This window comes from Streptomyces sp. NPDC059247 (assembly GCF_042754005.1).
Lineage (GTDB): Bacteria > Actinomycetota > Actinomycetes > Streptomycetales > Streptomycetaceae > Streptomyces.
Window position 1 is genome coordinate 56,227 of record NZ_JBHYZW010000015.1, and the last position, 55,559, is coordinate 111,785.

At 72.4% G+C, this 55,559-nt stretch carries 54 protein-coding genes and 1 riboswitch (2 of these 55 only partly in view); of the genes, 39 read left to right on the forward strand and 15 right to left on the reverse strand.

Annotation, left to right across the window (positions count from 1 at the left end; translation table 11 throughout):
- From ACFXGN_RS24275 to ACFXGN_RS24345, 15 genes are all read left to right on the forward strand, one after another.
- A protein-coding gene (locus ACFXGN_RS24275; protein ID WP_014153811.1) for an RNA-binding protein crosses the window boundary here: on the forward strand, window positions 1–34 show its 3' end. Its footprint begins 206 nt before the window's first position; 34 of the gene's 240 nt are visible here — the last part of the coding sequence; its start codon lies off the left edge, out of view; it ends in the stop codon at window positions 32–34.
- A 121-nt stretch (window positions 35–155) separates the two neighbouring features.
- Window positions 156–797, forward strand: a complete 642-nt coding sequence (gene rimM / locus ACFXGN_RS24280; protein ID WP_384862822.1) for a ribosome maturation factor RimM — start codon at window positions 156–158, stop codon at window positions 795–797.
- The gene (gene trmD, locus ACFXGN_RS24285; protein ID WP_384862825.1) at window positions 794–1,615 is read left to right on the forward strand and encodes a tRNA (guanosine(37)-N1)-methyltransferase TrmD; all 822 of its coding nucleotides are present in this window, start codon (window positions 794–796) and stop codon (window positions 1,613–1,615) included. The genes rimM and trmD overlap by 4 nt, the downstream gene beginning before the upstream one ends.
- Window positions 1,616–1,745: 130 nt before the next feature.
- Window positions 1,746–2,096 carry a 50S ribosomal protein L19 gene (gene rplS / locus ACFXGN_RS24290; RefSeq protein WP_053644504.1) on the forward strand — a complete coding sequence of 117 codons (351 nt, stop codon included), beginning with the start codon at window positions 1,746–1,748 and terminating at the stop codon, window positions 2,094–2,096.
- Between the two features lie 69 nt (window positions 2,097–2,165).
- A complete protein-coding gene (gene lepB / locus ACFXGN_RS24295; RefSeq protein ID WP_384862828.1) occupies window positions 2,166–2,948 on the forward strand; it encodes a signal peptidase I in 783 nt (260 codons plus the stop codon).
- Window positions 2,941–3,960, forward strand: a complete 1,020-nt coding sequence (lepB, locus tag ACFXGN_RS24300; RefSeq protein ID WP_384862831.1) for a signal peptidase I — start codon at window positions 2,941–2,943, stop codon at window positions 3,958–3,960. Before lepB (ACFXGN_RS24295) ends, lepB (ACFXGN_RS24300) begins: the two co-directional genes overlap by 8 nt.
- Window positions 3,893–4,834: a signal peptidase I gene (gene lepB, locus ACFXGN_RS24305; RefSeq protein WP_384863030.1), complete on the forward strand. Its 942-nt coding sequence runs from the start codon at window positions 3,893–3,895 to the stop codon at window positions 4,832–4,834. The genes lepB (ACFXGN_RS24300) and lepB (ACFXGN_RS24305) overlap by 68 nt, the downstream gene beginning before the upstream one ends.
- Before the next feature lie 72 nt (window positions 4,835–4,906).
- On the forward strand, window positions 4,907–5,677 hold the full coding sequence (lepB, locus tag ACFXGN_RS24310; protein ID WP_384862834.1) for a signal peptidase I: 771 nt from the start codon (window positions 4,907–4,909) through the stop codon (window positions 5,675–5,677).
- Window positions 5,674–6,252, forward strand: a complete 579-nt coding sequence (locus tag ACFXGN_RS24315; protein ID WP_384862836.1) for an NUDIX hydrolase — start codon at window positions 5,674–5,676, stop codon at window positions 6,250–6,252. Before lepB (ACFXGN_RS24310) ends, ACFXGN_RS24315 begins: the two co-directional genes overlap by 4 nt.
- Window positions 6,253–6,308: 56 nt before the next feature.
- The gene (locus ACFXGN_RS24320; protein ID WP_005311352.1) at window positions 6,309–6,617 is read left to right on the forward strand and encodes a DUF2469 domain-containing protein; all 309 of its coding nucleotides are present in this window, start codon (window positions 6,309–6,311) and stop codon (window positions 6,615–6,617) included.
- A 330-nt stretch (window positions 6,618–6,947) separates the two neighbouring features.
- Window positions 6,948–7,355 (forward strand): YraN family protein, encoded by a 408-nt coding sequence (locus tag ACFXGN_RS24325; protein WP_384862839.1) that lies wholly within the window; start codon window positions 6,948–6,950, stop codon window positions 7,353–7,355.
- Window position 7,356: 1 nt separating this feature from the next.
- The gene (locus ACFXGN_RS24330) at window positions 7,357–8,970 is read left to right on the forward strand and encodes a YifB family Mg chelatase-like AAA ATPase (protein WP_384862841.1); all 1,614 of its coding nucleotides are present in this window, start codon (window positions 7,357–7,359) and stop codon (window positions 8,968–8,970) included.
- Complete coding sequence (gene dprA, locus ACFXGN_RS24335; protein WP_384862844.1) at window positions 8,967–10,328, forward strand: DNA-processing protein DprA; 1,362 nt, start codon at window positions 8,967–8,969, stop codon at window positions 10,326–10,328. The genes ACFXGN_RS24330 and dprA overlap by 4 nt, the downstream gene beginning before the upstream one ends.
- Before the next feature lie 239 nt (window positions 10,329–10,567).
- Window positions 10,568–11,404: an RNA polymerase sigma factor WhiG gene (gene whiG / locus ACFXGN_RS24340; RefSeq protein WP_384862847.1), complete on the forward strand. Its 837-nt coding sequence runs from the start codon at window positions 10,568–10,570 to the stop codon at window positions 11,402–11,404.
- Between the two features lie 53 nt (window positions 11,405–11,457).
- Entirely contained in the window at window positions 11,458–12,039 is a 582-nt protein-coding gene (locus ACFXGN_RS24345) for a TetR/AcrR family transcriptional regulator (RefSeq protein WP_384863032.1), read from the forward strand.
- A gap of 50 nt (window positions 12,040–12,089) precedes the next feature.
- Here ACFXGN_RS24345 and ACFXGN_RS24350 read toward each other — a convergent pair whose 3' ends face one another.
- Window positions 12,090–12,695, reverse strand: coding sequence for a peptidoglycan DD-metalloendopeptidase family protein (locus tag ACFXGN_RS24350; protein WP_384862850.1), 606 nt, complete (start codon window positions 12,693–12,695; stop codon window positions 12,090–12,092).
- Between the two features lie 254 nt (window positions 12,696–12,949).
- Here ACFXGN_RS24350 and rpsB point away from each other — a divergent pair, with 254 nt between their 5' ends.
- From rpsB to ACFXGN_RS24400, 10 genes are all read left to right on the forward strand, one after another.
- Window positions 12,950–13,933: a 30S ribosomal protein S2 gene (gene rpsB, locus ACFXGN_RS24355; RefSeq protein WP_384862853.1), complete on the forward strand. Its 984-nt coding sequence runs from the start codon at window positions 12,950–12,952 to the stop codon at window positions 13,931–13,933.
- 102 nt (window positions 13,934–14,035) lie between these two features.
- Window positions 14,036–14,872: a translation elongation factor Ts gene (gene tsf, locus ACFXGN_RS24360; protein ID WP_384862856.1), complete on the forward strand. Its 837-nt coding sequence runs from the start codon at window positions 14,036–14,038 to the stop codon at window positions 14,870–14,872.
- Between the two features lie 163 nt (window positions 14,873–15,035).
- On the forward strand, window positions 15,036–15,803 hold the full coding sequence (pyrH, locus tag ACFXGN_RS24365) for a UMP kinase (RefSeq protein WP_384862859.1): 768 nt from the start codon (window positions 15,036–15,038) through the stop codon (window positions 15,801–15,803).
- A 94-nt stretch (window positions 15,804–15,897) separates the two neighbouring features.
- Window positions 15,898–16,455 carry a ribosome recycling factor gene (gene frr / locus ACFXGN_RS24370; protein WP_366443950.1) on the forward strand — a complete coding sequence of 186 codons (558 nt, stop codon included), beginning with the start codon at window positions 15,898–15,900 and terminating at the stop codon, window positions 16,453–16,455.
- Window positions 16,455–17,558 (forward strand): phosphatidate cytidylyltransferase, encoded by a 1,104-nt coding sequence (locus ACFXGN_RS24375; protein ID WP_384862862.1) that lies wholly within the window; start codon window positions 16,455–16,457, stop codon window positions 17,556–17,558. Before frr ends, ACFXGN_RS24375 begins: the two co-directional genes overlap by 1 nt.
- A 167-nt stretch (window positions 17,559–17,725) precedes the next feature.
- The gene (gene rlmN, locus ACFXGN_RS24380; RefSeq protein WP_384862865.1) at window positions 17,726–18,838 is read left to right on the forward strand and encodes a 23S rRNA (adenine(2503)-C(2))-methyltransferase RlmN; all 1,113 of its coding nucleotides are present in this window, start codon (window positions 17,726–17,728) and stop codon (window positions 18,836–18,838) included.
- 29 nt (window positions 18,839–18,867) lie between these two features.
- Window positions 18,868–18,978: riboswitch (TPP riboswitch) on the forward strand.
- 65 nt (window positions 18,979–19,043) lie between these two features.
- Entirely contained in the window at window positions 19,044–20,144 is a 1,101-nt protein-coding gene (locus ACFXGN_RS24385) for a thiamine ABC transporter substrate binding subunit (protein WP_384862867.1), read from the forward strand.
- A gap of 38 nt (window positions 20,145–20,182) precedes the next feature.
- Window positions 20,183–21,823 (forward strand): ABC transporter permease, encoded by a 1,641-nt coding sequence (locus ACFXGN_RS24390; RefSeq protein WP_384863035.1) that lies wholly within the window; start codon window positions 20,183–20,185, stop codon window positions 21,821–21,823.
- Window positions 21,823–22,848, forward strand: a complete 1,026-nt coding sequence (locus ACFXGN_RS24395; protein ID WP_384862870.1) for an ABC transporter ATP-binding protein — start codon at window positions 21,823–21,825, stop codon at window positions 22,846–22,848. Before ACFXGN_RS24390 ends, ACFXGN_RS24395 begins: the two co-directional genes overlap by 1 nt.
- 82 nt (window positions 22,849–22,930) lie before the next feature.
- Window positions 22,931–23,578, forward strand: coding sequence for a dihydrofolate reductase family protein (locus ACFXGN_RS24400; RefSeq protein ID WP_384862872.1), 648 nt, complete (start codon window positions 22,931–22,933; stop codon window positions 23,576–23,578).
- Between the two features lie 151 nt (window positions 23,579–23,729).
- Here ACFXGN_RS24400 and ACFXGN_RS24405 read toward each other — a convergent pair whose 3' ends face one another.
- The 4 genes from ACFXGN_RS24405 to ACFXGN_RS24420 form a co-directional block, all read right to left on the reverse strand.
- Window positions 23,730–24,878: a hypothetical protein gene (locus ACFXGN_RS24405; RefSeq protein ID WP_384862873.1), complete on the reverse strand. Its 1,149-nt coding sequence runs from the start codon at window positions 24,876–24,878 to the stop codon at window positions 23,730–23,732.
- Complete coding sequence (locus tag ACFXGN_RS24410) at window positions 24,860–25,588, reverse strand: ABC transporter ATP-binding protein (protein ID WP_384862876.1); 729 nt, start codon at window positions 25,586–25,588, stop codon at window positions 24,860–24,862. Before ACFXGN_RS24410 ends, ACFXGN_RS24405 begins: the two co-directional genes overlap by 19 nt.
- A 207-nt stretch (window positions 25,589–25,795) precedes the next feature.
- Complete coding sequence (locus ACFXGN_RS24415; RefSeq protein WP_384862879.1) at window positions 25,796–27,157, reverse strand: aspartate aminotransferase family protein; 1,362 nt, start codon at window positions 27,155–27,157, stop codon at window positions 25,796–25,798.
- Window positions 27,154–27,645: an Lrp/AsnC ligand binding domain-containing protein gene (locus ACFXGN_RS24420; protein WP_017235908.1), complete on the reverse strand. Its 492-nt coding sequence runs from the start codon at window positions 27,643–27,645 to the stop codon at window positions 27,154–27,156. The genes ACFXGN_RS24415 and ACFXGN_RS24420 overlap by 4 nt, the downstream gene beginning before the upstream one ends.
- Before the next feature lie 206 nt (window positions 27,646–27,851).
- Here ACFXGN_RS24420 and ACFXGN_RS24425 point away from each other — a divergent pair, with 206 nt between their 5' ends.
- Entirely contained in the window at window positions 27,852–29,288 is a 1,437-nt protein-coding gene (locus ACFXGN_RS24425; protein WP_384862882.1) for a gamma-aminobutyraldehyde dehydrogenase, read from the forward strand.
- Window positions 29,289–29,430: 142 nt separating this feature from the next.
- On the forward strand, window positions 29,431–30,594 hold the full coding sequence (locus ACFXGN_RS24430; protein WP_384863037.1) for a PotD/PotF family extracellular solute-binding protein: 1,164 nt from the start codon (window positions 29,431–29,433) through the stop codon (window positions 30,592–30,594).
- A 42-nt stretch (window positions 30,595–30,636) separates the two neighbouring features.
- On the opposite strand, the gene ACFXGN_RS24435 is transcribed toward ACFXGN_RS24430, so the two are convergent.
- The 6 genes from ACFXGN_RS24435 to ACFXGN_RS24460 form a co-directional block, all read right to left on the reverse strand.
- Window positions 30,637–31,845 carry a serine hydrolase domain-containing protein gene (locus ACFXGN_RS24435; protein WP_384862885.1) on the reverse strand — a complete coding sequence of 403 codons (1,209 nt, stop codon included), beginning with the start codon at window positions 31,843–31,845 and terminating at the stop codon, window positions 30,637–30,639.
- A gap of 96 nt (window positions 31,846–31,941) precedes the next feature.
- Window positions 31,942–32,595 (reverse strand): response regulator, encoded by a 654-nt coding sequence (locus ACFXGN_RS24440; protein ID WP_384863040.1) that lies wholly within the window; start codon window positions 32,593–32,595, stop codon window positions 31,942–31,944.
- 56 nt (window positions 32,596–32,651) lie between these two features.
- On the reverse strand, window positions 32,652–33,842 hold the full coding sequence (locus ACFXGN_RS24445) for a sensor histidine kinase (protein WP_384862888.1): 1,191 nt from the start codon (window positions 33,840–33,842) through the stop codon (window positions 32,652–32,654).
- On the reverse strand, window positions 33,842–34,627 hold the full coding sequence (locus ACFXGN_RS24450) for an SAM-dependent methyltransferase (RefSeq protein ID WP_384862891.1): 786 nt from the start codon (window positions 34,625–34,627) through the stop codon (window positions 33,842–33,844). Before ACFXGN_RS24450 ends, ACFXGN_RS24445 begins: the two co-directional genes overlap by 1 nt.
- A complete protein-coding gene (locus ACFXGN_RS24455; protein ID WP_384862893.1) occupies window positions 34,624–35,313 on the reverse strand; it encodes a glycerophosphodiester phosphodiesterase in 690 nt (229 codons plus the stop codon). The genes ACFXGN_RS24450 and ACFXGN_RS24455 overlap by 4 nt, the downstream gene beginning before the upstream one ends.
- A gap of 19 nt (window positions 35,314–35,332) precedes the next feature.
- Entirely contained in the window at window positions 35,333–36,364 is a 1,032-nt protein-coding gene (locus tag ACFXGN_RS24460) for an adenosine deaminase (protein WP_384862894.1), read from the reverse strand.
- A gap of 75 nt (window positions 36,365–36,439) precedes the next feature.
- Here ACFXGN_RS24460 and ACFXGN_RS24465 point away from each other — a divergent pair, with 75 nt between their 5' ends.
- Window positions 36,440–37,153, forward strand: coding sequence for a DUF4190 domain-containing protein (locus ACFXGN_RS24465; RefSeq protein ID WP_384862896.1), 714 nt, complete (start codon window positions 36,440–36,442; stop codon window positions 37,151–37,153).
- 173 nt (window positions 37,154–37,326) lie between these two features.
- Here ACFXGN_RS24465 and ACFXGN_RS24470 read toward each other — a convergent pair whose 3' ends face one another.
- Window positions 37,327–37,875 carry an NADAR family protein gene (locus tag ACFXGN_RS24470; protein WP_384862899.1) on the reverse strand — a complete coding sequence of 183 codons (549 nt, stop codon included), beginning with the start codon at window positions 37,873–37,875 and terminating at the stop codon, window positions 37,327–37,329.
- A 175-nt stretch (window positions 37,876–38,050) separates the two neighbouring features.
- Here ACFXGN_RS24470 and ACFXGN_RS24475 point away from each other — a divergent pair, with 175 nt between their 5' ends.
- From ACFXGN_RS24475 to ACFXGN_RS24510, 8 genes are all read left to right on the forward strand, one after another.
- Window positions 38,051–39,565: a gamma-aminobutyraldehyde dehydrogenase gene (locus ACFXGN_RS24475; protein WP_384862901.1), complete on the forward strand. Its 1,515-nt coding sequence runs from the start codon at window positions 38,051–38,053 to the stop codon at window positions 39,563–39,565.
- Between the two features lie 51 nt (window positions 39,566–39,616).
- On the forward strand, window positions 39,617–40,864 hold the full coding sequence (locus ACFXGN_RS24480; RefSeq protein ID WP_384862904.1) for a PotD/PotF family extracellular solute-binding protein: 1,248 nt from the start codon (window positions 39,617–39,619) through the stop codon (window positions 40,862–40,864).
- Window positions 40,865–40,907: 43 nt separating this feature from the next.
- Window positions 40,908–42,056 carry an ABC transporter ATP-binding protein gene (locus ACFXGN_RS24485; protein ID WP_384862906.1) on the forward strand — a complete coding sequence of 383 codons (1,149 nt, stop codon included), beginning with the start codon at window positions 40,908–40,910 and terminating at the stop codon, window positions 42,054–42,056.
- The gene (locus ACFXGN_RS24490; protein ID WP_384862909.1) at window positions 42,053–42,985 is read left to right on the forward strand and encodes an ABC transporter permease; all 933 of its coding nucleotides are present in this window, start codon (window positions 42,053–42,055) and stop codon (window positions 42,983–42,985) included. Before ACFXGN_RS24485 ends, ACFXGN_RS24490 begins: the two co-directional genes overlap by 4 nt.
- Window positions 42,985–43,779: an ABC transporter permease gene (locus ACFXGN_RS24495; RefSeq protein WP_366443971.1), complete on the forward strand. Its 795-nt coding sequence runs from the start codon at window positions 42,985–42,987 to the stop codon at window positions 43,777–43,779. Before ACFXGN_RS24490 ends, ACFXGN_RS24495 begins: the two co-directional genes overlap by 1 nt.
- Before the next feature lie 38 nt (window positions 43,780–43,817).
- Complete coding sequence (locus ACFXGN_RS24500) at window positions 43,818–45,236, forward strand: NAD(P)/FAD-dependent oxidoreductase (protein WP_384862912.1); 1,419 nt, start codon at window positions 43,818–43,820, stop codon at window positions 45,234–45,236.
- 113 nt (window positions 45,237–45,349) lie between these two features.
- Entirely contained in the window at window positions 45,350–45,820 is a 471-nt protein-coding gene (locus ACFXGN_RS24505; protein WP_384863043.1) for a hypothetical protein, read from the forward strand.
- Between the two features lie 158 nt (window positions 45,821–45,978).
- Entirely contained in the window at window positions 45,979–47,778 is a 1,800-nt protein-coding gene (locus ACFXGN_RS24510) for a chitinase (RefSeq protein WP_384862913.1), read from the forward strand.
- Here ACFXGN_RS24510 and ACFXGN_RS24515 read toward each other — a convergent pair.
- Entirely contained in the window at window positions 47,729–48,478 is a 750-nt protein-coding gene (locus ACFXGN_RS24515) for a phosphatase PAP2 family protein (protein WP_384862915.1), read from the reverse strand. The two genes, ACFXGN_RS24510 and ACFXGN_RS24515, sit on opposite strands and share 50 nt — an antisense overlap.
- Before the next feature lie 99 nt (window positions 48,479–48,577).
- Window positions 48,578–49,912 carry a 4-aminobutyrate--2-oxoglutarate transaminase gene (gabT, locus tag ACFXGN_RS24520; protein WP_384862917.1) on the reverse strand — a complete coding sequence of 445 codons (1,335 nt, stop codon included), beginning with the start codon at window positions 49,910–49,912 and terminating at the stop codon, window positions 48,578–48,580.
- Window positions 49,913–50,154: 242 nt separating this feature from the next.
- Here gabT and ACFXGN_RS24525 point away from each other — a divergent pair, with 242 nt between their 5' ends.
- Window positions 50,155–52,647: an ATP/GTP-binding protein gene (locus ACFXGN_RS24525; RefSeq protein WP_384862919.1), complete on the forward strand. Its 2,493-nt coding sequence runs from the start codon at window positions 50,155–50,157 to the stop codon at window positions 52,645–52,647.
- 162 nt (window positions 52,648–52,809) lie between these two features.
- The gene (locus ACFXGN_RS24530; protein ID WP_384862921.1) at window positions 52,810–54,363 is read left to right on the forward strand and encodes a PucR family transcriptional regulator; all 1,554 of its coding nucleotides are present in this window, start codon (window positions 52,810–52,812) and stop codon (window positions 54,361–54,363) included.
- A gap of 353 nt (window positions 54,364–54,716) precedes the next feature.
- Here ACFXGN_RS24530 and ACFXGN_RS24535 read toward each other — a convergent pair whose 3' ends face one another.
- Window positions 54,717–54,947 (reverse strand): hypothetical protein, encoded by a 231-nt coding sequence (locus ACFXGN_RS24535; RefSeq protein WP_384862924.1) that lies wholly within the window; start codon window positions 54,945–54,947, stop codon window positions 54,717–54,719.
- A gap of 438 nt (window positions 54,948–55,385) precedes the next feature.
- Here ACFXGN_RS24535 and ACFXGN_RS24540 point away from each other — a divergent pair, with 438 nt between their 5' ends.
- A protein-coding gene (locus ACFXGN_RS24540) for an EamA family transporter (protein ID WP_384862926.1) crosses the window boundary here: on the forward strand, window positions 55,386–55,559 show its start. It continues 813 nt past the right edge of the window; only the first 174 of its 987 coding nucleotides appear in the window; its start codon is at window positions 55,386–55,388; its stop codon lies beyond the right edge, outside the window.

Sequence of the window (55,559 nt, forward strand, 5' to 3'; positions counted from 1 at the left end):
GGTCGACCTCGTCGACGTGGACCAGGTCCGCTGAGCAGGTCGGCAGTATTTCCTTGAGTTGTGCCGGCACGGGCCGGGGAGGGCTGAAGAGCCCGCCCCGGCCCGTTGTCGTACGAGCAGGTCGTACGAGCTGTGTGACAGGAGAGTGTGGAGCAGTGCAGTTGGTAGTCGCGCGGGTCGGCCGCGCCCACGGCATCAAGGGCGAGGTCACCGTCGAGGTGCGGACGGACGAGCCCGAGCTGAGGCTCGGCCCCGGTGCCGTACTGCTGACCGAACCGGCGGGCGTCGGGCCGCTGACCATCGAGACCGGCCGGGTGCACAGCGGCCGTCTGTTGCTGCGCTTCGAGGGCGTCCGCGACCGCACCGGAGCCGAGGCCCTGCGCAACACCCTCCTCATCGCCGAGGTCGATCCCACGGCGGTGCCCGAGGAGGAGGACGAGTACTACGACCACCAGCTCATGGACCTCGACGTGGTCCTCGCCGACGGCACCGAGATCGGCCGCATCACCGAGATCTCCCACCTGCCGTCCCAGGACCTCTTCATCGTCGAGCGCCCCGACGGCACCGAGCTGATGATCCCGTTCGTCGGGGAGATCGTCACCGAGATCGACCTGGAGGCCCAGCGGGCCGTCATCGACCCCCCTCCCGGCCTCATCGACGACGCCGCCGAGATCGTCTCCTCCCGCGAGGAGTCCGACGAGCGGCCCGGCGACGAGACCGGGGCCGAGTCCGGTGACAAGACCGGGGCCGAGTCCGGTGACAAGGCCCGTGGCGAGTCCGGTGAGGGCCAGGCATGAGGCTCGACGTCGTCACGATCTTCCCCGAGTACCTGGAACCGCTGAACGTCTCCCTCGTCGGCAAGGCCCGCGCGCGCGGACAGCTCGACGTACACGTCCACGACCTGCGGAACTGGACGTACGACCGGCACAACACGGTCGACGACACCCCGTACGGCGGCGGACCCGGCATGGTCATGAAGACCGATCCGTGGGGCGACGCGCTCGACCAGACCCTCGCCGACGGCTACGAGGGCGGCGCCCACGGCCCCGTCCTCGTCGTCCCCACCCCCAGCGGCCGTCCCTTCACCCAGGAACTCGCCGTCGAGCTGTCCGAGTGCCCCTGGCTGGTCTTCGCCCCGGCCCGCTACGAGGGCATCGACCGGCGCGTCATGGACGAGTACGCGACCCGGATGCCCGTCTACGAGGTCTCCATCGGCGACTACGTCCTCGCGGGCGGGGAGGCCGCCGTCCTCGTCGTCACCGAGGCCGTCGCCCGTCTCCTGCCCGGAGTCCTCGGCAACGCCGAGTCCCACCGGGACGACTCCTTCGCGCCCGGCGCCATGGCCGACCTCCTCGAAGGGCCCGTCTACACCAAGCCCCCCGAGTGGCGCGGCCGGGGCATCCCGGACGTCCTCGTCAGCGGCCACCACGGCAGGATCGCCCGCTGGCGGCGCGACGAGGCCTTCCGGCGCACCGCCGCGAACCGGCCCGATCTGATCGAGCGCTGCGACCCCTCGGCCTTCGACAAGAAGGACCGGGAGATCCTCTCGATCCTGGGCTGGGCCCCCGAGCCCGGTGGCCGATTTTGGCGCAGGCTCCACGACGTGGAAGAATAGGCCGCTGTCGTCCGTCCGACGTGCGCCCCTGCCACAGGGGGAACGACGTCGCCCGAAACGGCCGACACCCCATCATCACCTTCGAACGCACCGCTGATGGCCTGTGGCATCAGCGAGGAAAGAGACCTCCATGGCCTCCCTGCTCGACCAGGTCAACGCGGGTTCGCTCCGCTCCGACCTCCCCGCCTTCCGCCCCGGCGACACCGTGAACGTCCACGTGCGCGTCATCGAAGGCAGCCGCTCCCGCATCCAGCAGTTCAAGGGTGTCGTCATCCGCCGTCAGGGTTCGGGCGTCAGCGAGACCTTCACGGTCCGCAAGGTCTCCTTCTCCGTCGGTGTCGAGCGCACCTTCCCGGTCAACAGCCCGATCTTCGAGAAGATCGAGCTCGTGACCCGCGGTGACGTCCGTCGCGCCAAGCTCTACTACCTGCGCGAGCTGCGCGGCAAGGCCGCCAAGATCAAGGAGAAGCGCGACCGCTGAGCCCCGGCTCCCGGCACGCCCCGAGCTTCCGGGTCCCCGCACAGACAGGCCGGATAGGCTCTGTCAGCGATGGACACCGAAGCACAGCACACGGAGCGCGACCCCTCTTCCGACACGGAGGACGGGTCGCGCTCCGCGCGCGTTTCCGAGGACCCCGACCCCGGCCCCCCGTCCTCCTGGCGGCGCACCGCCTTCGTGGGAGGCGCCTGCGTCGCCTTCCTGCTGCTCCTCAGCCACTTCGTGCTCCAGCCCTTCCTGATCCCGAGCGGCTCCATGGAGCCGACGCTCCAGGTCGGCGACCGCATCCTGGTCAACAAGCTGGCGTACCGCTTCGGCGACGAGCCGCGCCGGGGGGACGTCGTCGTCTTCGACGGCACCGGCTCCTTCGTACGCGAACGGCCGCAGGGCGATCCGGTCACCGGCTTCCTGCGCGACGGCGCCGCCGCCCTGGGGCTCGCCGAGCCCGACGAGACCGACTTCGTGAAGCGGGTGATCGGCGTCGGCGGCGACCGGGTGGTCTGCTGCGACAAGGACGGCCGCCTCACCGTCAACGGCGTTCCCGTCCAGGAGCGGTACGTGATGCTCGGCGACCAGCCGTCCAGCGTGCCCTTCGACATCGTGGTCCCGCCCGGCCGGCTCTGGGTCATGGGCGACCACCGGGGCCAGTCCAGCGACTCCCGCGACCACCTCGGCAGCCCCGGCGGGGGCATGGTCCCCGTCGACCGGGTCGTCGGCCGGGCCGACTGGATCGCCTGGCCCTTCGGCCGCTGGTCCGGCGTGGCGGGCAGCGGCGCCTTCGACGCCGTACCGGCCGCGCCCGGGGGCGGGCACGGGGCGGGCGCCCATGGGTAGCCGGGGGCGGCCACCGGGCGGTCGCGCCGCCGAACCGGACGGCGGTCAGGCGCTGCCCGGCCGGGCCGACCGGCGCAGGCTCGCCCGCAAGGTCAAGCGCCGGCGGCAGCGCTCCGCGCTCCGGGAGATCCCCGTCCTGATCACCGTGGCGGTGCTGATCGCGCTGGTCCTCAAGACCTTCCTGGTCCAGGCGTTCGTCATCCCCTCCGGCTCCATGGAGCAGACGATCAAGATCTCCGACCGGGTCCTCGTCGACAAGCTCACCCCCTGGTTCGGCTCCCGCCCCCAGCGCGGCGACGTCGTCGTCTTCAAGGACCCCGGCGACTGGCTCCGGCCGGACAGCGTCCCGCCCGCCGACGACCCCGTCGGCGTCAAACAGGCCAAGCAGGCCCTCACCTTCATCGGGCTGCTGCCCTCGGCCGACGACCGCGACCTCATCAAACGGGTGATCGGCGTCGGCGGCGACCGGGTGGTCTGCTGCGACAAGGACGGCCGTCTCACCGTCAACGGCGAACCCCTGGACGAGCCGTACCTGTACCCGGGGAACCCGCCGTCCAGCATCCCGTTCACGGTCGAGGTCCCCCGGGGCCGGATCTTCGTCCTCGGCGACCACCGCTCCGACTCGGCGGACTCCCGGTTCCACCTCGACGAGAAGGACCACGGGACCGTCGCCGAGGAGCAGGTCGTGGGGCGTGCCGTGGTGATCGCCTGGCCCTTCGGGCACTGGCGGAGCCTGGAGGAACGGGACACCTTCGCCACCGTCCCGGACAACCGTGCGAGTTCCGATTCCGCGAACGATCTGTCGCATAGTGTGTCCCAGCGGAATCTGAACGGATTCCCCGGGCTCCCGACCCCTGCGGAACTTCTGCTCGTTATGGGAGTGGTGGGCCTGTCCCTGTTCCGGGGCGGGCGTTCGCACGGACTGAGGAGTGGATGTGGGGGATTTGGCCGTCGGCGCACGATCCGGACACGATGGGCCCGACAAGGGGGCCGACGGGGCCTTCCGCGATGACACGACGGGTGACGACGTGACGGGTGACGAGCAGGCGCAGCCGGGCGGTGGCACACCGGGCGGCGGCGCCCCCGGCGACGACGACACGGCGGGCGGGTCCGGCAGGGGCCCCAAGAAGCAGCGTTCCTTCTGGAAGGAACTGCCGCTCCTCGTCGGCATCGCCCTCGTGCTCGCCCTGCTGATCAAGACCTTCCTGGTCCAGGCGTTCTCGATCCCCTCGGAATCGATGATGAACACCCTCCAGAAGGGCGATCGGGTCCTCGTCGACAAGCTCACCCCCTGGTTCGGCTCCGAGCCCGAGCGCGGCGAGGTCGTCGTCTTCCACGACCCGGGCGGCTGGCTCGAAGGCCAGACGGCCCCCGAGCCCAACGTGGTCCAGAAGTTCCTCAGCTTCATCGGACTCATGCCGTCCGCCGAGGAGAAGGACCTCATCAAGCGCGTCATCGCCGTCGGCGGGGACACCGTCTCCTGCAAGGAGGGCGGCAAGGTCGTCCTCAACGGCGTCGCGCTCGACGAGACCTCCTACCTCTACCCCGGCTCGCTGCCCTGCCAGGACTCCTTCGGCCCGATCAAGGTCCCCGAGGGCCGCATCTGGGTCATGGGCGACAACCGGCAGAACTCCCTGGACTCCCGCTTCCACCAGCAGCTCCCCGGCGGCGGCACCGTCTCCAGCGACGAGGTCGTCGGCCGTGCCGTGGTCATCGCCTGGCCGGTGACCCGCTGGGCGACCCTGCCGGTGCCGGGCATCTTCGACAACCCGGAGCTCAACAAGGCCATGGCCGTCGCCCCGCTCGGCGCGGTGAGCGTCGCCGGAGTCCTGCCGCTGCTCCTCTGGCGCAGGAAGAAGCTCGCCGAACGGCATACCGCCGAGTAGCGCCCCGCGGGTAGGGTGCCGTCCCGGACCGTCGAAGGACCGGGACCCGTCACCCAACCCCGGGATGCGCACATGAGCGGAAACATACGGACGAAGGGCGGCCACGGCCGTCCCGGCAGGGTGCTGTCGGGACTGGCCGTGGCCGTCGGCTGTGTGCTCTTCCTCGGCGGATTCGTCTGGGGAGCCCTGGTCTACCAGCCGTACACCGTCCCCACCGACTCCATGACCCCCACCCTCGACGTCGGCTCCCGGGTCCTCGCCGAACGCGTCGACGGCGCCGAGGTGCGCCGGGGGGACGTCGTCGTCTTCCGCGACCCGCTCTGGGGCGACTCGCCCATGGTCAAGCGGGTCGTCGCCGTCGGCGGGGACACCGTCGCCTGCTGCGACCGCGACGGCCGCCTCACCGTCGACGGCACACCCGTACGGGAGCCCTATCTGAGCCCCGGCCCCGGCGGGCGGGTCGTCGCCTCCGGCACCGGGTTCTCCGCCACCGTCCCCGGGGACGACCTCTTCCTGCTCGGCGACGACCGGTTCACCTCCCTGGACTCCCGGGCCCACCTCCAGGAGACCGGGCGGGGCTCCGTGCCCCGGTCGGCCGTCGTCGCCCGGGTCGACGCCGTCGTCTGGCCCGCAGAGGGGCTCTTGGACCGGCCCACGGGCTTCGCCGCACTGCAGGGCGGAGTCTCCGCACCGGGGCCCGTACGCCCGCTCCTCACCGCCGTCGTCGCCGGAGCCGCCCTGATCCTCCTCGGGGCCGCGTACGGGCCGGTCGCCCCGCTCCTCACGAAGCGGCCCCCGGCGCGCCCCCGGACGACCGGGCGGCGCGAGAAGGTGGGGACATGACGGATACGGACGGCGGGACCGTGGGGACCGAGGGCCCGGTGGGGCCGGGAGGCGGGGGAGGGACGACGGCGTCCGGGGGCGGGGCCGGTGCCCGGCGCAGGGTCGCGCGGGTGATCCTCCTCGACCCCGACGACCGCGTCCTGCTGATCCACGGACGGGAGCCCGACGACCCCGGAGACACCTGGTGGTTCACCCCCGGCGGCGGTCTCGAAGGCGCCGAGAGCCACGAGGAGGCCGCCCGGCGTGAACTCGCCGAGGAGACCGGCATCACCGAGGTGGACCTCGGCCCGGTGCTCTGGAAGCGGTACTGCGCCTTCCCCTTCGACGGGCGGCGCTGGGAGCAGGACGAGTGGTACTACCTGGCCCGCACCCGGGGACCCGAGGCCGAGCCCCGGCCCGGGGCGCTCACCGAGCTGGAGACGCGCAGCGTCACGGGCCTCAGATGGTGGACCTCCGCCGAACTGTCCGCGGCCCATGAGACGGTGTACCCGACCAGACTCGCCGAGCTGCTGCGCACGCTGCTCGACGAGGGACCTCCGAGTGCACCGGTGGTCCTCGCCCCGGAAATCGTCTAGGGGCGCGGACGGTTGGCGCACACAGGAGGGGACGCACGGCTGAAGGGGAACATGCCATGAGCGCCGAGGACCTCGAGAAGTACGAGACCGAGATGGAGCTGAAGCTCTACCGGGAGTACCGCGACGTCGTCGGGCTGTTCAAATACGTGATCGAGACCGAGCGGCGCTTCTACCTCACCAACGACTACGAGATGCAGGTCCACTCGGTCCAGGGCGAGGTCTTCTTCGAAGTCAGCATGGCCGACGCCTGGGTCTGGGACATGTACAGGCCGGCCAGGTTCGTCAAGCAGGTCCGTGTCCTCACCTTCAAGGACGTGAACATCGAGGAGCTCAACAAGAGCGACCTCGAACTGCCCGGCAGCTGACCCCGCCTCACCCGCCCGGGTGAGCGGGTTCTCCACAGGTCTCCGGCCGTCCACAGCGCCGCACACGATCCGCCCACCTCCGTCACAGTCGGTGACGGAGGTGGTCACATGAACACGACCCACGAGACCAGCCGTACGGACCGCACGGGCCCGGCGGACCGCACCGGACCCACCGAACACATCGGACCCACCGGACCCGGGGGTCGCACCGGACCCGGGGACCAGGCGTCCGGTGCGGACCCGACGTGCCGCGCGGGGAGGGTGCCCCCGGCGGACCGTACGTGCCCGGCGGACCGTACGTGCTCCGCGCACGGGACACGGCGCCCGGCCATGACGAGCGGCACGGCCCGGCCGCCGGGCGGAACGGGCAGGTCACGCGCGACCCGGGCCCTCGGGCGGTACGGCGAGGAACTGGCCGCCCGACGGCTCACCGCCACCGGACTGCGCATCCTCGCCCGCAACTGGCGCTGTGGCCGCACCGGCGAGATCGACATCGTCGCCCGCGACCACGACACCCTCGTGATCTGCGAGGTCAAGACCCGGCGCCACGGCGCCTACGAGCACCCGATGGCCGCCGTCACACCCCGCAAGGCCGCGCGCCTGCGCCGCCTCGCCGACTGCTGGCTCGACCGCACGGACACCCCCGCGCCCGACGGCGGCATCCGGATCGACCTCGTCGGCATCGTCCTTCCCCGGCGGGGCGCCCCCGTCCTCACCCATGCCCGGGGGGTGGCCTGAGATGGGCTTCGCCCGCACCTGCTCCGTGGCCCTCGTCGGCGTCGAAGGCGTCGTCGTCGAGGTACAGGCCGACCTCGAACCGGGCGTCGCCGCCTTCACCCTGGTCGGGCTCCCTGACAAGAGCCTCACCGAGAGCCGCGACCGGGTCCGCGCCGCCGTCGTCAACTCCGGCGCCGAGTGGCCGCAGAAGAAACTGACCGTCGGCCTCAGCCCGGCGTCCGTCCCCAAGAGCGGCTCGGGATTCGATCTGGCCGTAGCCGCGGCGGTCCTCGCCGCGGCCGAACGGATCGACCCCCGCACCATCGCCGACCTCGTCCTCATCGGCGAGCTGGGACTCGACGGACGTGTCCGGCCCGTCCGGGGCACCCTCCCCGCCGTCCTCGCCGCGGCCGACGCCGGATACCGGCAGGTCGTCGTCCCCGAACAGACTGCGGGGGAGGCGTCCCTCGTCCCCGGGGTCTCCGTCCTCGGCATCCGCAGCCTCCGTCAGCTCATCGCCGTCCTCACCGACGAACCCGTCCCCGAGGAGGAACCCACCGAGGAGGGCCGCCCGGACTCCATGCTCGCCGGGCTCCTCGTCCCCGGCGCGGGCCTCGGCACCGGACTCACCGCCGACCCCGCCGAAGGCCCCGACCTGGCCGACGTCGCCGGACAGCACCGGGCCCGCCGCGCCCTCGAAGTCGCCGCGGCGGGCAGCCACCACCTGCTCCTCTCCGGCCCGCCCGGCGCCGGGAAGACCATGCTGGCCGAGCGGCTCCCCGGCATCCTCCCGCCCCTCACCCGACAGGAAGCCCTCGAAGTCACCGCCGTCCACTCCGTCGCGGGCCTCCTCCCGCCGGGCCAGCCCCTCGTCCGTCGCGCCCCCTACTGCGCACCCCACCACTCCGCCACCATGCAGTCCCTCGTCGGCGGCGGGAACGGCCTCCCGCGACCCGGCGCCGTCTCCCTCGCCCACCGGGGCATCCTCTTCCTGGACGAGGCTCCCGAATTCTCGGGAAAGGCGCTCGACGCCCTGCGCCAGCCCCTGGAGTCCGGACACGTCGTCATCGCCCGCGCCGCCGGAGTCGTCCGGCTCCCCGCCCGCTTCCTCCTCGCCCTGGCGGCCAACCCCTGCCCCTGCGGGCGCCACACCCGGCACGGCTCCGGCTGCGAATGCACCGCCGCGGTCGTCCGCCGCTACCAGGCCCGTCTCTCCGGACCCCTCCTCGACCGCGTCGACCTCCGGATCGAGGCCGAACCCGTCACCCGCGCCGACCTCCTCGGCAGGGGAGGCCGGGGCGAGAGCACCACCGCCGTCGCCGAACGCGTCCGCGAGGCCCGCGTCCGCGCCGCCGCCCGCCTCTCCGACACCCCCTGGCGGGTCAACAGCGAGATCCCCGGCCACGAACTGCGCACCCGGTACCCGGCGGCCCCCGGGGCCCTCGTCGAGGCGGAACGCGACATGGAGCGGGGGCTGCTCACCGCCCGGGGGATCGACCGGGTCCTCCGGGTCGCCTGGACCCTCGCGGACCTGGCGGGCCACGACCGGCCCGGTCACCAGGACGTCGCCCTCGCCCTCGAACTGCGCACCGGCGTCCCCCGGGGCGTCCCCGTCACGACGGGGGAGCGCTCATGACCCTCCGGCCCCCCACCGACGAGCGGCTCGCCCGCGCCGCCCTCAGCCGGGCCGTCGAACCCGGCGACGAACACGCGGGACGATGGCTCCGCCGGTACGGAGCCGTCGGCTTCCTCGCCCACCTCCTCGGGACACCGACCCGGCCCGGCGCCACGGAAGGCCGGGAACCCCACCCCGCCCGGTACCTCACGGACGGCCCAGACACCCCGGACGCCTCGGACACCCCAGACGCCTCGGACACCGCAGATGTCTCGGGCATCCCAGGTACCTCAGGCATCCCAGGCATCCCAGGTACCTCGGGCGTCCCAGGCACCTTGGACGCCTCGGGCATCCCGGGTGACGACCCCTTCCCCGGGACCGGGGCGAAACGCGTCGCCTCCTGGCGTATGCGCGCCAATTCCGCCGACCCCGTCCGCGACCTCGACACCGTGCACCGGCTCGGTGGCCGGTTCGTCGTCCCCGGGGACGTCGAATGGCCGCGTCAACTCGACGACCTCGGAGACACCCGCCCCCTCGGCCTCTGGGTCAGGGGCCCCGCCGACCTGCGGACCTGGGCCCTCCGTTCGGTCGCCCTCGTCGGCGCCCGCGCCTGCACCCCGTACGGCGCCCACACCGCCACCGACCTCGCCACGGGCCTCGCCCGCCAGGGCTGGGTCGTCGTCTCCGGAGCGGCCTACGGCATCGACGGCGCCGCCCACCGGGGCGCGCTCGCCGCGGGCGGCGCCACCGTCGCCGTCCTCGCCTGCGGCGTCGACACCCCCTACCCCCGGGGCCATCAGCAGCTCATCGACCGCATCGCCGAACAAGGCCTGGTCGTGGGGGAGTTGCCACCGGGGAGTCACCCCACGCCGAGTCGCTTCATCCTCCGCAACCGACTCATCGCCGCCCTCACCCGGGGAACCGTCGTCATCGAGGCGCGCCACCGCAGCGGCTCCCTCGTCACCGCCCGTGTCGCCGCCCGGCTGGGCCGCCACACCATGGGCGTCCCCGGCCCCGTCACCAGTGCGCTCTCCGCCGGAGTGCACGAACTCCTGCGGGGCGAGGCCACTCTCGTCGGCGACGCCGACGAGGTCGTCGAACTCGTGGGAGCCATGGGGCAGCTCGCCCCGACGCGCCGGGGGCCCGTCCTTCCCCGCGATCTCCTCGCCCCCGCCGCCCGGCAGGTCCTCGAAGCGGTCCCCGCCGGTGACCCCACCCCCGCGACCGCCATCGCCCGGCGAGCCGGGACCACCCCCGACGACACCCTCGCCAGGCTCTACGAACTCCACTCCCTGGGCTTCGTCCAACGGCACGGGGAGGGCTGGCGGTTGACGAACAGCGCGGCCCTGACGTCGAACGCGCGGCGAGGCGGTACTTGACCCGGGGCATTCGGGTGAAAGGGTGATGGAGATGAACAAGCGAGTTCTCCCGGCGGCGCCCGGAGGGCCGACGCGCGCCGCTGCCCGGGTTCGAAGGCATGAACGACGACGGCCCCCCGGCGCGGCGCGATCCGCCGATGTTCGCTCACCGCTACGGCCCACTCACGCTACGCTCACCAGGATTCCCCCCAGGACACCCACATCTGCACATCCGACAGCAGAACGGCTCAAGGCAACACATGCCCCAGCACACCTCCGGGTCTGACCGCGCCGCGGTGCCCCCAGCAGCCCGGGGCACCGTGCGACCACCCGCGCCGACCTCCCTCGACGAGCTCTGGCGGTCGTACAAGGACACGGGAGACGAGCGCCTGCGGGAGCAGCTGATCCTGCACTACTCGCCGCTCGTCAAATATGTCGCCGGACGCGTCAGCGTCGGCCTCCCGTCCAATGTGGAACAGGCCGACTTCGTCTCCTCCGGGGTCTTCGGCCTCATCGACGCCATCGAGAAGTTCGACGTCGAGCGCGCCATCAAGTTCGAGACCTACGCGATCACCCGGATCCGCGGCGCCATGATCGACGAACTGCGCGCCCTCGACTGGATCCCCCGCTCGGTGCGCCAGAAGGCGCGCAATGTCGAGCGCGCCTACGCCACCCTCGAAGCCCAGCTCAGGCGTACCCCCTCGGAGAGCGAGGTGGCCGCCGAGATGGACATCACGCTGGAGGAACTGCACGCGGTTTTCAGCCAGTTGTCCCTGGCGAACGTCGTGGCGCTGGAAGAGCTGCTGCACGTCGGCGGCGAGGGCGGCGACCGGCTCTCCCTGATGGACACCCTGGAGGACACGGCCGCCGACAACCCGGTCGAGGTCGCCGAGGGGCGCGAGCTGCGCCGACTGCTCGCCCGTGCCATCAACACGCTCCCCGAGCGGGAGAAGACCGTCGTCACGCTCTACTACTACGAGGGCCTCACCCTGGCCGAGATCGGCCAGGTCCTCGGCGTCACCGAGAGCCGTGTCAGTCAGATCCACACCAAGTCCGTCCTCCAGCTCCGGGCCAAGCTGGCCGACGTCGGACGCTGACCGCCGCCGGCCGGTCGTACAGTGGACCCGTGCCCAGGATTCGAGCGGCCTCGGTGGCCGAGCACCGGACGATGCAGCGCGGCGCCCTCCTGGACGCCGCGCGATCCCTGCTGTCCGAGGGTGGTACGGAGGCGTTGACCTTCCCCGCCCTCGCCGAGCGGACGGGTCTGGCCCGTTCCTCGGTGTACGAGTACTTCCGGTCGCGCGCGGCCGTGGTCGAGGAGCTGTGCGCCGTCGACTTCCCGGTCTGGGCCGCCGAGGTCGAGCTGGCCATGGACGGTGCCGGGACCCCGCAGGGCAAGGTCGAGGCGTACGTCCGCACCCAGCTGGAACTGGTCGGTGACCGGCGTCACCGCGCGGTCGTCGCCATCTCCGCCAGCGAGCTGGACGACGGCGCCCGCGAGAAGATCCGGGCCGCCCACGGCGGTCTCGTCGCGATGATCGTCGAAGCCCTCGCCGAGCTGGGCCAGCGACAGCCCCGCCTCGGCGCCATGCTCCTCCAGGGCGTCGTCGACGCGGCCGTCCGCCGGATCGAACTCGGCGTGGCCGAGGACCCGACGGAGATCGCCGAGGCGGCGGTCGCCATGGCCCTGCACGGGGTCAACGGGGTCGCCGACGGCACCTCCGCCGTCTGAGCCGGCCGACCCCGGACGCCCTCTCTCCGGGGAGCACCCCCGGATCGGCCTCAGCCGCCGTACGGGGACAGGGGCGGGAGTGGCAGCAGGCGGGACGGTTCCCGTTCCACCAGGACGAGCGGGTTCAGATACCGCTCGCCCCTCAGCAGGCCCCAGTGGAGACAGTCCCGCGCGCAATGGGTGCCGGGGGCGACCCGGGCGACCGGAGTGCCAGGAGCGACCCGGTCACCCACCGCCACCAGCGGGGCCACCGGTGAGAACGTGGTGCGCAGCGGGGGAGACCCCGTCCCCGGCAGGGTCAGGGTGAGGACGCCCCGGCCGCCCACCGGACCCGCGAAGGCGACCGTGCCCGCGACCGGCGCCAGCACCGGGGTGCCCGCCCCGGCGGCGAGGTCCACCCCTCGGTGGCCGGGGGCGTAGGGGCCGGGCGGCGGCTCCCAGCCCCGCAGGACCGGCGGAGGCGGCGGCCCCACCGGCCACACGGAGCCGGGCCCCATCGGGCCGGAGCCGGGCACCGGGGAGGCGGAGCCGGGCCGCACCGGGCCGGAGCCGGACACCGGAGGGCCGGAGCCGGGTCCCATCGGGCCGGGGGACGGCCCCAGGAGACCGGAGGGCAGGGTCAGGGCGAGGGTCAGGACCGCGGTGGTGAAGGACATGGAGCCAGGCTCCCGCCCCGTACCGGCCTCCGCCGGGCCCCGGCGGTTCCTGTGGACGGCCCACCCGTTGTGGACAGCGCCGTCACCCGCCGCTCCACCGGTCCCGTACACTTCCTATGGCGACCCGGGTCACCGGGTCGACTTCGCACGCCCCGCCACTGCCCTCACCGGCCGTGGCAGCGCCTTTCGGTCCCTCGTGGGCATGGCGCGCCGGGGCGTCAGGACAAACAACCGAGAAAACCAAGGAGATGGCCATGGCCGTCGTCACGATGCGGGAGCTGCTGGAGAGCGGCGTCCACTTCGGTCACCAGACCCGTCGCTGGAACCCGAAGATGAAGCGCTTCATCTTCACCGAGCGCAACGGCATCTACATCATCGACCTGCTCCAGTCGCTGTCGTACATCGACCGCGCCTTCGAGTTCGTCAAGCAGACCGTCGCGCACGGTGGCTCGATCATGTTCGTCGGTACGAAGAAGCAGGCCCAGGAAGCGATCGCCGAGCAGGCGTCGCGCGTGGGGATGCCGTACGTCAACCAGCGTTGGCTCGGCGGAATGCTCACCAACTTCTCGACCGTCTACAAGCGTCTGCAGCGCCTCAAGGAGCTCGAGCAGATCGACTTCGAGGACGTGGCCGCCTCCGGCCTCACCAAGAAGGAGCTCCTGGTCCTCTCCCGCGAGAAGACCAAGCTGGAGAAGACCCTCGGTGGCATCCGCGAGATGCAGAAGGTGCCGAGCGCCGTCTGGATCGTCGACACCAAGAAGGAGCACATCGCCGTCGGTGAGGCGCGCAAGCTCCACATCCCGGTCGTCGCGATCCTCGACACCAACTGCGACCCCGACGAGGTCGACTACAAGATCCCGGGCAACGACGACGCGATCCGCTCCGTCACCCTGCTCACCCGCGTGATCGCCGACGCCGTCGCCGAGGGCCTCATCGCCCGCTCCGGTGCCGCGACCGGTGACTCGAAGCCGGGCGAGAAGGCCGCGGGCGAGCCGCTCGCCGAGTGGGAGCGCGACCTGCTCGAGGGCGACAAGAAGGCCGACGAGACCGTCGAGGCCGCTGAGGGCGCCGAGGTCCAGACCTCCGCCGAGACCGAGAAGGTCGCGGACGCCGAGGCCGCCGAGGCTCCGGCCGCCGACGCCGAGGCTCCGGCCGCCGACGCCGAGGCTCCGGCCGCCGACGCCGAGGCTCCGGCCGCCGACGCCGAGGCTCCGGCCGCGGACGCCGAGCAGGCCTGACCCTTCAGGACCTTCGGGTGTTGACGGCGGGGGCCCACGAAGCCCCCGCCGTTCACCCGTGGACCCGCCCGATCTTTCAGACTTCGAGAGAGAAACAGACTCATGGCGAACTACACCGCCGCTGACGTCAAGAAGCTCCGCGAGCTCACCGGCGCCGGCATGATGGACTGCAAGAAGGCCCTGGACGAGGCCGACGGCAGTGTCGACAAGGCCGTCGAGGCGCTGCGCATCAAGGGCCAGAAGGGCGTCGCCAAGCGCGAGGGCCGCTCTGCCGAGAACGGCGCCGTGGTCTCCCTCATCGCCGACGACAACACCTCCGGCGTCCTCGTCGAGCTGAAGTGCGAGACGGACTTCGTCGCCAAGGGTGACAAGTTCCAGGCCGTCGCCGCCGAGCTCGCCAAGCACGTCGCCGCCACCGCCCCGGCCGACCTGGAGGCGCTGCTCGCCTCCGAGATCGAGGCCGGCAAGACCGTGCAGGCGTACGTCGACGAGGCCAACGCCAACCTCGGCGAGAAGATCGTCCTCGACCGCTTCGCGCGGTACGCCGACGGCTTCGTCTACGCGTACATGCACCGCACGATGCCCGACCTGCCGCCGCAGATCGGTGTCCTCGTCGAGTTCGACAAGGCCGACGCCGCCGTCGCCAAGGGCGTCGCCCAGCACATCGCCGCCTTCGCGCCGAAGTACCTCACCCGTGAGGACGTCCCGGCCGAGGTCGTCGAGACCGAGCGTCGCGTCGCCGAGGAGACCACCCGCGCCGAGGGCAAGCCCGAGGCCGCGCTCCCGAAGATCGTCGAGGGTCGCGTCAACGGCTTCTTCAAGGACGCCACGCTGCTCGGCCAGGCGTACGCCCTGGACAGCAAGAAGTCGGTCCAGCAGATCCTGGACGAGGCCGGTGTCACCCTGAAGCGCTTCACCCGCATCAAGGTCGGCATCTGAGTCCGTCCGCGAACGCGACGGACACCGGACCCCGATAGGGTCTGAAGCAGTCGTCCGCGCCCGCGCAGGACGACCGCAGATCTGACGAGGAGGCCATTGCCGCACGGGATACCGCGAGGACCCAAGGCAATGGCCTCCTTCGTATGTGCACGAGGAGATCTCCATGAACCAGGGCGCCGTACAGGGCGACAACAGCGGCACCGGCGACAAGACCGGCCGCTTCATGCTGAAGCTGTCAGGAGAGGCATTCTCCGGCGGCACCGGCCTCGGCGTCGACCCCGACGTCGTGCACGCCGTCGCGCGTGAGATCGCGGCCGTCGTCCGCGACGGCGCGGAGATCGCGGTGGTCATCGGCGGCGGCAACTTCTTCCGGGGCGCCGAGCTCCAGCAGCGCGGCATGGACCGCGCCCGCTCCGACTACATGGGAATGCTCGGCACCGTGATGAACTGCCTCGCCCTCCAGGACTTCCTGGAGAAGGAGGGCATCGACTCCCGCGTCCAGACCGCCATCACCATGGGGCAGGTCGCCGAGCCGTACATTCCGCTGCGCGCCGTGCGCCACCTGGAGAAGGGGCGCGTCGTGATCTTCGGCGCGGGCATGGGTATGCCGTACTTCTCCACCGACACGACCGCCGCCCAGCGTGCCCTGGAGATCGACGCCGAAGCCCTGCTGATGGGCAAGAACGGCGTGGACGGCGTCTACGACTCCGACCCCAAGGCCAACCCCGACGCGGTCAAGTTCGACGCGCTGGAGTACGGCGAGGTGATCTCCCGCGACCTCAAGGTCGCCGACGCCACCGCCATCACGCTGTGCCGGGACAACAACCTCCCGATCCTCGTCTTCGAACTCCTCACCGCGGGCAATATCGCTCGCGCGGTGAAGGGTGAGAAGATCGGCACGCTCGTGAGCGACCAGGGCACCCGGGCCTGACCCGAACCGGGGAAACCCCCCGCAAGGGGATGGACAGAGCCCTGCCGGTCGTGGACCGTGCAGGACCCAACGCGACGACACGCAGGAGCAAGTGGTGATCGAAGAGACCCTCCTCGAGGCCGAGGAGAAGATGGAGAAGGCCGTCGTGGTCGCCAAGGAGGACTTCGCCGCGATCCGCACCGGCCGTGCGCACCCGGCGATGTTCAACAAGATCGTGGCGGACTACTACGGCGCCATCACCCCCATCAACCAGCTGGCTTCCTTCTCCGTCCCGGAGCCCCGGATGGCCGTGGTGACCCCGTTCGACAAGAGCGCGCTGCGCAACATCGAGCAGGCCATCCGCGACTCGGACCTCGGGGTCAACCCGAGCAACGACGGCAACATCATCCGGGTGGTGTTCCCCGAGCTGACGGAGGAGCGCCGCCGGGAGTACATCAAGGTCGCCAAGGGCAAGGCCGAGGACTCGAAGATCTCGATCCGCGCGGTCCGCCGCAAGGCCAAGGAGACCATCGACAAGCTCGTCAAGGACGGCGAGGTCGGCGAGGACGAGGGCCGCCGCGCCGAGAAGGAGCTCGACGACACCACCGCGAAGTACGGCGCGCAGGTGGACGAGCTGCTCAAGCACAAGGAAGCCGAGCTGCTCGAGGTCTGATGAACGACTCTTCCTGGGGGGCCCCGGCCGGTTCCGGCCGTGGGGGACCCGACCAGGGGCCCGTCCCGGCGGGTCCCGCACCCGATCGGCACGGGGCACCGCAGACTCGCCCCATGCCCATCGTGCCCGACGTTCCCGCCGGCGGATTCCAGGACGATCACGGCCGGGGGGCCGCTCACCCGAGCGGTCCCCTGTTCCGTGACGAGACGCCGCACGAGCACCCGCAGGAGCCCATGCCCAGCCCCGCCCCGCCTCCGCCGTCCGGGCCGCCCTCGGAGCCCCGGCAGAAGAAGAACGCGGGGCGCGATCTGGGCGCTGCCATAGGGGTCGGGGTCGGACTCGGCGTCGTCATCATCGCGTCGCTGTTCTGGAAGCCGGCCTTCGTCGGCGTGCTCGTGGTCGCCGTGGTCGTGGGCCTGTGGGAGCTGACCTCCCGCCTCCAGGAGCGCAAGGCGATCAGGGCTCCGCTGGTGCCGCTCGCGGTGGGCGGCGCGGCGATGGTCGTCGCCGGTTACCTCCGGGGTGCCGAGGGCGCCTGGGTGGCGATGGCCCTGACGGCGCTCGCGGTGCTCGTGTGGCGGATGACGGAGCCCCCCGAGGGGTATCTGAAGGACGTCACGGCGGGAGTGTTCGCCGCGTTCTACGTGCCGTTCCTGGCGACCTTCGTGGCGCTGCTGCTCGCCGCCGACGACGGTCCGCGGCGGGTGCTCACGTTCCTGCTCCTGACCGTGGTCAGCGACACCGGGGCGTACGCGATCGGCTGGCGGTTCGGCAAGCACAAGCTGGCCCCGAGGATCAGTCCCGGAAAGACCCGTGAGGGCCTGGTCGGCGCGGTGGTGTTCGCGATGGCGGCGGGCGCGCTCTGTATGCAGTTCCTGATCGACGACGGCGTCTGGTGGCAGGGCCTGGTCCTCGGTCTCGCGGTGGCGGCGAGCGCGACGCTCGGCGACCTCGGCGAGTCGATGATCAAGCGGGACCTGGGCATCAAGGACATGGGCACGCTGCTGCCCGGGCACGGCGGCATCATGGACCGGCTGGACTCGCTGCTGCCGACGGCGCCGGTGGTCTGGCTGCTGCTCGCGCTCTTCGTCGGAACGGGTTGACGGACAGCGGGTACTCTGGAAGGGCTCGTGGCGCACCGCGTCGCGAGCCCTTCGTACGCCCCGCTGCCGCGGGGGTGATCCTGAGGTCCCGGCTCCGGCAGTGTGCCGCCGTGGTTCCCCGCCCGTCGGGTGGTGCCAGACCTCGTCGTCCTGAGGAGACGCCCGTCGTGGCCCGTCCGACCCCCGGAGAACTCACTTTCGTCGCCCCGCGCGGTGCCAAGCAGCCGCCGCGGCACCTCGCGGACCTGTCGCCCGCGGAGCGGAAGGAAGCCGTCGCCGCCATCGGCGAGAAGCCCTTCCGCGCCAAGCAGCTGTCGACGCACTACTTCGCGCGGTACGCGCACGACCCCGCCGAGTGGACCGACATCCCCGCCGCCTCGCGCGAGAAGCTGGCCGGGGAGCTGCTGCCCGACCTGATGTCGGTGGTGCGGCACCTGTCCTGCGACGACGACACCACCCGTAAGACGCTGTGGCGGCTGCACGACGGCACGCTGGTCGAGTCGGTGCTCATGCGCTACCCGGACCGGGTGACGATGTGCATCTCCTCGCAGGCCGGGTGCGGGATGAACTGCCCGTTCTGCGCGACCGGGCAGGCGGGGCTCGACCGGAACCTGTCGACCGCCGAGATCGTGCACCAGATCGTCGACGGGATGCGCGCGCTGCGCGACGGCGAGGTCCCCGGCGGGCCCGCCCGCCTCTCGAACATCGTGTTCATGGGGATGGGCGAGCCGCTCGCCAACTACAAGCGGGTCGTCGGAGCGATCCGGCGGCTGACCGACCCCGAGCCGGACGGCCTCGGCCTCTCGCAGCGCGGGATCACCGTCTCCACCGTCGGGCTCGTCCCCGCGATGCTGCGCTTCGCCGACGAGGGCTTCAAGTGCCGTCTCGCGGTCTCCCTGCACGCGCCCGACGACGAGCTGCGGGACACCCTGGTGCCGGTGAACACCCGTTGGAACGTGCGGGAGGTCCTGGACGCGGCCTGGGAGTACGCGGAGAAGTCCGGCCGCCGGATCTCGATCGAGTACGCCCTCATCCGGGACATCAACGACCAGGCCTGGCGCGGTGACCTCCTCGGACGGCTGCTCAAGGGCAAGCGGGTGCACGTCAACCTCATCCCGCTGAACCCGACGCCCGGCTCGAAGTGGACCGCGTCCCGCCCCGAGGACGAGAAGGCGTTCGTCGAGGCCATCGCCCGGCACGGGGTGCCCGTGACCGTGCGGGACACCCGGGGCCAGGAGATCGAGGGCGCCTGTGGACAGCTGGCGGCCTCCGAGCGCTGACCTTGTACGCTGAGGTCGAACACATCTTCATATTCCGACAGGGGAGCGCCACAGCGCTGAGAGTGCGGTGACCGTCAGGCCGCAGACCCTCTGAACCTCGCCCAGGTCATTCTGGGTAGGAAGTTCGGTCGTAACTCGAGCTGTTGCGCCCTGCCCACCTCCGGGTGGGCGGGGCCGCGTCTCTTCCTGGTCACACCCAGGAGGAATGTCAGTGAGCACCAAGAAGGCGGCTGCCGTCGCGCTCGTCGCGGCGCTGGGCGTCACGACGCTGGCCGCGTGCGGGGCGGACGACGCCCGCGACGCGGCGGGGAAGTCCGGCGCGCCCGCGCCGAAGACCGTGACCCTCGTGAGCCACGACTCCTTCAACGCCTCCAAGGAGGTGCTGGCGGAGTTCACGAAGCGGACCGGTCTCACCGTGAAGGTCCTCAAGAGCGGGGACGCGGGCGAGGCGGTGAACAAGGAGATCCTGACCAAGGGCTCTCCGCAGGGTGACGTCTTCTTCGGCGTCGACAACACGCTGCTGTCCCGCGCCCTCGACAACGGGATCTTCGTCCCGTACGAGGCGAAGGGGCTGGACCGGGTCCCGGCCGCGTACCGGCTGGACAAGGAGCACCGGGTGACCCCGGTCGACTCCGGGGACATCTGCGTCAACTACGACAAGAAGTACTTCGCGGACAAGAAGCTGGCGCCGCCCGTCACCTTCGACGACCTGGTGAAGCCCGCCTACAAGGACCTCCTCGTGGTGGAGAACCCCGAGCGGTCGTCCCCGGGGCTCGGCTTCCTGCTCGGCACCGCCGCGAAGTACGGCGACGACGGCTGGGCGGGCTACTGGACGAAGCTCAGGGCCAACGGCGTGAAGACCGTCGACAGCTGGGAGCTGGCCTACAACCAGGAGTTCTCCGGTTCGGCCGGGGGCAAGCAGGCCAAGGGCGACCGGCCGCTGGTCGTGTCGTACGCCTCCAGCCCCCCGGTCGAGGTGCTCTACGGCGAGCCGCGGCCCGCGGAGGCGCCGACCGGGGTGTCCACCGGCACCTGCTTCCGGCAGACCGAGTTCGCGGGACTGCTGAACGGGGCGAAGAACCCCGAGGGCGGCAAGGCGCTGATCGACTTCCTGATCTCGAAGAAGTTCCAGGAGGACATGCCGCTCCAGATGTTCGTCAACCCGGTGGTGACGGACGCGGTGCTTCCCGAGCTGTTCACGAAGCACGGCGTGGTCGTCGACAAGCCGGAGACGATGGCGCCGGAGAAGATCGCCGCGAAGCGTGACGGGTGGATCCAGCAGTGGTCGTCGCTGGTCGTGAAGTAGCGCGCGACGTCCGGGGGAACGTGACGCGGCTGGGCCTGATGGCCCTGCCCGTCGCGTTCTTCGCGGTCTTCTTCGCCTGGCCCGTGGTGTCGATCGTGGACCGGGGGCTGCGGCCCGACGGCGGCTGGCGGCCGGGCCGGATCGGGGAGACCCTGGCCCGCCCGGAGATCCTCGACGTCCTCGGTTTCACCCTCTGGCAGGCGCTGGCGTCGACGGCGCTGACCCTGCTGGTCGCGCTGCCGGGGGCGTACGTCTTCGCCCGCTTCGACTTCCCGGGCAAGGGCGTCCTGCGGGCCGTGGTCACGGTCCCGTTCGTGCTGCCCACGGTCCTCGTCGGCACCGCGTTCCTCGCGCTGGTCGGCCGGAACGGGCTGACGGACGAGCTGTGGGGGCTGCGGCTCGACACCAGCGTGTGGGCGATCCTCCTCGCCCATGTGTTCTTCAACTACGCGGTGGTCGTACGGACCGTGGGCGGGCTCTGGTCCCAGCTGGACCCGCGCCAGGAGGAGGCCGCCCGGGTCCTCGGCGCCTCGCGGTGGACGGCGTGGCGGACGGTGACGCTGCCCGCGCTCGTGCCGTCGGTGGCCGCCGCCGCGCTGATGGTCTTCCTGTTCACGTTCACCTCCTTCGGCATCGTGCAGATCCTCGGCGGGGGCGCGTACTCCACCCTGGAGGCGGAGATCTACCGGCAGACCGCGCGGCTGCTCGACCTGCCGACGGCCGCCGTCCTGACCCTCGTGCAGTTCGTGGCGGTGGGCCTGATCCTGGCCGTGCACGCCAGGACCGTACGGCGCCGGGAGACGGCGCTGCGGCTCGTGCCGCCGGAGCGGACCGCGCGCCGACCGCGCGGCGCCGGACAGTGGGCGCTGCTCGGCGGGGTCCTGCTCTCGGTCGCGCTGCTGATCCTGCTGCCGCTGGGGGTGCTGGTGGAGCGGTCGTTCGCCGGACCCCAGGGGTACGGCCTCGGCTACTACCGGGCCCTCGGCACGCTGGACGAGTCCGGCACCTTCCTGGTCCCGCCGCTGGAGGCGATCGGGAACTCGCTGCGGTACGCGGTGGCGGCGACCGGCATCGCGGTCCTCGTCGGCGGACTCGCGGCGGCGGCGCTGACCTGGCGGGCCGGACGGGCCGGACGGGCCGGACGGGCCGCGCGGCTCGTCCGGGGCTTCGACGCCCTGCTGATGCTGCCGCTCGGGGTGTCCGCGGTGACCGTCGGCTTCGGCTTCCTGATCACGCTCGACGAGCCGCCGTTCGATCTGCGGGCCAGCTGGATCCTCGTACCACTCGCACAGGCCCTGGTCGGCGTCCCCTTCGTCGTACGGACGATGCTGCCGGTGCTGCGGGCGGTGGACGAGCGGCTGCGGGAGGCGGCGGCGGTGCTCGGCGCGTCGCCGTGGCGGGCCTGGCGCGAGGTGGACCTGCCGATGGTGTGGCGGGCGCTCCTCGTCGCCGCCGGGTTCGCGTTCGCCGTCTCGCTGGGCGAGTTCGGCGCGACCGTGTTCATCGCCCGCCCCGACGCCCCGACGCTGCCGGTGGCGGTGGCGCGACTGCTCGGACGTCCGGGCGAACTCAACTACGGCCAGGCCATGGCCCTCTCGACGATCCTCATGGTGGTGTGCGCGGTGTCCCTGCTGCTGCTCGAACGGCTCCGGAACGACCGGACCTCCGGGGAGTTCTGATGCTGAGACTGGAAGGGGCGACCGTACGGTTCGGGGAGCGGGCCGTGCTCGACGCGGTGGACCTGGCGGTCGCCGAGCACGAGACGGTCTGTGTGCTGGGGCCCAGCGGCAGCGGCAAGTCGACGCTGCTGCGGGCGGTGGCCGGGCTCCAGCCGCTGGACGGCGGCCGGGTGCTGCTGGCCGGGGCCGACCAGGACGGGGTGCCGGTGCACCGGCGGGGCGTGGGCCTGATGTTCCAGGACCACCAGCTGTTCCCGCAGCGGGACGTCGCCGGGAACGTCGGTTTCGGGCTGCGGATGCACGGCGTCGCCAAGGCCGAGCGGGCGGAACGGGTCACGGAGCTGCTCGACCTCGTCGGGCTGCCGGGCGCCGGACGGCGCTCCGTGGCCGCGCTCTCGGGCGGGGAGCAGCAGCGGGTGGCGCTCGCGCGGGCCCTCGCGCCGCGCCCCCGGCTGCTGATGCTGGACGAACCGCTGGGGCAGCTGGACCGGGGGCTGCGGGAGCGGCTCGTGGTGGAGCTGCGGGAGCTGTTCGCACGGCTGGGGACGACGGTCCTGGCGGTGACCCACGATCAGGGTGAGGCGTTCGCGCTGGCCGACCGGGTGGTGGTGATGCGGGACGGGCGGATCGCCCAGACGGGTGCGCCCGTGGAGGTGTGGGCGCGTCCGGCGTCGGAGTTCGTGGCCCGGTTCCTCGGTTTCGACAACGTGGTGGCGGCGCGGGTGAGCGGGCGGGTCGCGGACACCGTGTGGGGGAAGGTGCCGGTGCCCGGGGGTTCGCCGCAGGGGGAGCGGCGGCTCCTCGTCCGGCCGGGCGGGGTGCGGCTCGTGGCCGGGCCCGGGGGCGCGGGCTGGCGGGTGGCTTCGCGGACGTTCCGGGGCAGCCGGGTGGCGGTACGGCTGTGTCCGGGGGACGGGCCTTCGCTGGAGGCGGAGCTGCCGCTGCGGGAGGCGCCGGAGGAGGGTGCCGAGGTCGGGGTGGAGTTCCGGGTGGAGGACGTGGTGGTGCTGGGCCCGGACGGGTGAGCCGGGCGCGATGAGTTCCGGGCTCCGGGGCAGTCTGTTTCCTGACCGTCGGCGTCGTGCCGACCGCGCGGGAGGAAGAACCGTGGCGCAGTTGCTCAGAGTGCAGAACTTCAACGTCTCGTCGGACGGGTTCGGGGCGGGGGAGGGCCAGAGCCTGGAGCGGCCCTTCGGGCACGCGGACCCGGGGGCGATGTTCAGCTGGGCGGGGGCCACGGCGAGCTGGCCGATGCGGACCGATCCGGGCGGCAGCCGGGGCCTCGACGACTATCTGACCAGGGACTACTCCCGGAACATCGGTGCCGAGATCATGGGCCGGAACAAGTTCGGGCCGCAGCGCGGGCCGTGGCGGGACGAGCAGTGGCGCGGCTGGTGGGGCGACGAGCCGCCGTTCCGCACCCCGGTGTTCGTCCTGACCCATCATCCGCGTCCGTCGTTCACGCTCTCCGACACCACGTTCCACTTCGTGGACGTCGATCCGGAGACGGCGCTCGGGATGGCGCGGGAGGCGGCCGACGGGAAGGACGTACGGCTCGGGGGCGGGGCGGCGACGGTCCGGGAGTTCCTGGACGCGGGTCTCGTGGACACCCTGCACGTGGCGGTGTCGCCGGTGGTCCTGGGCTCGGGCTCGCGGCTGTGGGAGTCGCCGGAGGAGCTGGACGACCGGTACCACCGCGATGTGGTGCCGAGCCCGGGTGGCAAGGTGACCCACCACCTGCTCTGGCGGAAGTAGCCGGAAGTAGCCGGAGGCGGGGGAGGCCACCGGGGCCCTGCTCCGCACCGGCACCCGCCGGACGTGGGTGCGGGGGCGGCGCGGTCGGCGCCGCCCCCGGTGGGGCGGTCTTCCGGTGGACCGGTCCACCGGTGGGGCGGGACTCGGTGGGTCAGCCCTTCAGCGGCAGTGCCGCCAGTTCGGCGACCGCCCAGGTGAGGGGGGCGAAGACGGCGGCGAGGGCGGCGGCCCTGAGCAGGGCCGCCTTGCGCAGGGCGTTCGGCGGGGTGCCGGTGCGGAGCAGGGCCCCGGTGGTCTCCGCCCGGCTCTGCCGGGTCTCCAGGGCCGCGGTCAGGAGGGTGGCCGTGGTGCAGGCGAGGACGAGGGCCGCGCCGAGGCCGGTGAGCGGTCCGACGGCGCCGGAGGCCGGGCCCGAGGCGTACAGGGCGGCGCCCGCGTAGGTGCCGGAGAGGACCGCGGCGACCACGCCGAGGGGGCGGCCGACGCGGTGGGACTCGGCGGTGAGGACCCGGCCCGCGAGGAGCCGGACGGCGCCGGGCCGGACGGCCTGGAGGAGCCGTCCGCAGCCGTGGACGAGGCCGGGTCCCGCGAGGGCGAGGCCGACGGCGGTGAGGACCCAGCCGGCCAGGACGCCCGCCGGGCTGCCGTCGAAGCGGCCGGGCAGCGGGAGTCCCTCCCCGCCGCCGCGTCCCGCGTACGTCTCGGCGGCGAGGCCGACGGCGACCAGGGCGATGCCCCAGGGCAGTCCGGTGGGGACCGGCCGTTCGGCGCCCTCCGGCGGGGCGGGCGCGGTGCGGGGCCGCAGGGCCAGTCCGGCGGCGGTGGCGGCGGCGACCGGGAGGGCGGCGAGCAGGGTGAGGGCCCCGGCGAGCGGCAGCGGCCGGTCGGCGGCGAGCAGCTCCGCGGCGGCGCCGTCGAAGGGCAGGCCCGTGAGGTCGCCGCGCAGGTGCAGGTAGCACAGCAGGGCGACGGCGGAGCCGAGGGTGCAGGCGACGGCGGTCGAGGCGGCGGCGATGGCGGTGAGGCGGGCGGGGCCGAGGCCGACGGCCGACAGACCGGTCCTGGGGCGGGTGCTGGGGTCGGTACGGGCCACCGCGACGGCGAACTGCACGGTGGCGGCGAGGGGCAGGGCGCACCACAGCAGGCGCAGGACGGAGGTGCCCGAGCGGTCGGGGTGCCCGACGGCGTGTCCGAGGGTGCAGAGCAGCAGGAAGCCCACCCCGGCGGCGGCGGTGGCGACGAGGAGCCGCCGGGTCTGGACGAGGGGGTGGGACCCGCGGGCTAGACGGAGAGCGAGCACGCGGCGACGCCCTCCGCCCCTGATGCCGGGGGCGCGCCGTCGGTCCGGCGCCCGTCCAGGAGGCCGACCGTGCGATCGGCGAGGGCGGCGACCTCGGCGTCGTGGGTGGCGAGGAGCACGGTGATGCCGTGCGAGCGGGCGGCGGCCGTCAGGGTGCGCAGGAGCTGTGCGCCGTCGGCGCGGTGCAGGGCGGCGGTGGGTTCGTCGGCGAAGAGCACCGAGGGGGTGGTGATCAGGGCGCGGGCGACGGCGATCCGCTGGCACTCGGCGTGGCTGAGGGCGTGCGGGCGCCTGCCGGCGCAGTCGCCGATGTCGAGGCGCTCCAGCCATTCCACCGCGGCGGCCCTGGCGGTGCGGTGGGAGGCGCCGCGGAGCAGCAGCGGCAGGGCGGCGTTCTCCCAGCCGGTGAGTTCGGGGACGAGACCGGGGGCGGGGTCGATCCAGCCGAAGCGGTCGCGGCGGAGCCGTTCGCGGTCGGCGGTGCCCAGGGTGTGGACGGGGAAGGTCTCGAACCAGACCTCGCCCCGCTGGGCGACGAGCTGCCCGGACAGGCAGCGCAGGAGGGTGGTCTTGCCGCTGCCGCGCGGTCCCGCGACGGCGAGGATCTCGCCCTCGTGGACGCCGAGGGAGACGTCGCCGAGGGCGTCCGTGCCGCCCAGGGAGCAGTGCAGGGAACGCGCCCAGAGCACGTCGTTGTCCGGTGGTGCCATCGCGTACACCTCGATGTCGGATCCGATCGGTGTTCCCCCGTCCGGGGGAACGAAGGACGGGCCTGTCGGTCACTGGGCACCGTAGGGATTCCGATGGGTTCGTACGGACGGCACGCGGCCCGGGAGGCGTCCATCCACTCGGATGGACGCCTCCCGGGCCGGGGGGTCACGCCGTGAGGGCGGCGTGTCGCCTGGGGGCGGGGACCTCTACAGCTTGGTCCACGCCTCGGTGAGCACGGACCGCAGGATGCCCTCGATCTCGTCGAAGGTGCCCTGGTCGGCGATCAGCGGCGGGGCCAGCTGGATGACCGGGTCGCCGCGGTCGTCGGCACGGCAGTACAGGCCGTTCTCGAAGAGCGCCTTGGAGAGGAAGCCGTAGAGCACGCGCTCGGTCTCCTCGTCCGTGAAGGACTCCTTGGTGACCTTGTCCTTGACGAGCTCGATGCCGTAGAAGAAGCCGTTGCCCCGGACGTCGCCGACGATCGGCAGGTCGTGCAGCTTCTTCAGGGTGGAGAAGAAGGCGTCCTCGTTGTCCAGCACGTGCTGGTTGAGGCCTTCCTTGTCGAAGATGTCGAGGTTGGCGATGGCGACCGCCGACGACACCGGGTGGCCACCGAAGGTGTAGCCGTGCAGGAAGGTGTTGTCGCCCTTGTAGAACGGCTCCGCGATGCGGTCGGAGACGATGCAGGCACCGATCGGGGAGTAGCCCGAGGTCATGCCCTTGGCGCAGGTGATCATGTCCGGCACGTAGCCGAACTTGTCACAGGCGAACATCGTGCCGAGGCGGCCGAAGGCGCAGATCGTCTCGTCGGAGACGAGGAGCACGTCGTACTGGTCGCAGATCTCGCGGACCCGCTGGAAGTAGCCGGGCGGCGGCGGGAAGCAGCCGCCGGCGTTCTGCACCGGCTCCAGGAAGACGGCGGCGACGGTGTCGGCGCCCTCGAAGAGGATCTCCTGCTCGATCTGGTCGGCGGCCCAGCGGCCGAAGGCCTCGGGGTCGTCGCCGTGGATCGGGGCGCGGTAGATGTTGGTGTTCGGCACCTTGTGCGCGCCGGGGACCAGCGGCTCGAAGGGGGCCTTGAGGGCCGGGAGGCCGGTGATGGACAGGGCGCCCTGCGGGGTGCCGTGGTAGGCGACCGCGCGCGAGATGACCTTGTACTTGGTGTGCTTGCCCTGCAGCTTGAAGTACTGCTTGGCGAGCTTCCACGCGGTCTCGACGGCTTCGCCGCCACCGGTGGTGAAGAAGACCTTGTTGAGGTCGCCGGGGGCGTAGTGCGCGAGGCGCTCGGCGAGCTCGACGGCCTTGGGGTGCGCGTACGACCACACGGGGAAGAACGCGAGTTCCTTGGCCTGCTTGTACGCGACCTCGGCCAGCTCCTCGCGGCCGTGTCCGGCGTTGACGACGAAGAGACCCGCGAGACCGTCGAGGTAGCGCTTGCCCTTGTCGTCGAAGATGTAGGTGCCCTCACCACGCACGATGGTGGGAACGGGCGAGTTCTCGTACGACGACATGCGGGTGAAGTGCATCCACAGGTGGTCGTAGGCAGTCTTGGAGAGGTCCTGGGTCATCGAGTTCCCCACATATAGGTCTGCTTCTTGAGCTTGAGGTAGACGAAGCTCTCGGTGGAGCGCACGCCGGGGAGGGTGCGGATGCGCTTGTTGATCACATCCAGCAGGTGGTCGTCGTCCTCGCAGACGACCTCCACCATCAGGTCGAAGGAGCCCGCGGTCATCACCACGTACTCGCACTCGGCCATCGCGGTCAGTGCTTCCGCGACCGGATCCAGATCGCCCTCGACGTTGATGCCGACCATCGCCTGCCGTCGGAAACCCACGGTGAGCGGGTCGGTGACGGCGACGATCTGCATGACGCCCTGGTCGAGCAGCTTCTGGACGCGCTGCCGCACGGCGGCTTCGGACAGGCCCACGGCCTTGCCTATCGCCGCGTAGGGACGGCGTCCGTCCTCCTGGAGCTGTTCGATGATCGCCAGGGAGACGGCGTCGATCGTCGGGGACGAACCGGTTCCGGTTCTGGAGTCTGTGCTTCGACTGGCCACACCTCACTCTGCACCGAGACTCGTCGGTCTCGCAACCCCAGATTGATGTAATTCGTTGCGTGAGGGCCTCTCAGCTACTGAATCCGAAGTAACGGAGGGTTGGGCCTGTTGAAAGCGTCAGCCGAACCACTAGGCTGAGGTGTCTCACCCATCGGGACAACGCACAAGGACGTGCGCCGACACGAACGTGACAGGAGGGGTGGCACGTGACCACCGAGCTGCGCCGGCTGCGTAACTACATCAACGGGGAGTTCCGCGACGCGGCCGACGGCCGCACCATCGACGTGGTGGACCCGACCACCGGCGAGGTGTACGCCACCTCCCCGCTCTCCGGGCAGGCCGACGTCGACGCCGCCATGGAGGCCGCCGCGGCGGCCTTCCCCGCCTGGCGCGACAGCACCCCGTCCGAGCGCCAGAAGGTACTCCTCAAGATCGCCGACGCCTTCGAGGAGCGCGCCGAGGAACTGATCGCCGCGGAGGTGCAGAACACCGGCAAGCCGATCGCCCTCACCGCGAGCGAGGAGATCCCGCCGATGGTGGACCAGATCCGCTTCTTCGCGGGTGCCGCCCGGCTCCTCGAAGGCCGCTCGGCCGGTGAGTACATGGAGGGCATGACCTCCATCATCCGCCGCGAGCCCGTCGGCGTCTGCGCCCAGGTCGCGCCCTGGAACTACCCGATGATGATGGCCGTGTGGAAGTTCGCCCCGGCCCTCGCCGCGGGCAACACCGTCGTCCTCAAGCCCTCCGACACGACCCCCGCGTCGACCGTCCTGATGGCGGAGATCATCGGGCAGATCGTCCCCAAGGGCGTCTTCAACGTCGTCTGCGGCGACCGCGAGACCGGCAAGGCCATGGTCGAGCACCCGACCCCGGCGATGGCCTCCATCACCGGCTCCGTCCGCGCGGGGATGCAGGTCGCCGAGTCGGCCGCCAAGGACGTCAAGCGCGTCCACCTGGAGCTGGGCGGCAAGGCCCCCGTCGTCGTCTTCGAGGACACCGACATCGAGAAGGCCGTCGAGGACATCTCCGTCGCCGGGTTCTTCAACGCCGGGCAGGACTGCACCGCCGCCACCCGCGTCCTCGTCCACGAGTCGATCCACGACGAGTTCGTCGCCGCCCTCGCCAAGGCGGCGTCCGAGACCAAGACCGGTCAGCCGGACGACGAGGACGTGCTCTACGGCCCCCTCAACAACGCCAACCAGCTCAAGCAGGTCAGCGGCTTCATCGACCGCCTCCCGGCCCACGCCAAGGTCGAGGCGGGCGGCCGACGCGTCGGGGACAAGGGCTACTTCTACGCCCCCACCGTCGTCTCCGGCCTGAAGCAGGACGACGAGATCGTCCAGAACGAGGTCTTCGGCCCCGTCATCACCGTCCAGTCCTTCACGGACGAGGCCCAGGCCCTGGAGTACGCCAACGGCGTCGAGTACGCCCTCGCCTCCTCCGTCTGGACCAAGGACCACGCGCGCGCCATGCGCATGTCCAAGGCCCTCGACTTCGGCTGCGTGTGGATCAACACCCACATCCCGCTGGTCGCCGAGATGCCCCACGGCGGCTTCAAGAAGTCCGGCTACGGCAAGGACCTCTCCGCCTACGGCTTCGAGGACTACACCCGCATCAAGCACGTCATGACGTCCCTGGGCTGATCCCGCCCCGGCCCGTCACCGCGGCCTCGACCCCCTTGATCGACAGGGTGTCGGGGCCGCGCTCCGTCGCTGGACGGACCGTCCATTGCCCCGGGACCCGGCCGACCGCGATGCTGCACGGGTGAGAGCGACCAGGAAGTACATGTCCCGCCGGTCCCTGCTGCGCGGCACCGTCGCCGCCGGGACCACCCTGCTCGCGGCCGGGTGCGGAGTCCCCGCCGCCTACGTCGAGGAGGGCGCCCGCGCCGGACGCGACCTCTCCGCCCGGGACCGCACCCTCGACTTCGCCAACTGGCCGCTCTACATCGACACCGACGACGAGGACCCCAGGAAGCGCCCCACCCTCGACGCCTTCCGCGAGAAGACCGGGATCGCCGTCCGGTACACCGAGGAGATCAACGACAACGACGAGTTCTTCGGGAAGATCAGCCCCTCCCTGATGAACCACCAGCGGACCGGCCGCGACCTGATCGTCATCAGCGACTGGATGGCCGCCCGCTTCGTCCGCCTCGGCTGGGTCCAGGAGATGGACCGCGCCGCCCAGCCGAACGTCGCGAAGAACCTCGCCCCCCAGCTGCGCACCCCCGCCTTCGACCCCGGACGGCTGCACACCGTCCCCTGGCAGTCCGGGATCACCGGCATCGCGTACAACCGCCGCAGGCTCGGCCGGGAACTGCGCTCCACCCGGGAACTCTGGGCCGACGACCTGCGCGGCAAGGTCACCCTGCTGTCCGGGCTCGACGAGTCCCTGTCGCTGCTCCTCCAGGGCGACGGCGTCGACGTCACCCGCTGGACCGCCGACGACTTCCACGCCGTGTGCGAGCGGATCGAGGGCCTCGTCCGCCGCAAGCACATCCGCCGCTTCACCGGCAACGACTACATCAAGGACCTCTCCACCGGCGACGTCCTGGCCTGCCAGGCGTACTCCGGCGACGTCATCCAGCTCCAGGCCGACAACCCGGACATCGAGTTCGTCGTCCCCGAGGAGGGCGGCGAACTCTGGGCCGAGTCCCTGATGATCCCCAACCTCGCCCAGCACAAGAGCAACGCCGAGAAGCTCGTCGACCACTACTACCGGCCCGAGGTCGCCGCCGAACTCGCCGCCTGGGTCAACTACGTCTGCCCGGTCCCCGCCGCGCAGAACGTCCTCGCCGACTCCGGCGACGAGGAACTCGTCGCCCTCGCCGAGGACCCGCTGATCTTCCCGGACGCGGACATGCGCTCCCGGCTCGCCATCATGCGGGACATCCGCTCCGACGAACGCCAGGGGTTCGCCAAGAAGTGGAACGCGATCGTCGGCCTCTGACGGGCCCGGCACCGGCCGGGCCCGCCACGGGACCACCGGTGATCAGTCCGGCGGCCCGTACGCCGCCACCATCAGGCCCAGCACGGTCCGGTTCGTGTCCTGGCCCTTCGCGTCGGTGGAGTTGACGCTGTGGACCAGGGTGCGCGAGCCGTCGCGGGTCGAGGCGACGGCCGTGCTGTAGCCCCAGCGCCCGCCCGTCTTCCCCCACACCTCGCGCCCGCCGAGCCGCTTCATCGAGAGCCCGGCGGAGTACGCGGCGGGGGCGCCGGTCGTCAGGTCCGCGACCTGCGGCAGGGTGAACATCTCCGCCAGGAGCGGCCCGCGCACCACCCGGCCCGCGAACAGCTCCTGGACGAAACGCTCCAGGTCGGCGGTGGTCGAGACCAGATCGCCCGCCGCCCACGCCTCCGACGTCCCCCAGACGGACACGTCACGCGGCCCGGTCGTCCCGTCGTCGAGCCGCATCGTCTGATAGCCGTGGTTGTACGGCCCCGCCAGCTCGGCCGCGCCGCGCGGGAGGTAGGTGTCCCGCAGCCCCAGCGGGCGCAGGATCCGCCGCTCCACCTGGTCCTCGAAGTCGTCGCCGGTCACCCGCTCCACGATCAGGCCCGCGACCGTGTAGCCGATGTTCAGATAGTGCTGGCGGCTGCCCGGCCGGAACTCGCGCGGCTTCGCCACCGCCGAACGCACCAGCTCCTGGGGCGTGTACGTGTCGAAGCGGTGGGCGTACCACTCCTCCACCGTCGTACCCGGCAGCCCGGCGGCCGGGATGCCGTGCGTGTGGTTCAGCAGTTGACGGACCGTCACACGGGCGTACCGGCCCGGGATCAGCTCCGGCAGATACGAACGGGCCGTGCGGTCCAGATCGATCCGCCCCTCGGCGGCCAGTTGGAGCACGGTCGCCGCAGTGAACACCTTCGTCACCGAACCCGCCCGGAACCGGGCCGTCTGATCGGCGGGGGCCCCCGACTCCAGGTCGTGGACGCCCGCCCCGCCCCGCCAGACCCCCTCGGCGCCGCCGACCCGGACGAGCGCGGCCGTGGCGTCGGCGCGGGGGAGCCCCGCGACGACCGCCGACATGGCCTCGGCCAGACCCGGCGCCGGGACCGCTCCGGCGGGACCGGGACCGGCCGCCGCCCCGGCCTGACCGGCCGCCGGGGGCGCCGCCGCGACGGCGGGGACGACCGGGGGACCGGCCGCCACCCCCAGCACCAGGGCGGCGGCGAGCAGCGTGCGGGTGGACTTCCTCATGGGCGACTCCGTGGGTGTGGGCCGTCGTTCTCGACGGCTCCATCCTCCGGACCGGGAGCCCCGCGCGGATCGCCCGCACCGGCGGTCCTCCGCGGGTCAGTTCCTCCACCGCCCGGGGGAGGACCCCGGGGCCCGGCCTCCCCCGGGCGGGGGAGAGCCCGCCGCGACGAGCCCCGTCTCGTACGCGCAGATCACCGCCTGGACGCGGTCCCGCAGCCCCAGCTTGGCCAGGACGTTGCCCACATGGGTCTTCACCGTGTGGTCGCTGACCACCAGCTCCGCCGCGATCTCCGCGTTCGACAGACCGCGCGCGAGCAGCAGCAGCGTCTCCCGCTCCCGGCCCGTGAGCACGTCGAGCCGGGGGTCCGGGACCGTCCCGCGCGGCCCGCCCGAGGTGTACCGCTCCACCAGCCGCCGGGCCACCGACGGCGCGAGCAGCGACTCGCCCGCCGCCACCACCCGTACCGCGTGCACCAGATCGTCCCGCCGCACGTCCTTCAGGAGGAAGCCGGACGCGCCCGCGTGCAGCGCCTCGTACACGTACGCGTCGGTGTCGAAGGTCGTCAGGATCACCGTCCGGCAGCGGGACCCGGCCGCGATCGTCCGGCACGCCTCGATCCCGTCGGTCCCCGGCATCCGGATGTCCAGGAGGGCCACGTCGGGCGCGTGCCGCCGCACCGCCTCGACCGCCGCGGCCCCGTCGCCCGCCTCCGCGACCACCTCGATGTCCGGCTGCGCGTCCAGGATCATCGCGAAACCGCTGCGGACCAGCTCCTGGTCGTCCGCCACCACCACCCGGACCGTCCTCACGCCCCCACCTCCGCCGTGGACGGCACGGGCAGTTCCACCCGCACCTCGAAGCCCCTGCCGTCCGGCCCCGGACCGGTCACCGCCGTCCCGCCCTGGGCGGCGGCCCGCTCCCGGACCCCGGTGAGACCGTGCCCGGGACCGCCCCGACGGGGCCGCGTCCGGACCGCCCCCGGGCCCCGCCCGTCGTCGGTGACCGTGATCCGCAGGACACCGCCGACGTGGACCAGCCGCACCTCGGCCCGGCGCGCCCCGGCGTGCCGGACCACGTTGGTCAGCGCCTCCTGCACGATCCGGTACGCCTGGGCGCCGGTCGACGCGGGCAGCGCCCGCACCCCGCCCGCCGTCTCGTACACCACGGCGAGCCCGCCCGCCCGGACCCGGTCCAGCAGCTCGGGGACGCCGTCCAGACCGGGCTGCGGAGCGCGCGGGGCCATACCGCCCCCGGCCTCCCCGGTGCCGTCCCGCAGCAGCCCCAGCATCTGCCGCAGCTGGACCATCGCCTCGCGGCCCGTCTCCGAGATCGCGTCGAAGGCCGCCTCCGCGCGCTCCGGCGCGGTCCGCACCGCCACCGGACCGGCCTCCGCCTGGACCACCATCAGGCTCACCGCGTGCGACAGGATGTCGTGCATCTCCCGCGCGATCCTGGCCCGTTCGCGCGCGGCGGCCCGCTCGGCCTCGACCCGGTGGGCGCGCTGCCGGGCGTCCTGGAGCCGCCCGAAGACATAGGCCGCGCCGAACACGAAGAGGGAGAAGGTCAGTTCACGGGCCGACCGGGTGTTGAGCCACACCGACACCGGCACCGCGACGAGCAGCAGGACCGCTGTCAGGAGCCGCTGCCACGGCGGGGAGAGCAGCGCGACCGTGTAGACCGCGACGAGCCCGGTGTACGGCAGCGGCTGCCCCGGCCCGTCGAGCGCCAGCTCGTACGAGGCGCTCGCCACGAGCACCGCGAGGAGCACCGGGAGCGGTGCGCGCCGCCGCAGGACCAGCGGCAGCGCGGTGAGCGCCGTCAGCCCGTACGCGCCCCAGGTCGCCGGTGGCAGCTCGGGCGCGCGCGGCACCAGGAACGGCATGGTCAGGGCCGCCTGGACCAGCAGCGCGATCCCCAGGTCCACCGCCCAGGGGTTCGCCGGGCCCCAGGCGCGCAGCCGCTCCCGGCGGACGCGCGCCTCCCCCCGTACGTCCATTACGGCTTGCGGCCCACCGCACCGAACTGGGCCACCACGGGCGCCCCCGCGGAATCGTTCCGCCACCGCGAGCAGGAGACGATGCCCGGCTCCAGGAGGTCGAGGCCCTCGAAGAAGGAGGTGAACTCGGCGCGGCTGCGGGCGGTGATCGGCGGGGTCGCGTTCTCGTTCCAGAAGGCCATCGCTGCCTTGTTGCCCTCGCCGCCCAGCTCCGGCTCCAGGGTCGGGTGGGTCAGGACCAGGTGGCTGCCGGAGGGGACGGCGTCCATCAGCGTCCGGACGATCGACCGGGCCTCCTCGGTGTCCAGGACGAAGTTGAGGATGCCGAGCATCATCACCGCGACCGGCCGGGAGAAGTCGAGGGTCCTGCCCGCCGCCGCGACGATCTCGCGGGGGTCGTGCGCGTCGGCGTCCACGTACTCGGTGACGCCCTCCGGCGCGCTGGTCAGGAGCGCGCGGGCGTGGGTGAGGACGATCGGGTCGTTGTCGACGTAGACGATCCGGGCGTCGGGCGCCGAACGCTGGGCGACCTCATGGGTGTTGTCGGCGGTCGGCAGGCCCGTACCGATGTCGAGGAACTGGCGCACGCCCTCCTCGGCGGCCAGATGCGTCACCACCCGGCCGAGGAACGCCCGGTCCGCGCGGGCCACTTCGCCGATGCTGGGGTAGAAACCGGTGACCTGCTCGCCGACCGCGCGGTCCACCGGGTAGTTGTCCTTGCCGCCCAGCCAGTAGTTCCACACCCGGGCGTTGTGGGCGATGTCGGTCCTGATGCGGTCTTTCATGCGCGAGCCTTTCGCAGGACGTCGGTCAGCGCGTCGACGCGGTTCGTGGTGACCGAGTCGACCCCCTTCATGATCAGCTTACGCATGGTGCGCCGGGTGTCGGCGGTCCAGGCCGAGACCAGCAGACCGTCCCGGTGCAGCCGGTCGGTCAGCTCCCCGCTCACCAGGCCGAAGCGGTAGTTGAGCCAGCGCGGCCGGACCGCGTCCAGCAGCACCGGCCGGGGCGGGACGAGCGAGTTCCACGTCAGGGCGATCTCGGCGGCCGGGTCGGCGGCCCGCACCTGGAGCATGGCGACGGCCCCGGCGCAGTAGTAGACCCGCTCCCCGGCGCCGCACTCGCGGACCGTGCCGACGATCGTCCGCACCGAGTTCTCGTCGCCGCCCGGCAGGTCCAGCATCAGCCGTTTGTCCCCGGCGGTGAGCAGGGCCTCGCGCAGGGTCGGGACGCCTCCCCGGGTCAGCTCGGCGACCTGCGCGCGGGTGAGGTCGGAGAGCCGCCGGTCGTGGCCCCAGAGCCGTTCCAGGGTGTCGTCGTGGAGGAGGACGGGCACCCCGTCCTTCGTCAGCCGGACATCGATCTCGACGGCGTCCGCCCCCCGCTCGACCGCCGAGGAGATCGAGCGGAGGGTGTTCTCACGGACGCGGTACGGGTCGCCGCGGTGGCCTACGGCAGTGACAGGGCGCATGACCCCATTCTCACCGCCGTCAGCGCGCCAGCCACCCGTCGGTGTAGGCGTCGATCTCGGCGACGATCCCGGCCTTGCCCGGGGCGTCGAGGAAGGAGGCCTCGACCGCGTTCTTGGCGAGGGCGGCGACACCGCGCTCGTCGAGCCCGAGGAGCCGGGCGGCGACCGCGTACTCGTTGTTGAGGTCGGTGCCGAACATCGGCGGGTCGTCGCTGTTGACCGTGACGAGGACGCCCGCCTCGACCATCCGCCGGATCGGGTGCTCGTCCAGGGTGGCGACCGCCCGGGTGGCGATGTTGGAGGTCGGGCAGACCTCCAGGGCGATCCGGTGCTCGGCCAGGTGGGCCAGGAGCGCCGGGTCCTGGACGGAGGTGGTGCCGTGCCCGATGCGCTCCGCGCCCAGCTCGTGGATCGCGTCCCAGACCGTCTGCGGCCCGGTGGTCTCGCCCGCGTGCGGGACGGAGCGCAGTCCGGCGGCCCGCGCCCGGTCGAAGTACGGCTTGAACTGCGGTCGCGGCACCCCGATCTCCGGGCCGCCGAGACCGAAGGAGACCAGGCCCTCCGGGCGCAGCGCGTCCGTGGTGGCGAGCCGCGCGGTCTCCTCGGCCGAGACGAGCCCGGCCTCGCCGGGGATGTCGAAGCACCAGCGCAGGATCGTGCCGAACTCGGCCTCGGCGGCCTTGCGGGCGTCCTCGATGGCCGCCATGAAGGCGCGCTCGTCGATGCCCCGGCTGGTGGAGGAGTACGGGGTGACGGTCAGCTCGGCGTACCGGATGTTCTGCCGGGCCATGTCCCGGGCGACCTCGAAGGTCAGCAGCCGGACGTCCTCGGGGGTGCGGACCAGGTCGACGACGGACAGGTAGACGTCGATGAAGTGGGCGAAGTCGGTGAAGGTGAAGTAGTCGGCCAGCGCCTCCGGGTCCGTGGGGACCTTCGAGTCGGGGTGCCGGGCGGCGAGCTCGGCGACGATCCGGGGCGAGGCGGAGCCGACGTGGTGCACGTGCAGCTCGGCCTTGGGGAGGCCCGCGATGAACGGACGGAGATCGGTCATCCGATCATCGTAGGCCGGTCGGGTCCCCCGCAGGGGTGAGGCCTTAGCATGGCGGGACCATGATGGGGGAGGCCCATGTCTGACAACCAAGACCAGTCGCGGGGCGGATTCGACCCGGCGGACCCGTGGGCTCCGCCGAACCGCGACGGGGTGGAGCTGAGCAAGGCGGCGACGCCCCCGCCGGTCCACGACCAGCAGACCGTCACGTCCGTGCCGGTCACCCCGGAGCCCGGGGCGGCCGTGCCGCCGCCACCGGTGGCGCCCGGCGGCCCGGCCGCCGCGCCCGGCACGTACGGCTACCCGGCGGCCGACTCCGTCGGCGGATACGGCTACCCGACGGCCGCGGGCCCGGCGGCGGGCCAGACGGCCCCGGCGGCCTCCGGCTACGGCTACCCGGGATACCCGGACACCTCGTCGCCGTACGGCGGCGGCTACCCCGGCCAGCCCGGCCAGCCCGGCTGGCAGCAGCAGCCGTCCAACGGCATGGGCACGGCCTCGATGGTGCTCGGCATCGTCGCCGTGGCCGGTTTCTGTCTGTACGGCCTGGGCGCGCTCCTCGGCATCCTGGCGCTGATCTTCGGCGTCATCGGTCTGAAGAAGGCGGGCCGGGGCGAGGCGACCAACCGGGGCATGGCCATCGCGGGCATCGTGCTCGGCGCCGTCGGCACCCTGATCAGCGCGGTCTTCCTGGCGTTCATCGTCTGGGCGGTCGTCCAGGACCCGGGGACCTTCGAGGAGTCCGGCACCGACCCCTACGCCTCGGTCCTGGAGATCGAGCGGGGCGACTGACCCCACCGCCGCACCCGAAGGACCGGGGCCCCGCACCTGCTCAGGTGGCGGGGCCCCGGCCCGTATCCGGCGGGGGAATCACTCCGCCCGCCGGTGGGGAACCACCCCGTCCGTCGGCGAGGGATCCACCCTTTCCACCAGCGGGAGATCCACCCCGCCCGCCGGTGGCGGGATCACTCCGTCCGCAGCCGCTCCCGCGCCTCCATCAGGGCGAAGCCCAGCAGGTTGAGGCCCCGCCAGCGGGCCGGGTCGGAGGCGCGGGGGTCGTCGGCGGCCAGCCCGATGCCCCAGACGCGGTCCATCGGGCTGGCCTCCACCAGGACACGGGTGCCGGTCCCGAGGAGATAGGCGCGCAGCCCCTCGTCCGAGGAGAACTTGTGGACGCTGCCCTCGACGACGATCCCGAGGCGCTCCCGCTCCCACACGGCCTCGTCGAAGCCCCGGACCAGCCGCCCCGCGGCCTTGGCCTCGGCGGGCGTACGGGCGGACAGCGCGGCCCGCTCGGCGTCGGCGTCCCCGAAGAGACGGGCCTTGGCCGCCATCATCCAGTGCTCGGCCGTCGCGTACGCCACACCGTCGGTCACGAAGGGTGCGGGCCACCACTGGCTGAGACAGCTCGCCGAAAGGCGACCGTCCGGATGCGGACGGTGACCCCAGAAGTGCAGCCACTTCACCCGCTCACCCCTGCTGACCTGCTGTGTCAGTGTCTCGATACCGCTCATGCACGCGAGTGTGTCATTCGCCACGGACAATACGTACGGAGATTTTCCGGCCGTCTCGACACATGGTCGACCGATTCCGTCGCGTAACCAAAAGGCAACAACGGAATCACTTGTTGACCCCCTTTCGTCATGTCAGGATCGGCACTCAATTCGAGCTGGGACAACGGAGAGCGTCATGGGCAACCGCTTCCAGGTGACGGGCCGCTTCGCGGACGGCGCACAGTACATCGGCGGGCGGCTCCGCCACGGGACCTCCGGTCAGCGGCACAGCGTGGTCGACCCGGCGACGGGGGAGAGCGTCCACACGTACGAGCTGGCCTCCACCGCCGACGTCGACGCCGCCGTCGCCGCCGCCAAGGCGGCCTTCCCCGGCTGGTCGGGCGCCACCCCCGGAGAGCGTTCCGACGCCCTCCACCGCTTCGCCGCCGTGCTCGCCGAACGGGCCGACGACATCGCCCGCGTGGAGTCCCTCCAGTGCGGCAAGCCGCTCAAGCTGACCACCGAGTTCGACGTACCGGGCACCGTCGACAACACCGCCTTCTTCGCCGGGGCCGCCCGCCACCTCCAGGGCCAGTCGGCCGCCGAGTACAGCGGCGACCACACCTCGTACGTCCGGCGCGAGGCGATCGGCGTCATCGGCTCCATCGCCCCCTGGAACTACCCGCTCCAGATGGCCGCCTGGAAGATCCTCCCGGCCATCGCCGCGGGCAACACGATCGTCCTGAAGCCCGCCGAGCTGACCCCGCTGACCTCCCTGATGTTCGCGCAGGCGGCCACCGACGCGGGCATCCCCGACGGAGTCGTCAACGTCGTCAGCGGCGCCGGGCGGACCGTCGGCGAGCACCTCGTCGGCCACCCCGACGTCGTCATGACCTCCTTCACCGGCTCCACCCCCGTCGGCAAGCGCGTCGCCGAGGTCGCCACCGCGACCGTCAAGCGCCTCCACCTGGAGCTCGGCGGCAAGGCGCCCTTCGTCGTCTTCGACGACGCCGACCTGGAAGCCGCCGCGCACGGCGCCGTCGCCGCCTCCCTCATCAACAGCGGCCAGGACTGCACCGCCGCCACCCGCGCCTACGTCCAGCGCCCGCTCTTCGACGCCTTCGTCGCCCGGGTCGCCGCACTGATGGAGACCGTCCGCCTGGGTGACCCCTTCGACCCGGCCACCGACCTCGGACCGCTCGTCAGCCACCGGCACCGCGACGCCGTCGCGGGCTTCGTGGAGCGCGCCCGCGCCTACGCCACCGTCGTCACCGGCGGCGAGATCCCCGGCGGCGACCTGAAGGACGGCGCGTACTACCGGCCGACCCTGATCACCGGAGCCCCGCAGGACAGCGAGGTCGTGCAGTCGGAGATCTTCGGGCCGGTCCTGGTGGCCCTGCCCTTCGACAGCGACGACGAGGGCATCCGGCTCGCCAACGACACCCCGTACGGCCTGGCCGCCTCCGCCTGGAGCCGGGACGTCTACCGGGCCCACCGCGCCACGCGGGAGATCAAGGCCGGCTGCGTCTGGGTCAACGACCACATCCCGATCATCAGCGAGATGCCGCACGGCGGCAGCAAGGCATCGGGCTACGGCAAGGACATGTCGGTGTACTCCTTCGAGGAGTACACCCAGGTCAAGCACGTGATGTTCGACAACACCGCGGTGGCGGCCAAGGACTGGCACCGCACGATCTTCGGGGACCGATAGCAGCCCGTCGCCGGACCAGCGACGCACCAACCTCCCGAAAGGGCACAGCGCATGGAGCAGTACGAGCCCGACGGCCTGTCGGCCGCGCGGACGGCCGCGATACGCCGCAGCCTGACGAGCGGCCGGAGCGCCCTCAGCCGCCGTTCGGTGCTGCGCGCCGGAGGTGTCGGGGCGCTCACCCTCGGCGGTCTCGCCGGGCTGAGCGCCTGCGGCATCCCGCCGGCCAAGCGGGAGGGCCAGGGGCCCGCGTCCACCGACGTGTCGGCCGAGGAGAGGACCGTCGCCTTCTCCAACTGGACCGAGTACATGGACATCGGCGAGGACGGCAAGTCCCGCCCCACCCTGGAGGCGTTCCGCAAGCGCACCGGGATCGCGGTCAAGTACACCGAGGACATCAACGACAACGTCGAGTTCTTCGGCAAGATCAAGCCGCAGCTCGCCGCCGGGCAGGAGACCGGCCGCGACCTGATCTGCGTCACCGACTGGCTCGCCGCCCGCATGATCCGGCTCGGCTGGGTCCAGAAGCTCGACCCGGCGAACCTCCCCAACGCCTACGCCAACCTCTCCGCCCAGTTCCGCCGCCCCGACTGGGACCCGGGCCGCTCCTACTCGTACCCCTGGACCGGCATCTCCACCGTCATCGCCTACAACGTGAAGGCGACCGGCGGCCGGAAGGTCGACTCGGTCAGCCAGCTCCTGGACGACCCCGCCCTCAAGGGCCGCGTCGGCTTCCTCACCGAGATGCGCGACACCGTCGGCATGGCCCTGCTCGACCTCGGCAAGGACCCCGGGAAGTTCACCGACGCCGACTTCGACGCGGCCGTCGGACGCCTCCAGAAGGGCGTCGACACCAAGCAGATCCGCCGCTTCCACGGCAACGACTACACCTCGGACCTCAGCAAGGGCGACCTCGCCGCCTGTCTCGCCTGGGCCGGTGACGTCATCCAGCTCCAGGCCGACAACCCGGACATCCGGTACGCCATCCCGTCCGCCGGATACATCACCTCCACGGACAACCTGCTCGTCCCCGCGCAGTCCCGGCACAAGACGAACGCCGAGAAGCTCATCGACTACTACTACGAGCTTCCCGTCGCCGCCCAGCTCGCCGCGTACATCAACTACGTGTGCCCCGTCGACGGGGTGAAGGACGAGCTGGCCAAGATCGACCCCGAGCTGGCGGACAACACGCTGATCCTCCCGGACAAGGCCATGGCCAAGAAGTCGCGCTCCTTCCGCTCGCTCAGCAGCGCGGAGGAGACGGCGTACGAGGAGAAGTTCGCCAAGCTCATCGGCGCCTGAGGCCACGTCGTCCACCTCTCTCACTCCCCTGGGACCGCAACCCATGACTGACAAGAACACCGGCGGCGACGTCCGTCTCACCGGGATCAGCAAGTCGTACGGCTCCTTCACCGCCGTCCACCCGCTGGACCTCACCGTCCCGCAGGGCTCCTTCTTCGCCCTCCTCGGCGCCTCCGGCTGCGGCAAGACCACCACGCTCCGCATGATCGCCGGGCTGGAGGACCCCAGCACCGGCACCGTCTTCCTCGGCGACCGGGACGTCACCGACCTGCCCCCGTACAAGCGGCCGGTCAACACCGTCTTCCAGTCCTACGCGCTCTTCCCGCACATGGACATCACGGAGAACATCGCCTTCGGACTGCGCCGCCGCGGCATCAAGTCCGTGAAGAAGCAGGTCGACGACATGCTGGAACTCGTCCAGCTCGGCGACAAGGCCCGCCACAAGCCGCACCAGCTCTCCGGCGGCCAGCAGCAGCGCGTCGCGGTGGCCCGCGCCCTCATCAACCACCCCCAGGTGCTCCTCCTCGACGAGCCGCTCGGCGCCCTCGACCTCAAGCTGCGCCGCCAGATGCAGCTGGAGCTCAAGCGCATCCAGACCGAGGTCGGCATCACCTTCGTGCACGTCACCCACGACCAGGAGGAGGCCATGACCATGGCCGACCAGGTCGCGGTGATGAACGGCGGCCGGGTCGAACAGCTCGGCGCCCCCGCCGACCTCTACGAGAACCCGCGGACCACCTTCGTCGCCAACTTCCTCGGCACCTCCAACCTCATCGAGGCCGAGGTCCTGGAGACCGGCGCCGACCTCCTCGTCACGGCGGGCGGCAGCAGGCTCCGGGTCCCCGGCGACCGCTGTACGGCCGCCGTCCGCCAGGGCGGCAAGGTGCTCGTGGGCGTCCGCCCCGAGAAGATCTCGCTGACCCACGCCGACGACGCGGCCACGGTCGCCGACGGCCGCAACCGGGTCACCGGCCGGATCGCCGACTCCTCCTTCATCGGCGTCTCCACCCAGTACGTGGTGGACGGCCCCGCGGGCGGCGGACTGCAGGTCTACGAGCAGAACATCGAGCGCGACACCCGGCTGCGTCCCGGCGCCGAGGTCGTCCTGCACTGGAACCCGGCGCACACCTTCGGGCTCGACGCGGCCCAGGCCATCGACGCGGGCGTGGAGACGGTGGAGGACGCCGGATGAGCGCGACCACCCTCGCCGAGGAGACGGCGGACCCGGCGGCGGACCCGGTTCCGCGCAAGCCCTCCACCCGCAAGCGGCTCGTCCCCTACTGGCTGCTGGTGCCCGGCATCCTCTGGCTGCTCGTCTTCTTCGCGCTGCCGCTGGTCTACCAGGCCTCGACCTCGGTCCAGACCGGCTCCCTCGAACAGGGCTTCGAGGTCACCTGGCACTTCCCGACCTACTGGGACGCCTTCCGGGAGTACTGGCCGCAGTTCGTCCGCTCCCTGCTGTACGCGGGCACCGCGACCCTGCTCTGCCTGCTGCTCGGCTACCCGCTCGCGTACCTGATCGCCTTCAAGGCCGGACGCTGGCGCAATCTGCTCCTCGTCCTCGTCATCGCGCCCTTCTTCACCAGCTTCCTCATCCGGACGCTGGCCTGGAAGACGATCCTCGCCGACGACAGCCTCGTGGTCGACGTCCTGAACGCGCTGCACGTCCTCGACGTGACCAGCTGGCTCGGCTGGACCGAGGGCAGCCGGGTGCTCGCCACCCCGATGGCCGTCGTCTGCGGTCTCACGTACAACTTCCTGCCCTTCATGATCCTGCCCCTCTACACCTCCCTGGAGCGGATCGACGGCCGGCTGCACGAGGCCGCGCGGGACCTGTACGCCTCCCCGGCGACCACCTTCCGCAAGGTGACCTTCCCGCTGTCGATGCCGGGCGTCGTCTCCGGCACCCTGCTCACCTTCATCCCGGCGGCCGGTGACTACGTCAACGCGGAACTGCTCGGCTCCACCGACACCAAGATGATCGGAAACGTCATCCAGTCGCAGTTCCTGCGGGTCCTCGACTACCCGACGGCCGCCGCGCTCTCCTTCATCCTCATGGCGATCGTGCTGGTCATGGTCACCGTCTACATCCGCCGTGCGGGAACGGAGGACCTGGTCTGATGCGCTGGATACGACGCAACCTCGTCGTGATCGCGGGCCTGCTGACGCTCGCGTACATGATCCTGCCGAACCTCGTGGTGATGGCGTTCTCCTTCAACCGGCCGAAGGGCCGCTTCAACTACTCCTGGCAGGAGTTCTCGCTCGACGCCTGGAAGGACCCCTGCGGCGTCGCCGACATGTGCGAGTCGCTCTCCCTGTCGCTCCAGATCGCGGCCTGGGCCACCCTCGGCGCGGTCGTCCTCGGCACGATGATTGCCTTCGCCCTGGTCCGCTACCGCTTCCGGGCGCGCGGCGCGATCAGCTCGCTGATCTTCCTGCCGATGGCGATGCCCGAGGTCGTCATGGCCGCCTCGATGCTCACGCTCTTCCTCAACATGGGCATCCAGCTGGGCTTCTGGACGATCCTCATCGCCCACATCACGTTCTGTCTGTCGTTCGTCGTGACGGCGGTCAAGGCGCGGGTCATGTCCATGGACCCGCGCCTGGAAGAAGCCGCGGGCGACCTCTACGCGAGCCCCGCGCAGACCTTCCTCCGGGTGACCCTGCCGATCGCCGCCCCCGGCATCGCCGCCGGTGGCCTGCTCGCCTTCGCACTCTCGTTCGACGACTTCATCATCACCAACTTCAACGCGGGCTCCACCGTGACCTTCCCCATGTTCGTCTGGGGCTCGGCGCAGCGCGGAACCCCCGTTCAGATCAACGTCATCGGCACCGGGATGTTCGTTCTCGCGGTACTGATGGTGGTGGCCGGTCAAATCATTACGAACCGGCGCAAGAAAACAGCAACGGCCTGAGCGAAGAAGCAGCTCAGGCACTGAAGGAGTTGGAAACCATGGCCCCAGTCGCCATGCGTCTCGCCGCCCAATCTCTCTCCGACGCCCAGCCCGTCCCCTTCTGGCTGGAAGACCCGGGCAAGCCCGCCGCCCTGCCCGCCCTCACCGGCACCGAGAAGTGTGACCTCCTCGTGGTCGGCGGCGGCTACAGCGGCCTGTGGACCGCGCTCCTCGCCAAGGAGCGCGAGCCCTCCCGGGACGTGGTGCTGATCGAGGGGCGCGAGGTGGGCTGGGCCGCCTCGGGCCGCAACGGAGGCTTCTGCGCGGCCTCCCTCACGCACGGCTTCGGCAACGGACTCGCCCGCTGGCCGGGCGAGCTGCCCCAGCTGGAGCGGCTCGGCGAGCGCAACCTCGACGGCATCGAGGAGGCGGTCGCCCGCTACTCCCTGGACTGCGACTTCGAGCGCACCGGCGAGATCGACGTCGCCACCGAGCCGTACCAGGTCGACGAGCTGCACGAGATGTACGAGGAGATCGAGCGGCTCGGCCTCGCCGACGGTCTCGAACTCCTCGACCGGGACGCGGTGCGCGCCGAGGTCGACTCGCCGACCTTCCTGGGCGGTCTCTGGGACCGGCGGGGCGTCGCCATGCTGAACCCGGCCAAGCTGGCCTGGGGCCTCAAGCGGGCCTGTCTCGACCTCGGCGTGCGGATCTTCGAGAACACCCCGGGCCTCGAACTGCTCTCCGTCGGCGCGGGCATGGGCGTGCGCACCCCGTACGGCCGGGTCGTCGCGGCGCGGGTCGCCCTCGGCACCAACGTCTTCCCGTCGCTGGTCAAGCGCGTCCGGCCGTACACCGTCCCGGTCTACGACTACGCGCTGATGACCGAGCCGCTCAGCCCCGAGCAGCTCGCCTCGATCGGCTGGAAGAACCGGCAGGGACTCGGCGACTCCGCCAACCAGTTCCACTACTTCCGGATCACCGCCGACCAGCGCATCCTGTGGGGCGGCTACGACGCGATCTACCCGTTCGGCGGGAAGCTCAGCGCCGAGATGGACCACCGCCCCGAGACGTACCTCAAGCTCGCCGAGCACTTCTTCCGCTGCTTCCCGCAGCTGGAGGGGCTGCGCTTCAGCCATGCCTGGGGCGGCGCGATCGACACCTGCTCCCGCTTCTCCGCCTTCTTCGGTACGGCGTACAAGGGCAGGGTGGCGTACGCGGCGGGCTTCACCGGTCTCGGGGTCGGCGCCACCCGCTTCGGCGGGGACGTGATGCTGGACCTGCTCGCGGGGGAGCGGACCGAGCGCACGGAGCTGGAGATGGTCCGCTCGAAGCCGCTGCCGTTCCCGCCCGAGCCGATCGCCTGGGCGGGCATCGGGATCACCAAGTGGTCCCTGGCGCGCGCCGACGAGAACGGCGGGAAGCGCAACCTGTGGCTGAAGGCCATGGACCGGGTGGGCCTCGGTTTCGACAGCTGAGCACCCATGTGACCCACATCACAACTGATGAGTAGCTGAAGTCGCGTAAGAGAAGCCCCCGCACCCGCTCTCTCCGTACGGACACCGTGTCCACGCGGAAGGAGATCGTCGTGATGACTGGTACGGGGGCCTGGAGCACCAAGAGCGCGGTGGAATGGCTGGCATCGGTCGCACCCGACCCCGACGCCTGCCGGTGGGAGTGGGAGCGCAACCCGCACGGGGTCGCGCTGCTCCCCGCCGGCAGGCGCTGGGACGTCCTGATCCTGCCGGGGGAGCTCGGCCGCCCCACGCTCGACGTGCTGACACGTCTCGTGGGCAGGCCGGGGCCGGTCCTGGCGGACTTCGGCGACGTCCGGACGGGCTTCTTCGTGCCGCCCGGCACCGCCGCCCGCTGGCTCGGCACCGGGGTGCGCGGCGCGGGCACCGGCACCTGGATCGTGGTGCCGTACCCCGGGCGCGCCACCGGCGGGGTCCACTGGCTGGTACCGCCGGACGGCACCGGCACCCTCACCGACGCCACCCTCCTGGAGATGGCGATGCACGAGGCCGCGGGGCGGCTCGGGCGGCCGGGGCGTGACGACTAGACCGCCCCTTCCCGGCCCGGCCGGGCGAGTGGTCCGTACGGTGTGCGGACCGCTCCGTCCGCCGTGCGGACGCCGGGGACAGAGGTCTTGACCACTTGATTGGTCTGGACCATGCTGTGGCGGGCTCGCACCTCGATTCCCCCCACCCGGAGGCAGTTGTGGACCGCGCCAGACCCCTGACCCTGCTCCTCGCGGGCGTCCTCGCCGCCGGCGGACTCGCCGCGCTCACCCCCACCGCCCAGGCCGCCGACTCCGAACTCGCCCGCAACGGCGGCTTCGAGGCCGGACTCGACGGCTGGAACTGCTCGGCGGGCAGCGGCGCCGTCGTCGCCACCCCCACCCACAGCGGTACGAAGGCGCTCCAGGCCACCCCCGCGGGCAGCGACAACGCCCGCTGCTCACAGACCGTCACCGTCAAGCCCGGCTCGACGTACACGCTCAGCGGCTGGGTCCGCGGCAGCTACGTCTACCTCGGCGCCACCGGCACCGGCACCACCGACGTCTCCACCTGGACGAGCTCCGCGCCCAACTGGCAGAAGCTCAGCACCACCTTCACCACGGGCGCCGCCACCACCTCGGTCACCATCTACACCCACGGCTGGTACGGCACCCCCGCCTACCAGGCCGACGACCTCTCCCTGTACGGCCCCGGCGGCGACCCGGTCACGATCCCCACCGCCCCCACCGGACTCGCGGCGGGCACCCCCGGCTCCACCACCGTCCCGCTCACCTGGGCCGCCGTCTCCGGCGCCACCTCGTACCACGTCTACCAGGGCGCCACCAAGGTCCAGACGGTCACCGGCACCTCCACCACCGTCACCGGACTCACCGCCTCCACCGCGTACGCCTTCCAGGTCACGGCCGCGAACAGCGCGGGCGAGTCCCCGAAGTCCGCCGCCGTGAACGCCACCACGAAGAGCGGCGACGGAGGCGGCGTCGAACTCCCCGCGCACGCCCTCGTCGGCTACCTCCACGCCAGCTTCGCCAACGGCTCCGGCTACACCCGGATGGCCGACGTCCCCGCCTCCTGGGACGTCATCAACCTCGCCTTCGGCGAACCGACCTCGGTGACCTCCGGCGACATCCGCTTCAAGCTCTGCCCGGTCGCCGAGTGCCCCACCGTCGAGTCCGAGGCCGACTTCAAGGCCGCCATCAGGGCCAAGCAGGCCGCGGGCAAGAAGGTCCTCATCTCCATCGGCGGCCAGAACGGACAGGTCCAGCTCTCCACCACCGCCGCCCGCGACACCTTCGTCAGCTCCGTCTCGAAGATCATCGACGACTACGGCCTCGACGGCCTCGACATCGACTTCGAGGGCCACTCCCTGTCGCTCCAGACCGGTGACACCGACTTCCGCAACCCGACCAGCCCGGTCGTCGTCAACCTGATCCAGGCCGTCAAGACCCTCAAGGCCAAGTACGGCCCGAAGTTCGTCCTCACCATGGCCCCGGAGACCTTCTTCGTCCAGCTCGGCTACCAGTTCTACGGCTCCGGCCCCTGGGGCGGCCAGGACCCGCGCGCCGGTGCCTACCTGCCGGTCATCCACGCCCTGCGCGACGACCTGACCCTGCTCCACGTCCAGGACTACAACTCGGGCCCCATCATGGGCCTGGACAACCAGTACCACTCCATGGGCGGCGCGGACTTCCACATCGCGATGACCGACATGCTCCTCACGGGCTTCCCCGTCGCGGGCAACGCCGACCGCTTCTTCCCCGCCCTGCGCGCCGACCAGATCGCCATCGGCCTCCCCGCCTCCACCCAGGCGGGCAACGGCCACACCACCCCGGCCGAGGTCAACAAGGCCCTCGACTGCCTCACCAAGAAGACCAACTGCGGCTCCTACCAGACCCACGGCACCTGGCCCGCCCTGCGCGGCCTGATGACCTGGTCGATCAACTGGGACCGCTTCAACCAGTGGCAGTTCTCGAACAACTTCGACGCGTACAACTGGAGCTGACCCCCAGGACCAGCAGGCTCAGACAGAGACTGGCCAGCACGTCCAGGGGCCAGTGGTAGCCGCGCAGCACCAGACCGGTCCCCGTCACCGCCGTCAGCACGGCGGCGACGGGGACCAGCCGGTTCGAGACCAGGAGCGCCGCACCGAAATAGGCCACCGCGGCCGTCGCCGTATGACCCGAGGGGTAGTAGCCCTGCGCCCACGGCTCCAGCGGTCCGGGCCGGGCCGTCCACTCCTTCAGCGGAACCACCAGGAGGGGCACCGCCGCCATCGCCAGCCCCGCGTACAGGGCGGCGGCCCGACGGCCGCGCCACACCGCGTACGCCATCGCGCAGCCGAGGACGGGCAGGGCCACGGTCATGTTCCCGAGGTCGGAGGCCAGTTCCGAGAGGGGCCGGGGGACCGTGTCCACCAGGGCCCGGGAGACCCGCTCGTCGAGCCCGGTCAACGGGCCGCGGACGAGCACCTGCCAGGTCATGAGGGCGAGGGCGACGAGCGCCGAGAAGAGAGCCGGCCGCCCTGGAACAGGGGGGGTGGTTCCAGGACGGCCGTGAGGATCGGGCCGCCGCACGCCCCGGGGGGTGTGGGGCGGGCGGCCATCCGATCGGTGAGGAGTTCCGGGACCCGAAGTCCCGGTGGTGTGCGTGACCGCACGGTGTGGGCGGGGCTGGGGAGGCTCCGCCCGGGGCGTTTCTCTCATCTGCGGAAACCGTACGGCAGAGAAGAGGGGACCGACAGCGGGAAACGCATCCCGCCATCGGCCCCCCACAGAGTCTTCACACGGACCGACGGTACGCGATCAGATCCCGGCGAACGCGTTCTCGATGATGTCGAGACCCTCGTTCAGCAGGTCCTCGCCGATCACCAGCGGCGGCAGGAACCGCAGCACGTTGCCGTAGGTGCCGCAGGTCAGGACCAGGAGGCCCTCCGCGTGGCAGGCCTTCGCCAGCGCACCGGCGGCCTCCGCGTACGGCTCCTTGGTCGCCGGGTCCTTCACCAGCTCGATGGCGATCATCGCGCCACGGCCACGGATGTCACCGATGACGGGGAACTTCTCCTGCATCGCCGTGAGACGGGCCTTCATGACCTCCTCGATGCGCCGGGCCCGCGCGTTGAGGTCCAGCTCCTTCATCGTCTCGATGGAGCCGAGCGCGGCGGCGCAGGCCACCGGGTTGCCGCCGTAGGTGCCGCCCAGACCGCCGCCGTGGACGGAGTCCATGATCTCGGCGCGGCCGGTCACGGCGGCCAGCGGCAGACCGCCCGCGATGCCCTTGGCGGTGGTGATCAGGTCCGGGACGACGCCCTCGTCCTCACACGCGAACCACTGGCCGGTGCGGCAGAAGCCCGACTGGATCTCGTCGGCGACGAAGACGATGCCGTTGTCCCGGGCGAACTCCACGATCGCCGGGAGGAAGCCCTTGGCCGGCTCGATGAAGCCGCCCTCGCCGAGCAGCGGCTCGATGATGATCGCGGCGACGTTGTCCGCGCCGATCTGCTTGCTGATCTGGTCGATCGCCTGGGCGGCGGCCTCGGGACCGCAGTTCTCGGCACCCGTCGGCCAGCGGTAGCCGTACGCCACCGGCACCCGGTAGACCTCGGGCGCGAACGGACCGAAGCCCTGCTTGTACGGCATGTTCTTCGACGTCAGCGCCATCGTCAGGTTCGTCCGGCCGTGGTAGCCGTGGTCGAAGACGACGACGGCCTGGCGCTTGGTGTACGAACGGGCGATCTTGACCGCGTTCTCGACCGCCTCGGCGCCCGAGTTGAACAGCGCGGACTTCTTCGCGTGGTCGCCCGGGGTCAGCTCGGCCAGCGCCTCGCAGACCTCCACGTACCCCTCGTACGGCGTCACCATGAAGCAGGTGTGCGTGAAGTCCTGGAGCTGCGCGGCGGCCCGGCGCACCACGGCCTCGGCGGAGGCGCCGACCGAGGTCACGGCGATGCCCGAGCCGAAGTCGATCAGACGGTTGCCGTCGACGTCCTCGATGATGCCCCCGCCGGCCCGCTTCGTGAACACGGGGAGCGTGGAGCCGACGCCACCGGCGACCGTGTCGAGACGGCGGGCCTGAAGCTCCTGCGACTTCGGACCGGGGATGGCGGTGACGACGCGCCGCTCCTGCGGGACAGCGTTCATGCGGGGCTCCTGGGATGTTCTGGACGCACGTGCGGGTTCCTCCGCAGGCTAGGCGCGGGGGACGGCCCGGGGCATGTACCGATCGGGAGTGGTGGGAGGTGTGTCGTTGTCCGGGATGGACATGACGGTTCCGCTTCCGCCCCCGCCGCACGGGCCCCCGAAACCCCTCCGGGAAGCCCCGCGCCCACTAGATTGACGAAGGCACAGACGCGGCGACCTGGCTGGTCAGGGGGCAGGGGTAGATGGAGACCGACGGCACGTACGAGTCACGCGACACGAAGGGGGGCGGGGTGCCGCGACCCGGAGGGCCGCCCGGAGGCCCCTCGGGCGACGGACGGACCCCGGCCCGCCCCGCGCCCCGCGCCGGAGCGCCCATCGACCCCCCGGCGGCCGGTGCGGTGCCCGCCCCCGCGCCGCCCGTCACCCCGCCCCTCCCCGCCCGCGCCCCGGCCGCGCCGCCGAGGCCCCTCCGGGCGCCCGGCGCCCGCCCGCCCGCCGCCGACTGGCTGGACGCCCCGCGCCCCGAGGCGGGCCCCGGCATCTGGCGGTTCCGCCACGTCCCGCCGCCGCCCGCCACCACCCGGCGGCTCTCCCCCGTCACCGTCGTCGGGATGCTCGTCCCGGTCGCCGTCGGACTGCTCATCTGGTCGGCCTTCCGCCGCGGCACCCTCCCCTACATGTGGGCCGTGCTCAAGACCCTCACGCCCGGGGACTGGTGGTACTCCCTCGGCACCACCCCGCGCGACTGGCACGGACAGGCGGCCCACGCGGTCTTCGGCGGCGCCGTATTCGTCGGACTCGTCTGCGCCGTCGCCGCCGTCGGCTCCTGGGGCCGGATCGTCCGCTTCTACCTCGACCGGTTCAGCCCGCCCGTCCGCGCGGCCGTCGCCGCTGGCGGGGCCCTGATCACCCTGACGTTCGTCTGGCCCGAGTTCTTCGGCCTCGGCTGGGACCCGCTGCCCGTCGCCACCCCGGTCCTCTCCCTCGCCGCCCTCGTCGCGGGCGGCTACGACGCCCTCAGCTCCCCCTTCCTCGTCTATCCGCTCTACGCGGCCGTCACCGCGCTCGTCGTCCTGCCCTTCGCCCGCGTCGGCGCCTGGCTCCCCCTCCTGCGCGCCCGCCGAGCCGCCGCCGCCCCGCCCACGGCGCCCGCCCCCGCGCCGGACACGGCCCGCTCCCGATGGCCGGAACTGCGCGAGGCGGGCGCCCACCACGCCGCCGACCTCCTCGCCGGAGAACTGCTCACCGGACGCATGAACGACGTCGACTGCGCCCGCGTCCAGCGCCTCTGGCACGAAGCGGGCCGCGACCCCGCCCGCCGCGCCGCCGTCAACGACACGCTCCTCAGGGAAGGCGCCGCGGCCGCCGCGCACCCCTCCGGCGCCCGCGACCTGCCCGGCCGCCGCGCCACCCACGACCTGCTCCTCGGCCAGGTCCGCGTCGGCCGGTACGCGCCCGCCGAGCGGACCCCGGACGCCTACCACGGCGCCGGACTCGCCCTCGACCCCGGCCTCCTCGGCACCTCCCTCCTCGCCGTCGGCCCCTCCGGCGCGGGCAAGACCCGGCACCTCGTCGCCCCCGTCGTCGAGACGCTGACCCTCCAGGCCCTCACCGGTGCCTGCTCCGTCGTCGCCGTCGGCCCGGCCGCCGCCCCGCTCGGCCCCGACGAGGCGTACGACGTCGTCGTCCGCCTCGGCGACCCCGCCTCCCGCTACGACCTGGACCTGTACGCCGGGGCCACCGACCCGGACGAGGCCGCCGCCTTCCTCGCCGAGGGACTCGTCGGGGACATGGAGGGCGTCGAGACCCGGCGCGCCGCCACCGTCCTCGCCCAGCTCATCGGCCCCCACCGGGCCGCGTACGGCGGCTTCCCGACCGTCCCGGTCCTCCGCGAACTGCTCGAAGCCCGCCCCGAGACCCTCCGGGCCCTGCTCGACCTCCTCCCCGAGGACCGGCACCCGGCCATGCGCCGCGAACTGGACTCCCGCATCCGCCAGACCGGCACCGTCACCGACGTCGGCCCCCTGCTCGCCGACCGGCTCGCCGCCCTCGACCGGCCGGTCTTCGCCGCCTTCTTCGGCGGCGGACGCGAGACCCGGCCCTTCTCGCTGCGGGCCGTCGCCCAGCACCCCATGCGGGTCAGGATCACCCTCCCCGGGGGCGGCCACGAGGAGGCCGCCCGGCTCCTCAACCGGCTGCTGCTCGCCCAGTTCCAGTCCGTCACCCGCGACCGGCCGGGCCGGGGCCACTTCGCCTGCCTGGTCCTCGACGACGCGGCCGGGGCCCTGACCGCCGGGACCGTCCGGGGCCTCCAGCGGCTCCGCCCGCAGAACGCGGGCGTCCTCCTCGCCCTCCGCACCCTCGCGGAGGTCCCCGAGCCGCTGCACGGCCCGCTGCTCGCGGGCGTCGGCTGCCGGATGGCCTTCGCCGGGCTGCCCACCTGGGACGGCCGGGCCTTCGCCGAGGCCTGGGGCACCGAACGGGTGGAGACCACCGAGACCGCCCACCACACCGTCTTCGCCGACCAGCCCATGACCCGCGCCTTCCACGCCCTGCGCAAACTCGTCACCGGCAAGGCCGTCACCACCGAGGCCGTCACCGTCCGGGAGGTGGAGCGGCAGCGGTGGTCCGCGTCCGACCTCGCCCACGCCGTGCCGCCCGGCCACGCCGTCCTCTCGCTCACCCACGTACGCGGCGGGCACACCCCGCCGCTGCTCGTGGAGCTGCACGACTGAACCGGCGGCCGTACGCCCGGCGGGATCCGCGTCCGGCGGGGCCCGCGTCCGGCGGGGCCCGCGTCCGCCCGCTCGGCTGAGCGGGCGGCCGTCGGCCCTGGCACAATCGAGGGCGCCGCTCGGTTGAGCGGCGACCCCCTCCCAAAGGTCCGACGGTCCCCAATGCCGCCCACCCTCGCCTCGCTGGTCCAGCACTCCTCGCTCAAGCTCGTCGTCCGGGCCGGTGCGGACCGTCTCGACACCCCCGTCCGCTGGGCGCACGTCAGCGAGCTGGCCGACCCCGTCCCGTACATGGAGGGCGGCGAACTCCTCCTCACCACCGCGCTCACCCTCGACGCGGAGGACCTGGAGGCGATGCGCCGCTATGTGCGCAGGCTGATCGGCGCGGGCGTCGTCGGACTCGGCTTCGCCGTGGGCGTCAACTACGAGGAGATCCCGCCCGCCCTCCTCGACGCGGCCCGCGAGGAGCACCTGCCGCTGCTCGAAGTGCCCCGCAGGACCCCGTTCCTCGCCATCAGCAAGGCCGTCTCCGCGGCCATCTCCGCCGACCAGTACCGGGACGTCACGGCCGGTTTCGAGGTGCAGCGCGAGCTGACCAGGGCCGCCCTCGCCGAGGGGCCCGAGGCCGTCGTCGCCCGGCTCGCCGCGCACCTCGACGGCTGGGCCGCGCTCTACGACACCTCCGGCACCGTCGTCGCCGTCTCACCCGACTGGGCCGCCCGCAGGGCCGCCCGGCTCACCCCCGACGTGGAACGGCTCCGGGACCGCCCGGCGCCCGCGAGCGCCGTCGTCGGCGGCACGGACGACCGCGTCGAACTCCAGTCGCTCGGCACCGGCCGCCGCGTCCGGGGCGCCCTCGCCGTCGGCACCGGCGCCCCCCTCGGCACCGGCGAGCGGTACGCCGTGCACTCGGCCATCGCCCTGCTCACCCTCACGACGGAACGCTCCCGCTCCCTCCAGGCGGCCGAGCAGCGCCTCGGCGCGGCGATCCTGCGGATGCTGCTCGCGGGCCAGCCGGACCACGCCCGCGCGGTCGCGGGCGATGTCTACGGCGGACTCCTCGACGCCCCCTTCCGGCTGCTCGTCGCCGAGTCCGCCGGGCCCGAACCCGCCGGGGAGCCCCCGCTCCCGCTGCTCGCCGAGAACCTGGAGGCCGCCGCCGCCCGCGCCGGGGAGGCGGTCCTCACCGTGCCGGAGAGCGCCCAGCGGCTCGTCGTCCTCGCTGGGGACGGGGGCGCGGTCGTCACCGCCTGCCAGGGGTACGCGGAACGGGAGGCGGAGGACGCCGGTGTCGTCGTCGGGCTGTCGGCGCCCGCCGGGCCCGCCCTGGCGGCAGCCGCGTACAAGCAGGCCGAGCAGGCGCTGTCGGTGGCCCGGCGGCGGGGCCGCGCGCTCGTCGAACACGAGGACCTGGCGGCCGGTTCGGTGCTCCCGCTGCTCGCCGACGACGCCGTGCGCGCCTTCGCCGACGGGATGCTCCGCGCGCTCCGCGACCATGACGCGACGGGCCGGGGCGACCTGGTCGCCTCGCTGCGGGCGTGGCTCTCCCGGCACGGCCAGTGGGACGCGGCGGCGGCCGACCTCGGCGTCCACCGGCACACCCTCCGCTACCGGATGCGCCGGGTCGAGGAGATCCTCGGCCGCTCGCTGGACGACCCGGACGTACGGATGGAACTCTGGCTGGCCCTGAAGGCGACGGGCGGCGGCACGGACTGACCGGGGCCCCCGCCCCTCCACGGGACCGGACCCGCACGGACCGGAGTGCGTTTGTACGCGGACGAGTACGGGCCGGAGCGCGTCGGTACGCGTACCAGTACGGGCCGGGGCCCGGCGGTACGAGCACGGGCCCGAGGTCTGCCCGCAGGCACACGGGCCGGGGTTCCGCCGGTACGCGTACGGGCGGAACCCCGGTACGAGGTCGGCGGCGTCCGGGCCCGGGTCTGCCCGCAGACGTACGGCCGGAGTTCTGTCCGTACGCATACGGACCGGAGCCCCCCGTACGAGGTCGGCGGTGTCCGGGGGACCCGGGTGTTCCGCGCCCGCCCCCGGCCGTCCGCCCCCGACCGCCCTCAGTTCGAGCCGCCGTCGTTCCCGCCGCCGCCGTCGCCGAGGGCCGCGGTGTCGTTGCCGCTTCCGCCGTTCGTGCCCCGGAACCGGCGGGAGCGGACCAGCTGCCCGGCGGCCAGGGTCACGGCGGACACCCCCTGTACCCAGCGGGGGCCGCCCCGCGCGGCCCACACCACGCAGACGCAGCCCGCGACGGCGAGCAGCAGGACACCGGTCAGTGCCAGCAGGATCATGAGGTTCCCCCTAGGTGTGTCGGTCGTTCTCCCTCACGGGTCCGGACATCCTGTCACCGCCCGGCGGAAACCGATGAGTCGCCGTGCCCCCGACCGGTCCCCGCTCCCGGGCCCACCGGAGCGCCTCGCCCACGTGGTCTCCCCGGGTCGCGCACCCGACGGAGGAGGAATCCCGGTGGCGCCGGGTCCTCCCGGTGAGGGCCGGGGGCAGGGGCCGGGCGGCGGAGGACAGCCCCTGGCGTCCTCGTACCTCTCCACCTCTCCGGTTTCCGGTGCGCGGGGAGCGTGCGGAGCCGTGGTCCGACGGGCGGGACTTCGACCGCGCCGAGCCACGGCCGGTCACCGGCTTCGGCCCTCGTCCCCTGTCCCGGGCGTCCGGTCTGCCCGGAGGCGGGCAGATTTCTTGGCCGTCGGACCCGCGTTCCTTACTCTCTGTCCATGACAAGCCCCGCCGTCGATCCGGCCCCCGAGACGCCCCGGACCGCACCCGCACCCGCACCCGCACCCCGCGTCCCCGCCACCCCCTCGGCCCCCGTCCGCCGGATCACCGGCGCCGTGTGGGTCGCCCTCGGCATCGTCTACGTCGTCTGGGGCTCGACCTACCTCGGCATC

Excerpts from the sequence above, each read along its gene's own strand:
- ACFXGN_RS24410 (WP_384862876.1), bottom strand. The coding sequence starts at position 25,588 with ATGGCACCACCGGACAACGACGTGCTCTGGGCGCGTTCCCTGCACTGC.
- ACFXGN_RS24350 (WP_384862850.1), bottom strand. The coding sequence starts at position 12,695 with ATGTCCTTCACCACCGCGGTCCTGACCCTCGCCCTGACCCTGCCCTCC.
- ACFXGN_RS24445 (WP_384862888.1), bottom strand. The coding sequence starts at position 33,842 with ATGGACGTACGGGGGGAGGCGCGCGTCCGCCGGGAGCGGCTGCGCGCC.
- ACFXGN_RS24395 (WP_384862870.1), top strand. The coding sequence starts at position 21,823 with ATGCTGAGACTGGAAGGGGCGACCGTACGGTTCGGGGAGCGGGCCGTG.
- ACFXGN_RS24475 (WP_384862901.1), top strand. The coding sequence starts at position 38,051 with ATGGGCAACCGCTTCCAGGTGACGGGCCGCTTCGCGGACGGCGCACAG.
- ACFXGN_RS24460 (WP_384862894.1), bottom strand. The coding sequence starts at position 36,364 with ATGACCGATCTCCGTCCGTTCATCGCGGGCCTCCCCAAGGCCGAGCTG.
- lepB (WP_384862834.1), top strand. The coding sequence starts at position 4,907 with ATGAGCGGAAACATACGGACGAAGGGCGGCCACGGCCGTCCCGGCAGG.
- lepB (WP_384862831.1), top strand. The coding sequence starts at position 2,941 with ATGGGTAGCCGGGGGCGGCCACCGGGCGGTCGCGCCGCCGAACCGGAC.
- ACFXGN_RS24505 (WP_384863043.1), top strand. The coding sequence starts at position 45,350 with ATGACTGGTACGGGGGCCTGGAGCACCAAGAGCGCGGTGGAATGGCTG.
- ACFXGN_RS24390 (WP_384863035.1), top strand. The coding sequence starts at position 20,183 with ATGGCCCTGCCCGTCGCGTTCTTCGCGGTCTTCTTCGCCTGGCCCGTG.
- rpsB (WP_384862853.1), top strand. The coding sequence starts at position 12,950 with ATGGCCGTCGTCACGATGCGGGAGCTGCTGGAGAGCGGCGTCCACTTC.
- ACFXGN_RS24535 (WP_384862924.1), bottom strand. The coding sequence starts at position 54,947 with ATGATCCTGCTGGCACTGACCGGTGTCCTGCTGCTCGCCGTCGCGGGC.
- ACFXGN_RS24495 (WP_366443971.1), top strand. The coding sequence starts at position 42,985 with ATGCGCTGGATACGACGCAACCTCGTCGTGATCGCGGGCCTGCTGACG.
- ACFXGN_RS24315 (WP_384862836.1), top strand. The coding sequence starts at position 5,674 with ATGACGGATACGGACGGCGGGACCGTGGGGACCGAGGGCCCGGTGGGG.
- ACFXGN_RS24450 (WP_384862891.1), bottom strand. The coding sequence starts at position 34,627 with ATGAAAGACCGCATCAGGACCGACATCGCCCACAACGCCCGGGTGTGG.
- ACFXGN_RS24490 (WP_384862909.1), top strand. The coding sequence starts at position 42,053 with ATGAGCGCGACCACCCTCGCCGAGGAGACGGCGGACCCGGCGGCGGAC.
- trmD (WP_384862825.1), top strand. The coding sequence starts at position 794 with ATGAGGCTCGACGTCGTCACGATCTTCCCCGAGTACCTGGAACCGCTG.
- ACFXGN_RS24385 (WP_384862867.1), top strand. The coding sequence starts at position 19,044 with ATGTCAGTGAGCACCAAGAAGGCGGCTGCCGTCGCGCTCGTCGCGGCG.
- ACFXGN_RS24465 (WP_384862896.1), top strand. The coding sequence starts at position 36,440 with ATGTCTGACAACCAAGACCAGTCGCGGGGCGGATTCGACCCGGCGGAC.
- ACFXGN_RS24500 (WP_384862912.1), top strand. The coding sequence starts at position 43,818 with ATGGCCCCAGTCGCCATGCGTCTCGCCGCCCAATCTCTCTCCGACGCC.
- rplS (WP_053644504.1), top strand. The coding sequence starts at position 1,746 with ATGGCCTCCCTGCTCGACCAGGTCAACGCGGGTTCGCTCCGCTCCGAC.
- ACFXGN_RS24515 (WP_384862915.1), bottom strand. The coding sequence starts at position 48,478 with ATGAGAGAAACGCCCCGGGCGGAGCCTCCCCAGCCCCGCCCACACCGT.
- ACFXGN_RS24325 (WP_384862839.1), top strand. The coding sequence starts at position 6,948 with ATGACGAGCGGCACGGCCCGGCCGCCGGGCGGAACGGGCAGGTCACGC.
- lepB (WP_384862828.1), top strand. The coding sequence starts at position 2,166 with ATGGACACCGAAGCACAGCACACGGAGCGCGACCCCTCTTCCGACACG.
- ACFXGN_RS24470 (WP_384862899.1), bottom strand. The coding sequence starts at position 37,875 with ATGAGCGGTATCGAGACACTGACACAGCAGGTCAGCAGGGGTGAGCGG.
- ACFXGN_RS24435 (WP_384862885.1), bottom strand. The coding sequence starts at position 31,845 with ATGAGGAAGTCCACCCGCACGCTGCTCGCCGCCGCCCTGGTGCTGGGG.
- ACFXGN_RS24440 (WP_384863040.1), bottom strand. The coding sequence starts at position 32,595 with ATGATCCTGGACGCGCAGCCGGACATCGAGGTGGTCGCGGAGGCGGGC.
- gabT (WP_384862917.1), bottom strand. The coding sequence starts at position 49,912 with ATGAACGCTGTCCCGCAGGAGCGGCGCGTCGTCACCGCCATCCCCGGT.
- tsf (WP_384862856.1), top strand. The coding sequence starts at position 14,036 with ATGGCGAACTACACCGCCGCTGACGTCAAGAAGCTCCGCGAGCTCACC.
- ACFXGN_RS24485 (WP_384862906.1), top strand. The coding sequence starts at position 40,908 with ATGACTGACAAGAACACCGGCGGCGACGTCCGTCTCACCGGGATCAGC.
- pyrH (WP_384862859.1), top strand. The coding sequence starts at position 15,036 with ATGAACCAGGGCGCCGTACAGGGCGACAACAGCGGCACCGGCGACAAG.
- ACFXGN_RS24455 (WP_384862893.1), bottom strand. The coding sequence starts at position 35,313 with ATGCGCCCTGTCACTGCCGTAGGCCACCGCGGCGACCCGTACCGCGTC.
- ACFXGN_RS24320 (WP_005311352.1), top strand. The coding sequence starts at position 6,309 with ATGAGCGCCGAGGACCTCGAGAAGTACGAGACCGAGATGGAGCTGAAG.
- ACFXGN_RS24430 (WP_384863037.1), top strand. The coding sequence starts at position 29,431 with ATGTCCCGCCGGTCCCTGCTGCGCGGCACCGTCGCCGCCGGGACCACC.
- ACFXGN_RS24330 (WP_384862841.1), top strand. The coding sequence starts at position 7,357 with ATGGGCTTCGCCCGCACCTGCTCCGTGGCCCTCGTCGGCGTCGAAGGC.
- ACFXGN_RS24530 (WP_384862921.1), top strand. The coding sequence starts at position 52,810 with ATGCCGCCCACCCTCGCCTCGCTGGTCCAGCACTCCTCGCTCAAGCTC.
- ACFXGN_RS24525 (WP_384862919.1), top strand. The coding sequence starts at position 50,155 with ATGGAGACCGACGGCACGTACGAGTCACGCGACACGAAGGGGGGCGGG.
- ACFXGN_RS24480 (WP_384862904.1), top strand. The coding sequence starts at position 39,617 with ATGGAGCAGTACGAGCCCGACGGCCTGTCGGCCGCGCGGACGGCCGCG.
- ACFXGN_RS24375 (WP_384862862.1), top strand. The coding sequence starts at position 16,455 with ATGAACGACTCTTCCTGGGGGGCCCCGGCCGGTTCCGGCCGTGGGGGA.
- dprA (WP_384862844.1), top strand. The coding sequence starts at position 8,967 with ATGACCCTCCGGCCCCCCACCGACGAGCGGCTCGCCCGCGCCGCCCTC.
- whiG (WP_384862847.1), top strand. The coding sequence starts at position 10,568 with ATGCCCCAGCACACCTCCGGGTCTGACCGCGCCGCGGTGCCCCCAGCA.
- ACFXGN_RS24415 (WP_384862879.1), bottom strand. The coding sequence starts at position 27,157 with ATGACCCAGGACCTCTCCAAGACTGCCTACGACCACCTGTGGATGCAC.